Below are 55976 nucleotides of genomic sequence, written 5' to 3'. Positions count from 1 at the left end.
CGCGGCCCGTACGCCTCGATGGAAGAGCTTGCGGCGCGCTGCCTGCTGCCTCCGAGTGCGACCGAGCCCCTGCGCGACCTGTTGCTCTTCCTGCCCCCGGCGTCCCGACCCGACGAGGCGCGAACGCGCGGATCGTGACCGGCGCCTCCCGCGCGGCCCGGGGTTCTGACGGACGGCGCTGGTAGAAATGCCGGATGGGCGACGAACGGGCGGCGGTACGGGAGCGGGCCGAGGCGGTGCTGCGCCGGCTGGCCGGTGAGCACGCCCGACTGCGCGAGGATCAGTGGCGGGCCATCGAGGCGTTGGTCGTCGACCGGCGGCGGGTGCTCTGCGTGCAGCGCACCGGTTGGGGCAAGTCCGCCGTCTACTTCGTGGCCACCGCCCTGCTGCGCGACAGTGGGCAGGGCGACCAGGCCGGCCCCACCGTCATCGTGTCGCCGCTGCTGGCGCTCATGCGCAACCAGGTGGAGGCCGCCGCGCGGGCCGGCATCCGGGCTCGCACGATCAACTCGGCCAACCTCGACGAGTGGGACGAGATCACCGCCGAGATCCAGGCCGGTGCCGTGGATGTGCTGTTGATCAGCCCGGAGCGGCTCAACAACCCGGACTTCCGCGACGGCGTGCTGCCGAAGCTGGCCGCGACCACCGGGCTGCTGGTGGTCGACGAGGCGCACTGCGTCTCCGACTGGGGGCACGACTTCCGGCCGGACTACCGGCGGCTGCGCACCTTCCTCGCCAACCTGCCGGAGCGCACGCCCGTGCTGGCCACCACCGCCACCGCCAACGCCCGGGTCACCCAGGACGTGGCCGAGCAGTTGGGTGACGCGCTCGTCCTGCGCGGCACGCTGGACCGCGAGTCGCTGCGGCTCGGCGTCCTCGATCTGCCCAGCCCGTCGCACCGGCTGGCCTGGCTCGCCGACCACCTGGACGAGCTGCCCGGGTCCGGCATCGTCTACACGCTCACCGTCGCGGCAGCGGGGGAGACGGCCGAGTTCCTGCGCTCCCGGGGCTATCCGGTCGCCTCGTACAGCGGGCAGTCCGACGACGCCGACCGGCGGGCCGCCGAACAGGACCTGCTCGACAACAAGATCAAGGCGTTGGTCGCCACCAGCGCCCTCGGCATGGGCTTCGACAAGCCCGACCTGGGCTTCGTCGTTCACCTCGGCGCACCACCCTCGCCGATCGCGTACTACCAGCAGGTCGGCCGCGCCGGCCGCGCCGTCGAGCACGCCGAGGTGCTGCTGCTGCCCGGCGTCGAGGACGCCGCGATCTGGCGGTACTTCGCCTCGTTGGCGTTCCCGCCCGACCAGCAGGTCCGGGCCGTGCTGGCCGCCCTGCACACCGACCGTCCGCTCTCCACCCAGGCCCTCGAACCCCTCGTCGACCTGCGCCGGGCCCGCCTGGAGTTGATGCTCAAGGTCCTCGACGTGGACGGCGCGGTCCGTCGGGTGCGCGGTGGCTGGCTCGCCACCGGCGAGCCGTGGGTCTATGACGAGGCCCGGTTGCGCCGCGTCGCCGAGGCGCGCACCGTCGAGCAACAGGCCATGCGGGAGTACGCGACCACGTCCGACTGCCGAATGCGGTATCTACGGGAACGCCTGGACGACACCGAGGCGACCGACTGCGGCCGGTGCGACAGGTGCGCTGACCCGCTCTTCGCCGCCGACGTGTCGACGGCGGCGCTCGCCGCAGCGCAGACCTTCCTGGGTCGCCCCGGCGTGGAGATCGCCCCGAAGAAGCTCTGGCCGACCGGGCTGGACGCGGTGGGCGTACCGCTCAAGGGCCGGATCGCCCCCGCGGAGCAGGCGCTGCCCGGCCGTGCCGTCGGGCGCCTCTCCGACCTGGGCTGGGGTGGCCGGCTGCGGGAGTTGGTCGGCCCGGAGGCGCCCGACGTGCCGGTGCCCGACGACGTCGCCGGCGCTGTGGTCGAGGTGCTCAAGGCGTGGGCGCACGGCGACGACCCGTGGCCCCGCCGCCCGGTGGGCGTGGTCGCGGTGGGCTCCCGCCGGCGGCCCCGGCTGGTCGGCTCGCTGGCCGAGCGGATCGCCGCCGTGGGCCGGCTGCCACTGCTCGGCGCGGTCACCCCGACCGGTCCGGACGGCCCCGGCGGGCCGCGTGGCAACAGCGCTCAGCGGGTACGCGCCCTGCACGACGCCTTCGCCGTGCCGGCCGACCTGGCCGACGCCCTGGCCGCGCTGGAGGGGCCGGTGCTGCTCGTCGACGACCTGGTCGACTCCGGTTGGACGATGACCATGGTGACCCGCGCGCTGCGGCGGGCCGGTGCTCCCGACGTGCTCCCGCTCGCTCTGGCCGTGGCCGGCTGAGCCGCCGTTCGCGATCGCGGAGGTCCGTGGACGGCTGCGGGGCGGAAAGTTCCCGGGTCGCGCGGATTGCGACGGTCGCCACGCCGCCCCGGCGTCGGCCAGGGCTGGCCGGGCGCGGCGGTACGGTGGCGGCATGACCGATCAGCAGCACGTGACCCGCGCGTACGCCGTCACCGGCATGACCTGCGAGCACTGCGTGCGTGCGGTCACCGACGAGCTGTCGGCGCTGCCCGGTGTGCGGCAGGTCCAGGTCGACCTGGCCTCCGGCACCGCCACGGTGACCAGCGACAGCCCGCTGCCCGACGAGTCGGTGCGGGCGGCCGTCGACGAGGCCGGTTACGTGCTGGACGCTGGCGGTGCCTGAGCAGGCCCCCGCCGCGCCGGACCGGAGCACGGTCCGGCTGGCGCTCGTGGTCGGCGGGCTGGTGCTCGCCGTGCTGCTCGGGTTCGGCCTCGGTCGCATGAACGGCACCGCCACCACCGGCGGCGGCAGCCCCGCGGCGCTGACCGCCGACCACACCCACCCGCCGGGCACCGGGGCCCACGACCACGGGTCCATGACCGGCGCGGACCAGGGCGCGGCCGCCGAGCCCGGCGGTCTGTCGGTCAGCTCGGCCGGATACACGCTCGTCCCGCTGGCCACCGAGTTTCCGGCCGGCCGCCCCGGGCAGTTGCGCTTTCAGGTGCGCGACGTGCAACGCCGCCCGGTCACCCGCTTCGCCGTCGTGCACGACAAGCCGATGCACCTCATCGTGGTCCGTCGGGACCTGACGGGCTACCAGCATCTGCACCCGACCATGGCGGCGGACGGCACCTGGACGGTGCCGGTGACCCTCGCGCAGCCCGGCGTCTGGCGGGCGTATGCCGACTTCACCGTGGTTGCCGACAACGGCGGCCAGAGCGCGCTGACCCTCGGCGTGGACCTGGTCGTGCCGGGCACGTACGAGCCGCGTCCGCTGCCCGCCCCGGCGACCTCGACGACTGTGGACGGGTTCACCGTCGCCTACCAGGGCAGCCCGCAGGTCGGTGTCACGGTGCCGCTGACCTTCCGGATCGACGGCACGAACGGCGACGCGGTGCTGGAGCGCTACCTCGGGGCGTACGGTCACCTGGTGGCGCTGCGCGAGGGCGACCTGGGCTACCTGCACGTGCACCCCGAACCGGAGCTGGCCGACGGCCAGGTGAAGTTCTGGCTGACCACCCCGGGCCCGGGCCGTTACCGCCTCTACCTCGACTTCCAGGTAGCCGACAAGGTCCACACCGCCGAGTTCACCGTAACGGTCCCCTGACCCCCCGGCCCCGCCCCCGCACGGCCCCCCACCTCACGTGGTTGATCATGAAGTTATTGCCACTCGCGCCGGCGTGTCGCGGCAATAACTTCATGATCAACCCGTGGTTGGGGTTGGGGTTGGGGTTAGCCGGCTCGGCGGGTTGGGCGGCGGGCCAGGTAGCGGAGGAGGTCGCGGATGTGGTGCTTCTCCTCGGCTGGGACGGTGGGATCGGCCAGGCGATCGAGGATGGCCCGGACGTCGGCCTCGACCGGGCCGTCATCGCTGCGGCGCCGCGGCGCCGACCCCGCGTCCGGCAGCCCGAGCGCGCGGAACGCGGCAGCCACCGGCAGATCCAGTGCGGCGCAGAAGCCGCGCACCTTGGCCAACTCGGGGTAATCCTGCCAGTCACCGGCGAGCCAACGGAACACGGTGGAACGGCCCACGCCCGTGTGCGAGGCAAGATCGGTCACTGTCCATCCGCGCTCGTCGCGAGCGTCGTCGATGGCACGCCGGACGAAGCGGGCGAACGCCATCTGCGGTGACACGTCTGCGGAACCCATCCGGTATGTCTTTCCCTCCCGGCCGAGCACTGGGAAGATGCGCCTTCCGAGCGTAGTACGCCCGGGACCGGAAACCACTGACTGACCGCACAAACTGTCCCACCGATGAGACTCCGCGTCGGGCAGTATTCGTGCCGGCACCCAGCGATCATCGTCGCTCTTCCACTAAGCTCGGTGCCCGTCCCGGCACGGCGCATGCGCGCGTGCCGCCGATCGCCCGGACCACCGCCGAGGAGCACCATGGCCGAATCGAGCCGTCCGCTGCCGTACCAGCCCGGTGCGGTGAGCCTCTTCTTCGTCGCCAAGGCCGGCGTCTTCGCCGCCGGGTTCTGGATCTGGCTGCTGGTCCTGGTGCTCCGCACCAACGCGGCGACCGGTCTCGACGTGCTGGCCGCGACCGGCGCGATCACCACCACGCTGGCCGCGGTGGTGCTGGGTGCCCGGATGGCGCTGCAACGCAACGCCGCCATCCGGCACGCCGAGACGAAGAAGCTGCTCGTCGACATCTCCTGGAACGCGTTCACGGCCGCCGGCAACGCCGAGAGTTCGGGAAAGGTGGTGCCCTTCCCGAGCAGCGCCGGTGAGGACGACCGCTCGGCCCTGCGCCACAGCGGGGACCGGGTGTCGGTCTTCGACCGCTCCGGTGGGCGAGATCGCGGCAACGGCGACCGCCGACGCTGAGACCGGGTCAACGGCGACCGCCGACGCTGAGATCGCGGCAACGGCGGTCGCCGACGCTGAGACCGGACCGGCGGCGACCGCAGGCGCCGGCGCGGCGGTGACTGTGTCGGCGTACCGCCGGTCAGGCGTCGGGTCCCCTAGACGGCGGGCGGTTCGTCGGCGGCGAGCAGGGTCTCCAGCCGGGGTGTGACCCGCCACTGGTCGACGAGTTCGCGGTACTCCGCCGCTCGGGGGTCGCCGCTGCCGCTACGACGGGCTCGGATCAGCAGGTTGCGGGGCGTGTGCTGGGAGTCGACGAACTCGACCACCTCGGCCCGGTACCCGTGCACCCGCAACAGCCCCGCGCGCAGCGCATCGGTGAGCACGTCGGCGAAGCGTTCGCGCAGGATGCCCTGCCGGGTCAGCAGCTCGTACGGTGCGGGGGTCGGCTGGGCGCGTAGCTGCTTGGCCAGGTCGTGGTGACAGCACGGCGCGGCGAGCACCCAGCGGGCCTCCCAGCGCACCGCGCGGGCCAGCGCCTCGTCGGTGGCGGTGTCGCAGGCGTGCAGCGCCAGCACCAGATCCGGGGCGGGGTCGACAACCGCCTCGGCGATCGTGCCCGCGACGAAGCTGACCTTGTCGGCCCAGCCCAGTCGTTGCGCCAGCTCGGTGTTACGTCGTCGCTGGTCCTCCCGGACGTCCACGCCGATCAGCTCGACGTCGAGACCACGGTTGGCGAGGTAGCGGTACGCGGCGAAGGTCAGGTAGGCGTTGCCACAGCCCAGATCGACCACCCGCAGCGGGCCGGTCAGATCGGCGGGCAGGGTCGCGGCCAGGGCGCGCAGGAACGCGTCGACCTGGCGGCGCTTGGCCGCCGAGCCGCCGATCTCCGCGAAGATCGGGTCGCCCGGGTCGAGCAGGTACTCCTTGGCCCGGTCGTTGCCACTCGGCGTCGCCGCCGGTCGCGTCGCCGCGGCCCGGTGCACCTGCGCCTCACCGGACTTGGTCACCCGCAGTTGGAGGGTCGCGTCGGCCGTCTCCACGTGCCAGTTGCCGAAGGGCTCGGCCAGGAGTTCGTCGACCGCTACGGCGGCCTCGGGACCGGGGGCGACGTTGCGGGTGTGCGGGCGCGCGCCGTCGGACGTGGCGATCTGCAACCGCGGGCCGGCCTTGAGCGTCACCGGACGCAGTTCGGCCCGCACGACAGTGGGTCGGTGTCCCCGACGGCGCCCGGCGGCCACCGCACGGGTCAGCGCGGGGTCGAGCAGCAGTGCACGAACCTCGGTCAGGGCGGCATCCAGTGGTTCCGGCATCGTTCCATCTTCGGCAGGTGGGGTGGGAAGGCGACATCCCCCGTACCGCGCTGAGGCGGTGCCGGGGGATGTCGGGTGAATCTCGCTGCGTCAGTCCGCGGTCGCCTCGGCCGGCGTACCCGCGCCGGAACCGCCACCACGGCGGCGCCGGCGGCGGCGCGGCTTCGATGCCTCGCCCTCGACGGCGGCGGCGGCCGGCTCTGCCGGTGCCGCCTCGGCCGAGATCACCGCGGTCGGCTCGCCCGCAACCGTCTCGCCTGCACGGCGGCGACGCCGGCGACGCGGGGTGCGACCGGCTTCGTCGCCGGCGGTGTCAGTGGGTGCCTCGGCAGCCGGCGTGCCGGCGTCGGTGCGGTCCCGGCGGCCGTCGCCGCGGCCACGGCGCTCACCCCGGCCGTCGCCGCGGCTCTCACCGCGTCGCGGGCCCCGGCCGCCGCTGTCGCCCCGGCGGGAGCGGGTCGTCCCACCCAGGTCCTCTTCGATCTCGGCGGACAGCCCGGCCCGGGTGCGCTCGGCAGTGGGCAGAGTGCCGCTGACCTCGGTGGAGATGTGCAGGTCGGTGTAGAGGTGCGGCGACGTGTGGTACGTCTCCGGCGGCTCGGGCATCTCCAGACCGAGGGTCTTGTCGATGATCCGCCAGCGGGGCATGTCGTCCCAGTCGACGAAGGTCACCGCGACGCCGGTCGCCCCGGCCCGGCCGGTACGGCCGATGCGGTGGGTGTAGGTGTCCTGGTCTTCCGGGCAGTCGTAGTTGATCACGTGGGTGACGCCTGTGACGTCGAGTCCACGGGCCGCCACGTCGGTGGCGACCAGGATGTCGATCTTGCCGGCGCGGAACGCCCGCAGCGCCCGCTCACGGGCGCCCTGGCCGAGGTCACCGTGCACCGCGGCGACGGCGAACCCGCGGAAGTCGAGATCCTCGGCGACCCGGTCGGCGGCCCGCTTGGTGCGGGTGAAGATCATGGTCAGCCCGCGCCCCTCGGCCTGGAGGATGCGCGCCACCACCTCGACCTTGTTCATCGAGTGGGTGCGGTAGACCAGCTGCTGGGTCTGCGGCGACGGCCCGGTCTCGGCGGTGTGCCCGGCGTGGATCGTCATCGGCTGGCGCAGGAACCGCCGGGACAGGGTGACGATCGGGTCCGGCATGGTCGCCGAGAACAGCATCGTCTGCCGGTCCTCCGGAAGCATCGCCAGGATCTTCTCGACGTCGTCGAGGAAGCCCAGGTCGAGCATCCGGTCTGCCTCGTCGAGGACGAGCGCGTGCACCCGGTCCAGGCGGAGGTGCTTCTGCTTCTGCAGGTCCATCAGTCGGCCCGGGGTGCCGACCAGGATCTCGACGCCCTTGCGCAGCGCGTCGATCTGCGGCTCGTACGCCACGCCACCGTAGATCGGCAGCACCCGGACGCCGCGCGTCCGGCCGGCGGCGGCCAGATCCTTGGCGACCTGGATGCCCAGCTCACGGGTGGGGACGACGACCAGCGCCTGGGGGACGCCGTCGCTGCCCTCGCTCGGTGCGAAGACCCGCTCCAGCAGCGGTACGCCGAAGCCGAGGGTCTTGCCGGTGCCGGTGGGTGCCTGGCCGATCAGGTCGACGCCGCGCAGCGCGATCGGGATCGCGTACTCCTGGATGGCGAACGCGCGGGTGATGCCGGCGGCGGCCAGCGCCTCGACGGTTTCCTCGCGGGCGCCGAGGGCCGCGAAGGTGGGAGCCTCGGGTCGGACCGGGGCGGTGGGGGCCAGTTCCTGGCCGTCCATCAGATCTTGAGTCAGCTCGCTCATGTGGATGTGGGGGTGCCCTCTCGTGGGTGCGCCCCGTCTCGTCCTCAGGGCGCGTTCGGTATGACGCGGGCCACACGGTCGGCGGCAGAATGCCGAGCCGGACCGGGCCGCACGCGCGCCGCGGGCTGAGCTTCGATCAGATCGGCGCCCACGGCAACTGCTCTATGCTACCTGAACAGGCAAGCTCACGTCCCGATTCCCGGTCGGCCAGCCGCCACGCGGGGCGGTCGAATGTGACCTGCACCACACTTGCTCGGGTGCTCGTTCGTGCCCCGCACGGGCCACCCGGCGCCGGCCCCGCACGGTAGCCTGCGCTCGTGTCCGCGCCGACCACCCCCGGTCCCGCCGTCGCCGACCTGCTGGGCCTGGTCGCCTTCGGTGAGCTGCTCGCCTTCGAACGCATGGCCGGCGACGCGCGACTCGCCCCCGACCTGCATCGACGCGCCGCGCTGAGCCAGATGGCCGCGGCCGAGATCGGCAACTACCGCCGGCTCGCCGACCGGCTCACCGCGCTGGGTGCGCCGCCGGAGGAGGCGATGACGCCGTACGTGCGGCCGTTGCAGGCGTACCACGACTCCACCGAGCCGCGGGACTGGGCGGAGGTGGTCACCAAGGCGTACGTGGGGGACGCGATCACCGACGACTTCCTCCGGGAGATCGCCGACGCGCTGGACGAGCCCGACCGGGCGCTGGTGCTGGACGTGCTGCACGACTCCCGGTACGCGGAGTTCGCCGTCGCCGAGATCCGGGTGGCCGTCGCCGCCGATCCCCGGGTTGCCGGTCGGCTCTCCATGTGGGCCCGGCGGCTGGTCGGCGAGGCGTTGTCGCAGGCCGGCCACGTCGCCGCCGAACGGGCCGCACTCACCGCGCTGATCGCGCGGGGCGACCGGGTCGACGTGCCGGGATTGTTCTCCAGGCTCACCGACGCCCACACCGCGCGGATGGCGGTCGCCGGACTGAACAACTGACCGTCACCCGTCGGGTGCGGCACCGGCCCGCGGCAGGTGGCCTGCAAACGCCGACCTGCCGCGACGGCCGGACCGGTCAGCGAACGGTGAAACCGACCGCTCGCGGGGACGCCTCGGCGATCTCGACGTAGGCGACCTTCTCGACCGGAACGATGACCCGCCGGCCCTTCTCGTCGGTCAGGGAGAGCGTGCCGCCGTTGCCGGCGAAGGCGTCGGTCACGATCTGCTCGATCTCGGCCGGCGACTGCGCGCTGTCCAGAACCAGCTCGCGCGGCGCGTACTGCACGCCGATCTTGACCTCCACTGTGCCTCCTCAACTGGGGCGATAACCGCCCTGCGAAGGCTATCCGATCACGGGGTCGACGGTCAGGCTGACTCACCTTGCAGCGGGAAGCTCGCGATGCCCCGCCAGGACAACGCCGCCACCAGAGCCTCGGCCTCCGCCTTCGGCACCTGCCGGCCACCGGCCAGCCAGAACTGCGCGGCGGTCTCCGCCGCGCCGACCAGCCCGGAGGCGAGCAGCTCGGCGTGCGACCGGCTCACGCCGGTGTCGGAGATGATGGTGTCGGTGATCGCCGCGATGCAGCCCTGCTCGACCCGCTCCACCCGCTGCCGCACCGCCGGGTCGTTGCGCAGGTCCGATTCGAAGACGAGGCGGAACGCCTCGCTCTCGTGATCGACGAAGTCGAAGTACGCGCGCACCGACGCGCTGACCCGCTCCTTGTTGTCGCTGGTGCCGCGCATCGCCTCGTGCACCTGAGCGACGATGGCGTCACAGTGCGTGTCCAACAGGGCCAGGTAGAGGTCCATCTTTCCCGGGAAGTGTTGGTAGAGCACCGGCTTGGAAACCCCGGCCCGCTCGGCGATGTCGTCCATCGCCGCGGCGTGGTAGCCCTGGGCGACGAATACCTCCTGCGCCGCCGCGAGCAGCTGCTTACGGCGCGCGGAGCGGGGCAGGCGGGTGGGCCTGCCAGCGGTTTGTGCGCCGTTCCCCACAGCGGTCATGGGATCCTCCGAGTTCTCCGTACGGGCCGGCATTTTCCCCCCAGACCGGGGCGGCCCTCGACCGCGTCGTGGAAATGGCCCGCCGCTGTAACTTATCGCCACTCTCCCCACACGGTAGCCTCAGCGAGGGCGACCAAGGAGCGCGCGGTGAGTGAAACAGGGCAACCCGGAGCCGCCACCCCGGGAGAGCACGGTGACGGAACGGGTCAGCACGACGACCCGGGCCGCTCCGGCAGCGGGTGGGCGCCCTCGACGGGCGGGTGGTCCCCGTCTGCCGAGCGCGAGGCGGCCGGGGAGCAGGCACCACCGTGGCAGCGGCCCCCCGCGTCCGGTTGGCGTGCCTCCTCCACGAGGCACGGCGACCTGCCGGCGCCTCTGCCCGGGCTGACCGGTGACCCCGAGCGCCCCGCCCGGGTCAACGGTCACCACACCAACGGTGTCCACCACGACGAGGCCGAGATCGACAGCGACAGCAGCGGCGACAGCGAGACCAACGGCGCCCGCCACGGCGATGCGGAGATCAACGGCGTCGCGCACCTCGGCGGCGGGGCCCCATCGGGCCGCCAGACACCGGTGAGCGCGCCGCCCGGGCGGGCCGCCGACGACCGGCCCGACGTGGGCGGAGGCCGGCTGGTGGTGCCCGCCCAGCGTCCCGCGCCGGTCGGGGAGCAGGGAACGGCAGAGGCCGACACCGGCCCGGCCCGGCACTCCACCACCGACCCTGCCGCGCCGCGCGGCGTCCGCTGGGCCGACCCCGGTCTGCCCAGCACGGCGCCGGCCTCCATCCAGGTGCCGCCCGTCGGCACGGCCGCCTCGGGTTTCGAGGTGCCGCCCGGTCTGCGCGCGCCCACCGGCGAACGGCCCGCCGTCGACGATCAACCTGCCGTTCCGCGTGGTTGGCAGGCCCCGCCCCCGGCCGAGGCGTCGGCCGAGTCGGGGCGTGCCTCCGGGCGCGGCGACGACGCGGAACCGGAGCGCCCCAGCGGGGACACGCACCGGGCGGGTGAGTCGCCCTCCATCGAGCCGGACTGGTCCGGGCCCAGCTGGAACCGCCCGAGCTGGGGCAGTGGGTGGGCACCGCCCTGGTCCCGCCAGGACGGCGAGTCGGCCGGCCGACCGGCGCGGGACGAGTCCGCGCCGGGCTGGGTCGCCGAGCCCCACCAGCCGTACGAGCCGGTGCGCGCGGAGCCGACCCGGCCATACGAGCCGGGGCCGGCCGAGCCGCCCCGCGCGTACGACGTCACCCGGGACGCGCCCCGGGCCGAGGCGGACGCCGACCCCGGCACGCCCACGCGCCCGTCCTGGGCGGGTGAGCGGCCGGCCCCGATTCCGACCACCGTGCCGCCGGCCGTCTCCCGGCCCGAGCCGACCGAGCGGCCCTCCTGGGCCGGTGGGCCGGCGCCCGAGCCGACCAGCGGGCTTCCCGCCGACCGTCCGTCCTGGGCCGCGCCGGCCCCGGTCAGCGCGGCGGCCGACCCGTCGCCTCGCGCGGCCGGCACCGACCCCACCCCGACCAGCGGCCCTCCCGTGCCCCCGCGCACCGCGTCGCCCGCCGTCGACCGCCCGTCCTGGTCCGGTGGCCCCGCTCCCACGAGTGGGCCGCCGGCCGTCGAGCGTCCGTCGTGGGCCGGGGGGTCCGCATCGGGCGACGCCGTCCGTACCGAGCCGACCAGTGGTCCGCCGGCCGTTGACCGTCCCTCCTGGGCTGGGGGGTCCGCCCCCACGAGTGGCCCGCCGGCCGTCGAGCGTCCATCGTGGGCCGGGGGGTCCGCGTCGGGCGGTGCCGCCGCCCGTGCCGAGCCGACGAGTGGCCCGCCGGCCGCTGACCACGCCTCCTGGGCCGGCGGTTCGGACCCGACGCCGGCCAGTGCCCCGCCGTCGCGCCCGTCCTGGGCCGGCCCCGCATCGCCGCTCCCACCGCCGCCGCCCCGCCCCTCCTGGGCCGGCGGCCCGGACCCGACGCCGACAAGCGTCCCGCCGTCGCGCCCGTCCTGGGCCGGCGATCCGACGCCCGTCGGCGCACCGGCGAGCACGCGCCCGTCCTGGGCGGGCCCGGCGCCCGTCGATCCGCCCGTGCCGGCCGATCCGCCGCCGGCGCCCGCCGGCCCGCCGCCGACGGTGACCGACGCGCCGCCACCTGCGGCACCGGTCCGTCCGGTGACCGAGCGGCCCTCCTGGGCCGGTGGATCGCCGACACCCGTGGCGGCCGAGCGACCCGACTGGTCCGAGGGACGCATCCCGGCAACTCCGGCCGAGCGTCCCTCCTGGCCGGCCACCCGGCCGGCGGCCGCTCCCCGGGCGAGCGACGCGGGCGAGTCGACGGGCCCGGTCCGGCCGACCGGGCCGTTCCGACTCCGACCGGCGACCCCCGAGCCGCCCGCGCCGTCGCCCGCCGAGCCGGCCGCTGCCGCCCCGCCGGCGACCGGTCCTTCCCTCGCCGGCCCCCCGCCCTCGGCCGGTGCCGGTCCGGCCTCCGCCACCGGCGGCCCCGGACGTCACGACCGGCCGTCACCCGCGTCCGCCCCTCCCTACGCGGCTCGCCGATCCGCCCCCGACCCGGCGTCGCCGGTCGAGCCCGCCGACGGCGGGCGACGGCCCGACACGTCGGCGGTGCTGCCGCAGCGCGTCCCCGCGGAACCGGACGTGCCCGTTGTGCCGGAGCCGCCAGCCGTGGAGCCACCCGCCGAAACCCCCGAACTCGCTCGCATCGCCACCCACCTGCGCCGCGACGACGAGCCCGCTCCGTTGCGGGAACGTCCCGAGGGGTTCGACGTCAACGCCATCCTGGACGCGGTGCGGGAGGTGGCCGGCGTTCGGGACGCCGCCCTGCGTCGTACGCCGGCCGGCGCGCACAGCCTCCGACTGGACCTGGCCGACGGTGCGGATCCGGCCGAGGTGAGTCGACAGGTGGCCCGGCTGCTCCAGGAACGGATGGGGCTGGCCGCCGCCCCGCAGAACGTGCCCGGCCTGCCCACCACGCCAGCCCCGCCGGTCCGCCGTCGCGCAGCCGAGCCGCGGCCGGCCGAGTCGCGCGCCACCGATCGACGAGCTGCCGAGCCGCGTCCCGTCGAACCGCGATCTGTCGAGGCACGGCCCGCCGAGCCGCGCGACACCGGCGCGGAACCCCGTACCGCCGAGACGTCCTCGGTCGCTCGGTCCTCGGGTGGTCGGGCCGAGGCCACGCCGACGGGCCCGGAGCAGTGGGTCGGGCCGGACGCCGCGCGTCGACGGCGGGCGGGCGCCCCGCACCGGGGCCGCGCCACGGTCGAGGAACCCGGATCGGTCTCGGCCGCGCCCACCGGCGGAGCCACCGGCAGCCCGGCGACGGTCGGTACGTCGTACTCCGGCGGTCAGGTGACCACGACGGAGTCGGCGCCCTCCCGGCCTCTGGACACCGGCGGCGTGCCGGGGCCACGCGTGGTGATCGACCACGTGCAGGTCAGCACCTTCGGTCTGGACGCCAACGTGGAGGTGCGGCTGCTGGCCGGCGACGACAGCGCGGCCGGGTACGCGACCGGGCCGGCGGTGGACGGTTACGTGCTGCGTCTCTGCGCGGTGGCCGCGGCCGCCGCCGTGGACGAGTTGCTGCGCGGGGCCGAGAACGCCGAGCGTGGCCGCTGCTTCGTCGAGCACGCGGCGGTGGTGCCGTTCGGCAACTGCGAGGTGGCCACGGTGGTGGTGCTGCTGGTCTGCGAGGGCTGGGTCGAGCAGCTCGCCGGTTCGGCGCTGGTGGCCGGCGATCCGCGCCAGGCGGTGGTCCGGGCGACGCTGGCGGCGGTCAACCGTCGGCTGGAGGCGCTGCTGTCCTGAGTGGTCCGAGGCAGACTGGGAGGATGAAGCGCGCCTCCCTCTGGCCGGACCATCTCCTCCCCGAGGTGGGTGTACCGCCGCCGTGGCCGGGCCGGGAGGTCCGCCTCGACGGCGTCGCCACCTATGTGCGGGACACTCCGGCGACGACCGTCGACGCGGAACCGGCGTTGTACGTGCACGGGCTGGGCGGCTCGTCGCAGAACTGGACCGACCTGGCCGGGCTGCTCGCCGACCGGCTGGACGGCCAGGCCATCGACCTGCCCGGGTTCGGCCGCAGCGAGCCGGGCCGGCGGTACACGATTTCGGCTTTCGCCGACCTGGTCATCCGGTGGATCGAGCACTCCGGTCGGGGGCCGGTGCACCTGTTCGGCAACTCGCTGGGCGGCGCGGTCTCGGTCCAGGTGGCGGGGCTTCGGCCGGACCTGGTGCGCACCCTCACCCTGATCTCTCCGGCGTTGCCGTTTCTGGACTTCCGGCGGTCGTTGCAGGGCCGGATGTTGCCGGTGCTGGCCATTCCCGGCGGTGAGCGCCTGGTCGCCCGGCATCTCACCCAGCTCGCGCCCGAGGTGATGGCCGAGCAGGTGCTCCAGGCGTGCGTCGCCGACCTCAGCCGGATCTGCGATCAGCGCCGGGCCGAGGCGTTGGAGGAGATCCGGGTGCGGTACGAGGCGGCGCACTATGCGGCCGCGTACGTCCGGACGTTCCGGGGGCTGGTCTCGTCCTTCCTGCGGGCGTACCTGCCGGGGGCGGGCTCGCTGTGGCGGCTCGCCGGGGCGGTGCGCGCGCCGACGCTTGTGGTGGGCGGCCGGCAGGACAGGCTGGTCGACGTTCGCGTCGCACCCCAGACCGCCCGGGTCATTCCGGACAGCCGCCTGCTGATGCTCGACGGCGTCGGTCACGTGGCGCAGCTGGAGGTTCCCCGGCTGGTCGCCCGGGCGGTGGTCGGCCTGCTCGCCGAAACGGAGGACGCCGCCCGGCCGTCCGATCTGGCAGGCTGACCGGGATGTTCAGGTCCGCTCGTCGCCGCCGTCGCCTCGCACTGATCGCCCAGTTGGTGGCGTTGGTGCTGGCGGTCGGCGCGGCGGTGACCGTGATCGCCGAGGGTCCGGGCGTGCCACCGGATCGGCTGACCGCCGACGAGATCGGGCCGCCGCTGGTGGCCGGGCCGTTGCCGCCGTCGGCCTATCCGTCGCCGACCGCAACCGCAACCGCTGCGTCGCCGAGTCCGTCGCCGAGCCCGTCGCCCGTCCTGCGGATGCCCGGCGCGGTGCCGACCGCGGGCACCGGCCGGTTCGGCCACGACGACCGCACCGGCCCGGTGCTGGGCCGCTCGGGCGAGCTGCGCCGCTACCGGGTGGCTGTCGAGTCGGGCAGCAACGAGGACATCGCCGCGTTCGCTCAGGCCGTCGAGGTGGCGCTCGCCGGGCCGGGCAGCTGGGTCGACAGCGGCCGGCTGCGGTTGCAGCAGGTGCCGGGGACCGCTCCCCGGGACTTCACCGTCTACCTGGCGACCGCCCGAACGGCGGGCCGGATGTGTTCCGAGGGTGGCGTGGACATCCGGATCGGCGGGCGGCCGTACACCTCCTGCCGCGCGCCCGGCCAGGTGATCATCAACCTGGATCGGTGGCGGTTGTCGGTGCCGCACTTCGTGTCGGCGGGCGTGCCGTTGGCGGTCTACCGGACGTACGTGGTCAACCACGAGGTGGGTCACCAGCTCGGGCACCGGCACGAGCGTTGCCCGGGCGCGGGGCGTCCGGCGCCGGTGATGATGCAGCAGACGCTCTTTCTCAACGGGTGCCGGGTCAACCCGTGGCCGTACGTCGACGGTCGGCGTTACGCCGGCCCGGCTCTCTGACCCATCCGGTCCGCCACCCCCCAGAAGACCTATTGCGGCAATAGAAGCCAAAAGCGGAGAATTGCCCGAATAATCTGGCAGGCTGGACGCCATGACGCCGTCGTCCCCTTACGGCCCGCCCGAGCCGCCTGACCGGTCCGCGTACGAGGACGCGCGTCCCACGCTCGTGCGCATGCGCCGCCGCCGACGCCGCAGCCTGCTGCTCGGCCTGCTCGTGGCCGCCACCGCCACCGCCGTCGGTGTGACCGCGACGCGGGGCGACGAGCCGCCGGCCGACGTACCGCCCGCCCCGACCCAGGGGATGGGGCTGGGCGGCGGGGAGGTCCACCCGGTGCCCAGCGCCTACCCGTCGGTCGGCGCGGGACGGTTCACCGTCGCCGACGGGGGGACGTCAGTACACGGTACGGACGGACCGCTGCGCCGCTACCGGGTGGTTGTCGAACGGGGCAGCGGCCAGGACGCCGACGCGTTCGCCACGCGGGTGGACGAGGTGCTGGCCGACCCGCGCAGCTGGATCGCCTCCCGCGAGCTGCGGGTGCAGCGGGTGGCCGACGTCGACCAGGCCGACTTCACCATTTATCTCGCCACCCCGGTCACGTCCGAGCGGATGTGCGCCGAGGGCGGGTTGACCACCGAGCGCTACACCTCGTGCCGGCTGCCCGGTCAGGTCATCATCAACCTGGCCCGCTGGCAGGAGGCGGTGCCCGACTACGGGGCCCCGCTGGAGACATACCGCACGTACGTCATCAACCACGAGGTCGGCCACGAGTTCGGCGAGGAGCACGAGGCATGTCCCGGTCCGGGGGAGCCCGCTCCGGTGATGCAGCAGCAGACGTACGGGCTGAAGGGCTGCGTGGCCAACGCCTGGCCCTACCTCGACGGCCGTCGCTACGCCGGCGACATGGTCCCCTGACCGACCGGCGCGAGTTATTCCCCTCCCGCATCGCGGGCCACGTGTCCTCCCTCATGGCCGAGTGCGGCCCGGGCGAGCAACAATGGCGCGGTTCACACCGCCGATCCCGGGGAGTCCACCGTGTCGTTGCCCCCGCTCGTCGAGCCCGCCGCCGAGCTGACAGTTGACGAGATCCGCCGCTACTCGCGCCACCTGATCATCCCGGATGTCGGGGTGGCCGGGCAGAAGCGGCTGAAGAACGCCCGGGTGCTCTGTGTCGGCGCCGGTGGCCTCGGCTCGCCCGCCCTGCTGTACCTCGCCGCGGCGGGGGTCGGCACCCTCGGCATCATCGACTTCGACACCGTCGACGAGTCCAACCTTCAGCGCCAGGTCATCCACGGCGTGTCCGACGTCGGCCGGTCCAAGGCCGAGTCCGCCGCCGCGTCGATCCGCGAGATCAACCCGCTGGTCAACGTGGAGATCCACAACACCGCGTTGGACCGCGAGAACGTCCGCGAGATCTTCGCCCAGTACGACCTGATCGTCGACGGCACCGACAACTTCGCCACCCGGTACATGGTCAACGACGCGGCGGTGCTGCTCGGCAAGCCGTACGTCTGGGGCTCGATCTACCGCTTCGACGGCCAGGCGTCGGTGTTCTGGGCGGAGCACGGCCCCTGCTACCGGTGCCTCTACCCGGAGCCGCCGCCGCCCGGCATGGTCCCGTCCTGCGCCGAGGGAGGCGTGCTCGGCGTGCTCTGCGCGTCGATCGGCTCGATCCAGGTGAACGAGGCCATCAAGCTGCTCACCGGCATCGGTGAGCCGCTGGTCGGCCGCCTGATGGTCTACGACGCCCTGGAGATGGAGTATCGCAAGATCAAGGTCCGGAAGGACCCGAACTGCGTGCTCTGCGGCGAGAACCCGACCGTCACCGACCTGCTGGAAGACTACGAGGACTTCTGCGGCGCGGTCTCCGAGGAGGCCCAGGAGGCGACGCTCGACTCGACCATCACCGCCCTGGAGCTCAAGGAGTGGCAGGACGCCGGCAAGGACATCTTCCTCGTCGACGTGCGGGAGCCGGCCGAGTACGAGATCGTGCGGATCCCGGGGGCGACCCTGATCCCCAAGGGCGACATCATCTCCGGCGAGGCGCTGGCGAAGCTCCCGCAGGACAAGCAGATCGTCCTGCACTGCAAGTCGGGCGTCCGCTCGGCGGAGGCGCTCGCCGCGCTCAAGGCGGCCGGGTTCCGCGACGCCGTCCACGTGCAGGGCGGCGTGCTGTCGTGGATCAAGCAGATCGACCCGTCACTGCCCGCGTACTGACCGGCCCGCCGGGGCGACGCCACACAGCGCCGCCCCGGCGCCGGCCCGCTGTGGCGCCGTACGCAGCCCGCGGACGGTAAATCGACGCAAGTGGCTCCGCGTGGCGCTGCGACCGGAGCGACGCAGCCATTTCCAGCTGGCCGATTCCCCGAGGCGGGATCGTGTCTGCGCAGGTAGCGTCTCCGCCGTGGTCGACTTGGAAGCCGCGATCGGGTTCGTCGTGGCGCATGGGGACGCGGTGGAACGCGCCCGCCTCTCCTGGCTGCGCAACGGCACGCAGGTGCCGCCGGAGCTGTTGGAGGTGGCCGAGGTCGGTCAGTCGCCCGACGGGGGCTGGCCGGCGAGCTGGGGTGGCGAGGTCGCCTCGGTCGACGCCACCTGTTTCCGGCTCGCCGAGCTGGACGATCTGGGCGCGCTCGGCCGTCCCGCCGCCCGCCGGGCGCTGGACTGGTTGGCGTCCCGGCAGCAGGCGGACGGCGGCTGGGACGAGGACCTGTCGCTGACCGGCTCGGCCCCCGAGTGGGCCCGCCCCGGCGATCCGGAGGCCAAACTCTTCCTCACCGCCAACGCCGGCTTCTGGCTGACCGTCGCCGGCCTGGACGCCCGCGCCTCGGGTCCGCTCGATCACCGGGTCGGCGGGGCGTACGCCGGGGTGGTGCAGGCGGCGGCCCAGTCGATCGTCGCGCGGTTGCGCCCGGACGGGAGTTGGCCGTCGTTCCTCGCCGCCGGCTGGCTGAGTGCCGCCGTGCTGCACCGCCAGGAGATGTTCCAGGAGTCGGCGCGGATCCAGGTGGTGCTCGCCGAACGGATGCCCACGATGTCGCCGGGCGACGTGGCCTGGTTGGGGGCCACGCTGCGCCGGGTCGGCATCGACCTCCGCGACTGGATCATGGTGCGGGCCCTGCGGCGGCTCGCCGAGACCCAGCGCAGCGACGGTGGCTGGGAGAGCGACGACGGTCACCAGTTCGACGTGCACGCGACGCTGTCCGCGATCCGGGCCGCCCGGCCCGCGGCGGCCGGAGCCACCGCGCAGCCGGGCTGACACGGCCCTGGCTGAAACAGGCCCTAGCGCAGGTGCCCGTCCCCGGTGACGACGTACTTGGTGCTGGTCAGCTCGGGCAGACCCATCGGACCCCTTGCGTGCAGCTTCTGCGTCGAGATGCCGATCTCCGCGCCGAACCCGAACTCGCCCCCGTCGGTGAACCGGGTCGAGGCGTTCACCATGACCGCCGCCGCGTCGACCCGGGCGACGAAGTCGCGGGCGGCGCTCGCCGAGTCGGTGAGGATCGCCTCGGTGTGCCCGGTGCCGAAGCGGCGGATGTGCGCGACCGCAGCGTCCAGCGACTCGACCACGGCGACCGAGATGTCGGCCGACAGGTATTCGGTGGCGAAGTCCTCCTCGGTCGCCGGGACCACCGCGGCCGAGTGCGCGGCCACCTCGGGGGAGCCGTGCACGGTCACCCCCGCCTCGGCGAACGCGGCCAGCATCGGCGGCAGGAACGCGTCGGCCACGTCGGCGTGCACCAGCAGCGACTCGGCGGTGTTGCAGGTGGACAGGCGCTGCGTCTTGGCGTTCAGCGTCACCGCTACGGCCTTCGCCACGTCCGCGGCGGCGTCGACGTAGACGTGGCAGTTGCCCACCCCGGTCTCGATCACCGGCACTGTCGACTCCTCGACCACGGTGCGGATCAGCGACGCGCCGCCGCGCGGGATGAGCACGTCGACGAGCCCCCGGGCGCGCATCAGCTCCTTGACCGAGTCGCGGGAGCTGGCGTCGAGCAGCTGCACCGCGTCGGCCGGCAGGCCGGCCCCGGTGATCGCGTCGCGCAGCACCGCGACCAGCGCGGCGTTGGAGTGCGCGGCCGAGGACGACCCGCGCAGCAGCGCCGCGTTGCCGGACTTGAGGCAGATCCCGGCGGCGTCCACTGTCACGTTCGGGCGTGCCTCGTAGATGATGCCGACCACCCCGAACGGCACCCGGATCTGGCGTAGCTCCAGGCCGTTGGGCAGGGTCGAACCGCGGACCACCTCGCCGACCGGGTCGGGCAGCGCGGCCATCTGGCGCAGCGCGTCGGCGATGCCTGCCACCCGGCTTGCGTCGAGGGCGAGCCGGTCCAGCACGGCCGCGCTCAGCCCGGCTTCGCGGCCGGCCGCCAGGTCCGTCTCGTTCGCGCTCAGGATCTCCGGTGTACGCGCCACCAGCGCGTCCGCCATCGCGACCAGCGCGGCGTCCTTGACCGTACGGGTGGCCACGGCCAGGTCGGCGGCGGCGTCCCGCGCCCGTCGCGCCTGCTCGACGACGCTCATGCCGGCACTCCTCTTCGCTCCGCGCCGTCCTGCGGCACCGACGCCCTGAGCTGATGATTCATTCGCTGGCGCTCACTCATCGACTACTCCTCAGCTGGGCGGTTGGCTTACAGCAGCACGAGGTCGTCACGGTGGACGACCTCCCGTTCGTACGCCGGGCCGAGCGCCGCGGCGAGTTCGGAGGTGGAGCGGCCGAGCAGCCCGGGCAGCTCCACCGCGTCGTAGTTGACCAGGCCACGGGCGACAGGTGCGCCTGCGGTGTCGACCAGGTCCACGGGGTCGCCAGCGGTGAATGTGCCGTCCACGGCGGTGATGCCGGCGGGCAGCAGCGACTTGCGTCGCCCGACGACGGCGGCCACCGCGCCCGGGTCCAGGTGCAGCCGCCCTCGGGGCGAGGTGGCGTGGGCCAGCCAGAACAGCCGGGCCGTCGGGCGCTGCCGCTGCGGGTGGAACAGCGTGCCGACGGGCTCGCCGGCCAGCGCCGGTGCGGCCAGGTCGGCGGCGGTGAGCACCACGGGGATGCCGAAGCCGGTGGCGATCCGGGCCGCCTCGACCTTTGTCACCATGCCGCCGGTGCCGACCCCGGACCGGCCGGCGCCGCCGATGGTGATCCCGGCGAGGTCCTCGTCGCTGCGGACCTCCGGGATGCGGGTCGACTGCGGGCGGGCCGGGTCGCCAGTCCAGAGCGCGTCCACGTCGGAGAGGAGCACCAGCAGGTCGGCGTGGACGAGGGCGGCCACCAGGGCGGCCAGCCGGTCGTTGTCGCCGAATCGGATCTCCTCGGTGGCCACCGTGTCGTTCTCGTTGACGATCGGCACCGCGTGCAGGTCGAGCAGTTTGCGCAGCGTGCGGTACGCGTTGCGGTAGTGCGCCCGCCGGGTCACGTCGTCGACGGTGAGCAGCACCTGCCCGACGGTGCGGCCGTGCCGGGCGAAGCTGGCCGCGTACCGGCCGATCAGGAGGCCCTGGCCGACGCTGGCGGCGGCCTGCTGGGTGGCCAGGTCGCGCGGACGTCGGATCAACCCGAGCGGGGCGAGGCCGGCGGCGATCGCGCCCGAGGAGACCAGCACGACCTCGCGTCCCTCGGCGGCGAGTCGGCCCAGGGTGTCGACCAGCGCGTCGACCCGCTCGTCGGCCAGGCCGCCGGTGGCGGTGGTCAACGAGGAGGATCCGATCTTGACGACGACCCGTCGGGCGGCCGTGACTGCGTCGCGCACCCGCCCATTCTGCGTGGTCACGCCCGCGTCGCCCGGCGGCGTTCCCATATGGTGGCCGATTGTGACTCCTGACGAGTACGTCGAGGCGGTGCTGGACCTCGTGGAGCGGATCCCGGAGGGTCGGGTGATGTCGTACGGGGCGGTCGCCGACGCCCTGGCCGAGCGCTCGGGTCGTGCCTCCGCGCGCCTGGTGGGCTCCATCATGGCCCGGCACGGCAGCTCGGTGCCCTGGCACCGGGTGGTGACCTCGTCCGGGCGGCTGCCGCCGGGGCACGAGCGGGAGGCGCGGGCCCGGCTGCGGGCCGAGGGGGCGCCGTTGCGCGGCGAGGGCGTGGACATCACGGCGGCGGGCTGGTCGCCGGAGGAGGGGATGTGACGCGCGCCATAACGTGAGTAACATTCGGCCCCATGAGCCAGCCGCCGGGTGTCGCCGGCCCGCCCGCTGTCGGCCAGTTCGCCGCCGGCCCTTCCGTCGCGGGTCCGCTGCCCCGCCCGGTGCACGCCGGATACGCGCTCGGCTCGCTGGCCACCGGCGCGTTCGGCACGGTGCCCGGTCTGCTGTTGCTGCCGTACCTGACCGACACGCTCGGCGTGGTCGCCGGGCTCGCCGCCCTGCTGGTCCTACTGCCCAAGGCGTGGGACGTGCTGGTCAACCCGGTCGCCGGGCGGATCTCCGACCGCACCCGCTCGCGCTGGGGCGCACGCCGGCCGTACCTGCTCATCGCCGGTCTCGCGCTCGCCGTGCTCTTCGCGGCCATCTTCGCCGCGCCGTTCGGCAACGGGCCGGCCGCCGCGGCGTACGTGGCGCTCGCCTTCCTCGCCACGGCGACCGCGTTCGCCTTCTTCCAGGTGCCGTACGTGGCGATGCCCGCCGAGATGACCGACGACTACGCCGAGCGCACGCGGCTGATGACCTGGCGGATCGCCGTGCTGGCGCTGACCATCCTGGTCTCCGGCGCGGTGGCACCGCTGGTCGTGCGGGCCGGCGGCGACGGCGTGCCCGGGCACCGCTGGATGGGCCTGTTCGTGGCGGCGCTCATCGTCGTCGGCGCCCTCGGCGCGTTCCTCGGCACCCGGTCCGCGCCAGGTGGTGTGGTCGGCGCCAGCGAGCCGACACTGCGCGCCCAGCTCGCCGTGGCCGCCGCCAACCGACCGTTCCGGGCGTTGCTGGTCTGCTTCGTGGTGCAGTCCGCCGGCGTGGCGACCATCCTCGCCGGGGTCAACTACTTCGCCGGGCAGATCCTGCGCGACGAGCAGACCGGACCGACACTCCTCTTCGCCTGCTTCGTCGGGCCGGCGTTGCTGGTGATGCCGCTCTGGTCCCGCGTCGGCGCCCGGTTGGGCAAGCGGGCCGCCCTGGTCGCCGCCGGGCTGATCCTCGCCGCCGGCGCGCTCGCCCTGGTCGCCGCCCCGCTGCTGCCCCCGGTCGTCGTCTACCTGGTGGTCGCGGTCCTCGGCGTCGGGTACGCCGGGCAGCAGGTGTTCGCGCTGGCCATGCTCCCGGACTGCATCGCGTACGACACGGCGCGCACCGGCCGCCGGCAGGCGGGCGTCTTCACCGGCCTGTGGACCGCCGGGGAGACCCTCGGCCTGGCCCTCGGCCCCGGGGTGTACGGGCTGGTGCTCCAGCTCTCCGGCTACGTCTCCTCCGACACCGGTACGGCGGCGACGCAGTCCGACACCGCGAGGCTCGGTGTTCTGCTCGGCTTCACAGTCCTGCCAGCACTACTGATAGCCCCGCCCCTCCTCCTGCTGCGCCGCTACGACCTGACCGCGACGGTCCTCGCCGCGGTCACGCCGCACGGACGCGTCGATCATGGAGTTGTGGTGGGGGACGAAAGCGGTGAACGATGACAAGAAAGGCACCACGATTTCATGATCGACGAGAGCAGGGTCTCGGGCGGGGCGCTGTCGTCCGACGGGGTGGCCGCGGATGTCGCGCTGGCGGAGGTTCGACGGCTCCGCGCCGCTGATCGGCCTACGCACGGGGGTCGGCTGTTCGCGTACGTGTACGACCCGGCGGTGCCGGGGCTCGACGACCTCGCCGCCGCCGCGCACTCCGAGAGCGCGCACGTCAACGGGCTCGACCCGACCGCTTTCCCGTCCCTGCTGGCCATGGAGAACGCGCTCGTCGGCGCCGCGGGCCGGGTGCTCGGTGGTGGGCCGGGCACGACCGCGCCCGACGTGGTCGGCAGCGTCACCAGCGGCGGCACCGAGTCGCTGATCCTCGCCGTCAAGGCGGCCCGCGACGCACATCCGGAGATCGCCGCACCCCGGATCGTGGTGCCGGCGAGCGCCCACGCCGCGTTCGCCAAGGCGGCGCACTATCTGCGGGTGGCGCTGGACGTGGTGCCGGTCTCGCTTGACACTCTGCGCCCCGAGCCGGCCGCGATGGCCGCCGCGATCGGGCCGGAGACGGTGCTGGTCGCCTGCTCGGCGCCGTCGTACGCGCACGGGGTGGTGGACCCGGTGGCCGAGATCGCTGCCGTGGCCGCCGACGCCGGGGTGCGCTGTCACGTCGACGCCTGCTTCGGCGGCTGGACCCTGCCGTATCTGCGTCGCCTCGGCGAGCCGGTGCCGGCGTTCGACTTCACGGTGCCCGGGGTCACCTCCATCTCGGTGGACCTGCACAAGTACGCGTACGCGCCGAAGGGCGTGTCGGTGCTGCTGCACCGCAACGCCGCTCTCCGTGCGCCGCAGTACTTCGCGTACGCCGACTGGCCCGGCTACACGATGATCAACCCGGTGATCGCGTCCACCCGGTCGGGCGGGCCGATCGCCGCCGCGTACGCCACCCTGCGGCACCTGGGCGACGCCGGCTACCTGCGGCTGGCCGCCGTGACCCGGGACGCGGTCGCCGGCCTGGCCGACGCGGTCCGCGCCGTCGACAGTCTGCGGCTGCTGGCCGAGCCGGAGTCGACAGTCGTCTGCTTCACCGCCACCGAGGATGGCCCCGACCTGTTCGTCCTGGTGGACGAGCTGACCGCGCGCGGCTGGCACACCCAGCCCCAGCTGTCGTACGCCGGTCTGCCGGCCAGCGTGCACCTCACGGTGACCGCCTCGGTCGCGCCCCGGGTGGCCGAGTTCGGGCCGGATCTCGCCGCCGCTGTGGCGGCGGCCCAGGCTGTCGGCCCGGTGCGGCTGCCCGCCGAGTTGGCGTCCCTGGTCGGTGCCCTCACCCCCGAGGCCCTGACGCCGGAGGTGGTCGCCGGCCTGGCCGGCGGGCTGGGGCTGGGTGGCGGGCCCGACACCGGCGCGTCGGGGCCCCTGCCGGATCGAATGGCGCTGGTGAACACGCTGCTCGACGCCGCCCCGCCTGCGTTGCGCGAACGGCTCCTGGTCGAGTTCGTCGCTCTGCTGCAACGCCCCACCTGGGGTTCGGACGACTGAACGCCGGTGCCTCACCCCGACCGGGGTGGGGCACCGACGTCCGGCTCAGAGCGCGCCGGGGAGTTGCACCTGGTTGTCCTTGTCGGCGAGATCGCGCCACTGTCGGTCCTGGGCGTCGAAGTGCGTGACATGGAAGGCGCGCGTCATCGCGTCGGCGCCCGAACGGTCGGGCACCAGGTGCACGAAGGTGTAGCGCCGCGACTCACCGGCCGGCACCCCCGGCAGCAGGCACGAGTTGTTGTCGTTAGCTGCCGCCACCTTCGGGTCGCACCTGGACCAGTCGCCACCCGTCGGCTCACCCAGGTTGAAGCCGCGCAGCTCGACCTGTGCCGCATCGACAGGCCCCGCGTTCTTCACTGTGAAGACCGTGGTCAGCTTGCGGCCACCCGGCGCGTCGACAAGCGTGTGGGTCATTGACAATCGCAGGTCGGTGAGCCGCGGATCCTTGCCGAACTTGGTGGGACCGTCGGTCTGGGTGAACCGGCCCCCCTTGAACCGGTAGGTGCGCAGCTGTTCCTGCGGCCAGTAGCTCGGGGTGTCGCAACACGGTTGCAGGTCGGCCACCCGCACCTGGACCGCGCCTGCCGCGGTGACCTCCAAGCCGCGAATGTCCTCGACACCGTCGGTGGTCCGCACGACTCTCCCGAGCGTCACGATCCGCCCATCGTCGTCCCTGTCGAAGGCGACCACCTGCTTCGCCGACGCCTCGCCGTACCGGCAGGAGACGACGGCGACCGTCTCCTCGGCGCCGTCCCCGTCCAGGTCGGCGTGGCCCACCTCCAGGTCGCTCAGCAGCGGAACGAAGTTCTTGTTCGCGCTGGTCGCCAGCCGCACGTTCGACGTGGTGCAGGTCGACGGCAGGGCCGGCGGCCACGCCGGCAGGTCCAGGCGGGCGGCGAGCAGCTGGCTCCGGCTGATCCGGCCGTCCGGGGCCTCCGGGTCGGCTGTGGGCGTGGAAGTCGGCGACTGGCTGACCGACGGTGTGGGCGGCGGCGGTGCCGTCGTCGGCGGCAACGTCGGGTCGACGGACTGGGCCGGGACCGGCGGCGTCCGGTCGCCCTTCAGCGCTGCGTTGGCGACGACCGGCGCCAGCACCAGGACGACAGCCGCCGCGGCGACGGCCACGGCCCTCGTCCGCCGCCGCCGCCGCAGGGTGCGTCGGGCCTGGTCGGGACCGGGGCCGACGGCCCGGGTGGTGACATCGACGCGGTACGCGGTGAACCGCTCGCGCAGCCGCGGTTCGAGATCAGACATTGGACACCCCCTCGGTGTTCTCGTCGAGCAGTCCGGCAAGGGCGGTCCGGCCGCGGTGCAGCCAGGACTTGACGGTTCCCTCCGCCACCCCTTCCTGAAGAGCGATCTGGTTGACCGACAGGTCGGCCAGGTAGTGCAGGATGACGGCCCGCCTGTGGTTGGCGGGCAGTTGTGCGAGCGCCGCGTCGATAGCCACCCGGTCCGGTGTCGGGCCGTCCACCTCGGCCTCGGTGCGCCGCTGCCGCAGAAGGTGATTGCGGGCCGTGCGCAGCCGACGCCAACGGCTGCGGGCCAGGTTCCAGGCGACCCGGCGAACCCAGGCCACCGGATCGTCGTACCGGACCAGACGGTCCCAGCGCGCCAGCGCCCGGCAGAACGCCTCCTGGGCGAGATCCTGAGCGTGGCCCAGATCCCCCGTGTACGCGCAGAGTTGGGCAGTCACGCTGCGGAAGTGCGCGTGGTAGAAGTCGTCGAAGCTGATCACGACCGCGTTCACCCCTGCGGCCGTCAACGCCGCCGGTGGTTCGTTGGCGCGGGCTCCCATCGTTGCTGTCACTGCCCCTCCCCGTTGGCGCCGGGGCCGGTGCCCTGGCGCCGGTAACACTCCACCGCTGTCGATCTGGTTGCGCCCCGCGGGGCCGCTAATCCGACAGTCGGCACGAGCGACGCGACTGTCGCATGCCGACACGGCCGCGCTCGGTGAGCGCGGCCGTGTCCCATCCCGGTCGGACCGGGTCAGCGGTAGGTGATCACCGCAGTGTTGTCCGGGTCGTAGACCTCCTGCACGAAGTCGAAGCTCGCATCCATCGGGCGTGCGTCCACGTCGGCCTTCCCTGTGCCGACAGTGGTGCCGGCAGCGACCCGGAAGCCCAGCGTGAGGCGGACCTCCTTGCCGGCCCCGAGCTGGTTCAGGTCGCAGGTCAAGGGCTCCCGGGTCTTCTCCGGGTCGTTGCGGCAGGCCGCCCAACCGTTCCCGTCCGGGCGGACCGCCGCCGGCAGGCCAAGCCGTAGCGCCACGTAGGCCGCAGGTCCGCCGGCCCCGTTGCGGATGCGCACGGTGATCGTGCCGGTACGGGAGCCGTCCGGCGCGTCGGCCAGCACGAGGTTCGTGGCGCTGACGACGAGGTTGACGTCGTGCGGGTTCGGCCCGAAGCTCGTCGGCCCGGAGACCTGCGCGAACGACCCGCCCTCGAGGCGGTAGCCCCGCCACTGTCGCTGTGACCATTCACCGGGCCAGCCACCACCGGGTGCGATGTCGCCGACCTGCACCCGCACGGTGCCGTCGTCCACCACGTCGAGGGCGAACAACCACTGTGGCTTGTCGATGCTCGTGGCGACCACCCGGCCCAGTGTGACGATCCTGCCCTGCTGGTCGCGGTCGAAGGCGACCACCTGCATGGGCCCGCCGCTGCCGAGCACGCACTGCACCAGCGCCACCGCCTCCACCGCGCCGTCCCCGTCGACGTCCCCCTGGTCGAACGCCAGCAGCCAGTTGGCGCCCTCACGGTCGTCACCGCTGAGCCGGATGCCCGACGTGGGGCATCCCCGCCCGGCTCGCCACGCGGGCAGGGTCACCGCCGCGCCGAGCAGTTGAGCACGGCTGATCTTCGCGCTCGGGGCGGTGGGGAGCGGGCTGCCACTCGTGGCGGACGGGCTGGGGGTCTGGCTCGCCGTGCCGCTCGGGGTGGGCGACGCGGAGATGGTCGGCGTGGGGTCGACCGGGCCCGGCTCGCGGTCCGGGCCACTCATCGCCGCGTACCCAACGGCGGCCCCGCCGAACAGCGCGAGCACCGTCGCGGTGGTGGCGGCCAGCCGGCGACGGCCGCGTCCCCGAGCCGTCCGCCGCACGGCGGCGGGCCCGGGTACCTCGACCTCCGCCAGCGCGGTACGGCGATAGGTGGCGAACTCTTCGGCGAGGCCGAGGATCTCCTGCTCAGACATCTCGCACCCCCTCGGTGGTGTCGCGTAGGTGCGTCGCGAGGGCCGCCCGGCCCCGGTGCAGCCAGGACTTGACGGTCCCCTCGGCGACCCGTTCCTGGGCGGCGATCTCGGCGACCGTCAGGTCGGCGAGGTAGTGCAGCACGACAGCCCGTCGCTGCTTCGGTGGCAGCTTGGCCAGCGCGGTGTCGAGGGCGACCCGGTCGGGGCTTGGCTCGGCGACGTGTGTCTCGCGCTGCCGCAGCAGCCAGGCCTGCGCGGTCCGCAACCGCCTCCAGCGGTTGTGGCCGAGGTTCCAGGCGACCCGGCGCACCCAGGCCAGCGGATCGTCGTACCGGGCGAGTCGGCTCCAGTGGGTGTACGCCCGACAGAAAGCCTCCTGAACCAGGTCCTGCGCCTGCCCACGATCACCGGTGTACGCCGTGAGCTGCACCACAAGCGATCGGAAGTGGGCGTGGTAGAAGTCGTCGAAGACCAGTTCGGCAGTCGCGGGGACGGGGCTTCCCGGCGGTTCGGGAGGCGGTCCGCCCACCCGTACTTCTCTCGTCACAAGCACTCGTCCTCCCCGTGGCGGGCGCAGGCGGCGTGTTCGCCAGCACCGGTCACACAATCGGCTGCGCCCACCGGTTGCGGTCGAACCGGTCGGGTTGCCTGTCCGGTCCGTGACACGCGGCTGTGATTCACTGTGGGATGAGGAGAGGGGACGTCCGTGCAGCTACCGGCAGTGCTCGGTGAGCCGATCCGGTTCGTGCTGAACTGGGGGCGCCGCTACTCGCTCTGGGTGTTCAACTTCGGCCTGGCCTGCTGCGCGATCGAGTTCATCGCCACCAGCATGGGTCGGCACGACTTCATTCGGCTGGGCGTGATCCCGTTCGCCCACGGCCCCCGGCAGGCCGACCTCATGGTGGTCTCCGGCACCGTGACCGACAAGATGGCCCCGGCCATCAAACGGCTCTACGACCAGATGCCCGAGCCGAAGTACGTCATCTCGTTCGGCGCCTGCTCGAACTGCGGCGGCCCCTACTGGGACTCGTACTCGGTGACCAAGGGCGTCGACCAGCTCATTCCGGTCGACGTCTACGTGCCCGGCTGCCCGCCCCGCCCGGAGGCGCTCCTGCACGGCATCCTGCGCCTACAGGAGAAGATCGCCGCCGAGCAGTCCGGCATCGGCGGCGTGCCGCAGCGGGATCTGCTCGCCGCACCGCTGGACGCCCCGCCCCGCGAAGCCGCCGCCCCGCGCTCGGTCGACTCCCTCACCGCCCCACCGGTACGCCCACCTGCCACGAACTGACGGCGGGCTGGCCGGGCCCGGCTAGCCTGCGCATCATGAGCAATTCCGTAGACCGGCGGTCCGCCCACATCGTCGACGTGCTCACCGAGGAGTTCGGCGCGTCGATGGCGATCGACCCGGCCGCCTTCCGCCGTAAGTTCCGCAAGATGGCCGCGTCGCCGTTCGCCTTCTACCGGGGCAGCGCCGCGTTGTTCTACGCCGATCAGCGTGGTGACTTCGCCGACGACAGCTTCCTCGACGAGCGGACCGGCCGGGTGTGGATCCACGGCGACCTGCACGCGGAGAACTTCGGCACCTACATGAACGCCTCCGGGCAGTTGGTGTTCAACGTCAACGACTTCGACGAGGCGTACGTCGGGCCGTTCACCTGGGACCTGCGCCGGTTCGCGGCCAGCGTCGCGCTGCTCGGCTACAGCAAGGCCCTCTCCGACACCGTGATCGGTGAGCTGGTGGCCGGCTTCGCCCGCTCCTACCTGACCGAGCTGCGGGCGATCGCCGCCGGCGGGGACGACGCGATCGGCTCGATCACCCTGGAGAACGCCGACGGCGTGCTGCGTCGGGTGCTCCAGCAGGCCCGCCTCAACACGCGGGTCGACCTGCTCGCCGAGCAGACCACAGTCGACAACTACGAGCGGCGGTTCTCCATCGGAGACGGGGTCTTCGAGGTCGACGGGAAGACCCGGGAGCGGGTTCTCGCCGCCTTCGAGGAGTACCTGGGCACCCTGCCCGCCGCCTCGGCGCGGCTGCGCCCGGTGGCGACGCGGATCAAGGACGTGGTGCTGCGCAAGGGCGTCGGCATCGGGTCGGCCGGCCTGCCGTCGTACAACCTGCTCCTGGAGGGGCACACGCAGGCACTGGAGAACGACGTCGTGATCTACATGAAGCAGGCGCAGGTCCCGGCGGTGGCCCGCTACTCGACCGACGAGTCGGTGGCCGGCTACTTCCAGCACCAGGGCCACCGGACCGCCGAGTCGCAGCGGGCGTTGCAGGCGCACGCCGACCCGTGGCTGGGCTTCACCGAGCTGGACGGTGCCGGGCAGCTCGTCGCCGAGGTCTCCCCGTACGCGGCCGACCTGGACTGGTCCGACGTCAACGAGCCGGACGAGCTGACCGGGGTGCTGGCCGACCTTGGCCGGGCGGTGGCCCGGATGCACTCGGTCGCCGACGACGAGTCCAGTCACGACCTGGTGGACTACTCCACCGAGGAGGCGATCGTCGCCGCCGTGGACACCGACGCGACGGGTTTCGTCACCCACCTGGTGGACTTCGCGCACACGTACGGGGTCCGCGCCCGCCAGGATCACCAGCTCTTCGTGGACCTGTTCCGCAACGGCCGGCTGCCGGGCATCTAGGGCCTTCAGGAGGCGAACTCCAGGACGACCTTGATGTCGTCCGGGCCGGGGGCGTACGCGTCGGCGTACCTGTTCACCGGGACCCGTCGGGTGATCAGCGAGGAGAGCCAGACCTGGTCGGCGCGGGCGAGTGCCTGCGCGGCCATGGTCCAGTGCCGCCGGTTGGCGTTCACCGAGCCGAACACCACGTTGTTCTCCAGCACCAGCGCCCGGTTGAGCGCCCCGGCGTCGAAGTCGATGCTCCGGCCGCCGCTGGACACCCCGGCCAGGCAGACGATGCCGGTCGGCGCCGCCTTGCACATGACGTCGAGGACGACAGTGGGTGCGCCGGTGCACTCGATCACCACGTCCGGCTCGAACGGCAGGTCGTTGACCGGCACCGCGTGGTAGGTGGCGCCGAGCCCGGCGACCAGCTCCGGCTTGGGCCCGTCGGTGGCCCGGTCCAGCACGTGGACGGTGAGCCCGCGCTGGGTGCCGAGCAGCGCGGCCAGCAGCCCGATCGGCCCGGCGCCGGTCACCAGGACGGTCTGCGGCTGCCACTCGGCCCGGTGGCCGATCCGCTCGATGTGGTCCCACGCCTTGGCCACCACGCTCGTCGGCTCCAACAGCACGCCGACCTGGGCCAGCACCGGGTCGAGGCGGACCGCGAACTGGGACTCGATCCGCCAGCGGTCCCGGGCGAACCCGGGCAGCGCCTTGATGCCGTGCTCGGTGTACAGACCGTTGCGGCACATGTCCCACTCGCCCACCGCGCAGTTGGGGCAGGGCACCGGGTCGGGGTGCCGGACGATGCCGGCCACCAGGTCGCCGGGTTGCAGGGTGCCGCTCGCATCCTCGATCACCCGGCCCAGCGACTCGTGCCCGATGATCAGGCGGTCCGCACCCGGCGGCGCCTCGCCGTACTCCCCGGCGATGATCTCGTGGTCGGTGCCGCAGATTCCCACGGCAAGCGCCTCGACCAGGACCGCGCCCTCCTGCGGCGTCGGTTCCGGCTGATCCTCGACGAGGCTCAGCGAGTTGGCGACCCCGGGGTTCACAGTGACAGCGCGCACGCCCTCATCTTTCCCCGCCGACGGGCCCGCCGCCCGGTAAAGCGGGCAGATCACCGGCGGTCGGTCGTGGACCGCGGGCCGGGTCGACGCAGGGCCGACGCCCTAGGATCAGCGGCATGACTGAGGAAGAGGTCGGCGCTCGGCTGGTCGCGCTGCTCGCGCCGGTCGAGGCGACCCCGTCGGTCTCCGGCGGGCAGCGGTTCGCCCGGGCCACCGTCGATGTACCCCCGGCGAGTTGGTCGGCAGCCGTCCGCGCCGCCCGCGATGACAGCGAGCTGGCCTGCGACTTCTTCGACTGGCTCTCCGCCGTCGACGAGTTGGCCGAGGGCTTCGACGTGGTGGCGCACCTGTGGTCGACGCGGTTGCGGCACGGCGTCCTGCTGCGCACCCGGGTGCCCCGCGCCGCGCCCTCGGTGGCCTCGGTGGTCGACGTCTACCCGGGTGCCGCCTGGCACGAGCGGGAGACCCACGAAATGTTCGGCATCGACTTCGTCGGCCACGGGGAGCTGCGACCGCTGCTGCTGCCCCCCGAGTTCGAGGGTCACCCGCTGCGCAAGGAGTTCGTGCTCGCCTCCCGGGTGGCGAAGCCCTGGCCGGGCGCGAAGGAGCCGGGCGAGTCGGAGGCCGGCGGTGGCCGCCGACCGATCCGTCCGCCGGGCGTGCCAGCACCCGGCGAGTGGGGCACGACCCCGACTCCCGCCGGCGCGGGTGGCGTGGGGGAGGGTCCCCGCGGCGGCACCCCCGCCAGACCAGCCGGCGAGCGACCCGCACGGCCGGCACCGGGGGCCCGTCCGGCGCGTACTCCCCGGGCTGCCGGCCCCGCCGACGACCCGGCACCTGCGGACAAGCCCGCGCCCGGCGCAGGCCCGGCTGCCGCCACCGCCGGCGGCCCGGCACCGGCCGAGAAGCCCGCGTCCGGCGCAGGCCCGGCCGCAGCTGGCGTCGCCCGCGACCGGCCCGGCCCCGACGCGGGCGGGGAGCCCGGTGGCGACCCGGCCGCCGCCCGTGGTGAGGCGGTCGCGGACCCGCCGGGCCGCGACGACCGGACCGACCACGACGGGGGTACGGCCTGATGCCGCTCTGGGTGGAGCTGGTGCTCCGGGTGGGCGGCGTGATCGTCGCGTTCCTCACCCTGCCGCTGCTCGTCGGCCAGGCTGAGCACAAGGTGATGGCGCACATGCAGGGCCGCCTCGGCCCGATGTACGCGGGTGGCTTCCACGGTTGGGCGCAACTCGTGGCGGACGGCGTCAAGTTCGTGCAGAAGGAGGACATCACCCCGCGCGAGGCGGACCGGGCGGTGTTCCGGCTGGCGCCGGCGGTGGCCCTGGTGCCGTACCTGCTGGTGCTGCTGGTCATCCCGCTCGGCCCGAACGACCTGGTCGGGCAACCGCTGGACATCGGCCTGTTCTTCGTGCTGGCCGTGGTCGGCGTCGGGGTGGTGGCGGTGCTCATGTCGGCGTGGGCGTCGGCCAACAAGTACAGCCTGCTCGGCGGGCTGCGCGGGGCCGCCCAGCTGCTCGGCTACGAGCTGCCGCTGGTGCTGGCCGCCGCCTCGGTGGCGATGGCGGCCGGCACGCTCAGCCTGTCCGGCATCGTGGAGGCGTGGCAGCCGTGGTGGTTGCTCTGGCAGGCACCCGCGATGATCATCTTCTTCGTGGCCGGGCTGGCCGAGATCCGTCGGCCGCCGTTCGACATGCCGGTGGCCGACTCGGAGCTGGTCTTCGGCTACATGACCGAGTACACGGGGCTGCGGTTCGCGTTCTTCCTGCTCGCCGAGTACGTCGGCATCGTGGTGATCGCCGCGCTGACCACTGTGCTGTTCCTCGGTGGCTGGCAGGGCCCGTTCGCCGACGAGCACCTGGGCTGGCTGTGGACCCTGCTCAAGATCTTCGCCGTCGCCTTCGTGATCATCTGGCTGCGGGTGTCGTACCCCCGGCTGCGCGAGGACCAGCTCCAACGCCTCTGCTGGCTGGTCCTGGTCCCCGCCTCCCTCGCCCAACTGGTCCTCACCGCAGCAGTCCGCGTAGCCCTCTAACCCCGCCGCCCGCGCCCCCGCCGCCCGCCGCCCCGCCCCGCCGCGCCCGGCCCCGGCTGCCCGCCGTCCGCCCCGCCGCGTCGATCATGGAGTTGTGGTGGGTGACAAAACACCTGTCCATTCCCGAATCGGGCACCACAAGTCCATGATCGACGAGGTCGGCCGCCGGCGCGGGACTGCGGCCGGCGCGGGAGGGGGTCAGCGCAGCGGGGTGTGCGCCGGGTCGACCGGCTCGGCCGGGGGTGGGGGTGGGGTGCCGTCGCCGAAGGGGCGGCCGCCGAGCGCTTCACGGCCGTGCGGGGTGACCCAGTTGGACAGGTCGGGGCCGAGCGGCACGATTCCGGTCGGGTTGATGTCCCGGTGCACCTCGTAGTAGTGCCGCTTGATGTGGTCGAAGTCGATGGTGTCGCCGAACCCGGGGGTCTGGAACAGGTCCCGGGCGTACGCCCACAGCACCGGCATCTCGCTCAGCTTCTGCCGGTTGCACTTGAAGTGACCGTGATAGACCGGGTCGAAGCGGACCAGCGTGGTGAACAGCCGCACGTCGGCCTCGGTGATGGTGTCGCCGACCAGGTACCGCTGGTCGGTCAGCCGCTCGGTCAACCAGTCCAGCCGGTCGAACAGCCGGTGGTACGCCTTGTCGTACGCCTCCTGGCTGCCCGCGAAGCCGCACCGGTAGACGCCGTTGTTGACGTCGCGGAACACCACGTCGTTGACCTCGTCGATCTGCTCCCGCAGGTGCTCGGGATAGAGCTGGGGGGCGCCGTCGCGGTGGTACGCGGTCCACTGGGTGGACAGGTCCAGGCTCATCTGCGCGTAGTCGTTGGTCACCACCTGCCCGGTCGGCACGTCGATCATCGCCGGCACGGTGATGCCGCGGTCGTAGTCGGGGAAGCGTTTGAAGAACGCCTCCTGGAGGCGCTCGACGCCGAGCACCGGGTCCCGCCCACCCGGGTCGAGGTCGAAGGTCCAGCTCCGGGCGTCGTGGGTCGGGCCGGCCACCGCCATCGAGATGGCGTCCTCCAGGCCGAGCAGCCGTCGCACGATGATCAGGCGGTTGGCCCACGGGCAGGCTCGGCTGACCGCCAGCCGGTACCGGCCCGGCTCGACCGGGTAGCCGTCCCGCCCGTCCGCGGTGATCCGGGTGGCGATGTACCGCTGGTCCCGGGTGAACTCGCCACCCGGCTCGACGTACTTCCCGCCTGTTTCCTCGCCCACGTCATCCTCCGGTCTGTTGCCGCCTCCGTCTCATCCTCGCGGATCTTCGGTCCGGCCGTGCGGTGCGGCTCAACCTGGCCCGGCTCGGGTCCGGCCCGCCCGGATACCCTGCCGGCATGACGGATGTGGAGGCGGCGGCCCGGCGCTTCATCGCCGACGTGTGGAACGCCCGCCGGGAGGAGTCGGTCCACGAGTTGATCGCCGAGGAGTGCCCCGGCCTGGGTGGGACCGGCCCGGAGGCGACACTGGCCTGGCACCGCGAGCGGCGGGCGGCCTTCCCGGACCTGCGCTACAAGATCGTCGACGTGGTCGCCGCCGGCGAGCGGGTGGCCGTGCACTGGCGGGCGGCCGGCACCCACGCCGGGCAGTTCGGGCCGGTGCCGCCGACCGGCCAGGTCGTCAGCTACTCCGGGGCGACGTTCCTGCGCTTCGACACGGCGGGCCGGATCGTCGAGGTGTGGAGCTGCAACGAACTGTTCCAGCTGCTCCAGCAGCTCGGCGTCGAGATGCTCCCACCGACGGTCGTCAACGGACCCGGGGCGTGATCCGGCTGATCGGCAGGTTGATCGGGAACGGTTCGCCGGTGTCGACGAACTTCGTCCACCGCCCCGTCTCGGCGTAGACCTCGTTCACCGCGTCGATCCGGTAGGTCACGACCTCCAACCCGCCACCCTCGGTCTCGATCCGCCAGTAGAAGGGGATGCCGGCCTGGGCGTACAGCGCCGGTTTCAACACCCGGTCGATCGAGCGGGTGCTCGGCGAGACGATCTCGATGGCGACGACCACCTCGTGCGGCTCGTACCTCGACGGCTCGCGCGCCGCCGCGTCGGCCGCGGTGATCAGCACGTCGGGGATGAACGATCGGGTGCGGTTGATCCGCACCTCGACCGCCTGGGTCACGTCGTAGCCGTCGGGGCAGTCCTCGTCGAGCGCGGCCATCAGCCGGCCAGCGATGCTCTGGTGGGTACGGGTGGAGGAGGGGGACATCAGCACCACGCCATCGAGCAGTTCCCGGCGGCGGCCGTCCTCGGGCAGCGCATCCAGATCGTCAGTCGTCCATCCGCTCTCGGGCGGGTAGTCGCTCTGCAGCGCGGCGGTCATGGCGGGTCCTTCCAGGTGCGTCGTTCTCCCCGCGACCACCGTAGCGCCGTGGACCTGTGGGTGGTGGTCGCGCGCGCCGGGGCCACAGGGCAGGATGGTCCACATGACCGACTCCAGCGAGCACGGCGATCCGACGGGCGGCGCCATCGAGCGCGGCCTGCCCGGCGCGGGCCTGGTCAAGGGGCTGGCGGTCACCCTCAAGACGATGACCAGCCGCTCGACCACGCAGCAGTACCCGGACGTCGCCCCCGAGCTGCCGCCGCGCTCGCGCGGAGTGATCGCGCTGTCGGAGGAGAACTGCACGGTCTGCATGCTCTGCGCCCGCGAGTGCCCGGACTGGTGCATCTACATCGACTCCCACAAGGAGGAGGTGGCGGTGCCCGGCGCCGCCCGCCCCCGCCAGCGCAACGTGCTCGACAAGTTCGACATCGACTTCTCGCTCTGCATGTACTGCGGCATCTGCATCGAGGTCTGCCCGTTCGACGCGCTCTACTGGTCTCCCGAGTTCGAGTACGCCGAGTACGACATCAAGGACCTGCTGCACGACAAGGACCACCTTGGTCAGTGGATGGCCACGGTTCCACCGCCGCCGGCGCACGACCCGAACGGCGAGCCGGCCAAGGAGGAGACCGCGGCGGCGCGCAAGGCCGCGCGTTCGATCCCACCCGCGGTACGCCCCGACGCCGACCCGGGTCCCGCGTCGTGAGGGGACAGATCGTGACGGGACACGTCGTGACGGCCCGACCCGGCGAAAGGGCGGCCCGGTGACCGGCGCGGATCTGCTGCTGCTCGCCCTGGGCGCGGTCGCGGTGGGCGCCGGCGTGCTGGTGGTGACCACGAAGCAGCTGGTCCGGGCAGGGCTCTACCTGGTGGTCTGCCTGGGCGCGTTGGCCGGCGACTATCTGGTGCTCGGCGCCGAGCTGGTCGCCTGGGTGCAGGTGCTGATCTATGTGGGCGCGGTGGTGGTGCTGCTGTTGTTCGCGGTGATGCTGACGCGGGCCCCGATCGGAGCCTCCGACGATCTGGACCGGCCCGGCTGGCCCGCCGCGCTGATCGGTGGCGGCGCCGGCCTGGGGTTGAGCGTACTGCTGGTCGACGCGTACCGCTGGAGCACCGTCACGATGCCCGACGCGGGCACTGCCGAGCGGCTGGGCGAGCAGATCTTCACCTCCTGGGTGCTGCCGTTCGAGGTGCTCTCCGTACTCCTGCTGTCCGCCCTGGTGGGCGCGGTGGTGCTGTCCCGTCCGGACATCGGCCGGCGCGGCGACGACGCCGAGGCGTCGGCGGGGAGCCTGACCTCCGGGGGGCGTCGGTGAGGCCCGTCATCCCGTACGTCACCGCGGCGCTGCTGTTCGGCCTCGGCGTGTACGGCGTGCTGCGCCGACGCAACGCCGTGCTGGTGCTGATGGCTGTCGAGTTGATGCTCAACGCGGTGAACCTCATCCTGGTCACGGCGGACACCACGGTCCGCGCGGTGCTGCCGCACTCCGGTCAGGTCTTCGCGCTGTTCGTCATCGTGCTCGCCGCCGCGGAGATCGGGGTGGGGCTGGCGATCGTCCTTCAGCTCTACCGCCTGCGGGCCACAGTGGCGGTGGATGACGTGGCGTTGACCGAGCCGCCGGTGCCCGCGCGGCCCGTCGGCCAGAGCGCGGAGGCGGCTCGGTGACCGGGCTGCTCGGGGCGGCGCTGCCCGCCGTACCGCTGGTTGCCGGCCTGCTCGGTCTGCTGCTGCCGCCGGCCCCACGTCGCCCGGGCGGAGCGGCCGGTGGTGACCGGGCGCGCACGGCGGCCGTGACGATCGGGGTGGCCGGCGCCGCCGGCGCGCTGGCGTTGGCCGTCGCCCTGCTGGTGACGGTCGACGGTCCGACACAGACGTCGACGACCTGGGTCGACATCGGCGGGCTGCGGGTGACCCTCGGCGTACGCCTGGACGGCGCGGCCGCGCTGGTCGCCGTCGCGGTCGCCGCGGTAGCCCTGGCCGTGCAGGTCTACTCGATCGGCTATCTGCGGCGCGGCCCCCACGACGACGTCGACGTCGACCACCGCTACCCGCCGTACGCCGCCCAGATCAGCCTCTTCACCGGCGCGATGCTGCTCGTGGTGGTCTCCGGCGACCTGATCATGCTGCTGGTCGGCTGGGAGGTGATGGGCCTCTGCTCGTACCTGCTCATCGCCCACGACCGCCGGCTTGCGGGCGCACCGGCCGCCGCGATGAAGGCGTTCCTGGTGACCCGGGTGGGTGACGTCGGCTTCCTGCTCGGCATCGCGCTGCTCGGCGTGTCGACGGGCAGCTTCCGGATCGCCGACGTGCTCGCGCACGACCACTCCGGCGCGACGCTGACCGCCGCCGGCCTGTTGCTGCTGGCCGGGGTGGCCGGCAAGAGCGCGCAGTTCCCGCTGCACACCTGGTTGCCGGACGCGATGGCCGGCCCGACGCCGATCTCCGCGCTGATCCACGCCGCGACGATGGTGGCCGCCGGGGTGTACGCGGTGACCCGCCTCTACCCGCTGTTCACGGCGGCTCCGGTCACGTTGACGGTGCTCGGGGTGCTCGGCGCGATCACCCTGCTGCTCGGGGCGCTCGCCGCCACCGCCCAGGACGACATCAAGCGGGTGCTGGCCTGGTCGACCGTGTCCCAGCTCGGCTACATGACCGGCGCGCTGGCCGTCGGCTCACCGTCGGCGGCGCTGTTCCACCTGCTCACCCACGCCGCGTTCAAGGCGCTGCTGTTCCTCGCCGCCGGCGCGGTGATCCACGCCGTGGGCACCACGCTGATGTCGGAGATGGGTGGTCTGCGGCGCAGCATGCCTGTGACGTTCTGGTGCACGGTGATCGGCCTGGGGGCCCTCGCCGGTGTGCCGCCGCTGGCCGGCTTCTGGAGCAAGGACGGCGTGTTGACGGTCGCCGAGTCGGCCGCGCTGGAGGGCACCGGGCCGGCGCCGTCGTGGGTGGGTTGGCTGGTCTGGCTGGCCGGGTTGCTCGGTGTGGCGATCACCGCCTGGTACGCGGGCCGACTGCTGCTGCGGGCCTTCTTCGGCGAGCCCCGGCTGCCGCTGGCCACGCCGCACGATCCGCCTGCGGTGCTGCGGTGGCCGGTGCTGCTGTTGGCCGTGCCGGCCGCGCTGCTCGGCCTGGCCGGGTTCGTGGGCGCGTTCGCCGACCGGCTGCGGTTCGCGACCGTGCCGGTCGCCGGTGCGGAGGACGGCCTGGTCCACGTCGGGCCGGCGCTGCTGCTGCCGCTGGCTCTGCTGGCGGTCGGCGCGGGGTTGGTGTGTGTGCGCTGGCAGCGCGACCGGGCCGCCGATCCCGCGACCGCGCTGGGTCCGCTGCGGCCGGTCTTCGCCCGCGCGTTCCGGCTCGACGACGTCCAGCACACCCTTGTCGTACGCCCCGTCCGGGCGCTGGCCCGCCTCGCGCGCAGCGGCGACGAGGTGGTGGTCGACGGCGCCGTCGAGGGCAGCGGCCGGGCCGCCTCCGGCCTGGGTGCCGGGCTCGCCACGCTGCACCGGGCGGCTTTGCCCCGAGCCGCCGCCGGCGTCCTGGCCGGCGCCCTTCTGATCGGCCTGGCCGCCGCCGTGCTGGGAGTTACCCGATGACGTTTGGGCAGGTTCTGCTTGTCGCCGTGCTGGTGGTGCCGGCGGTGGGCGCGGTCGCCGTGGCGGCGACGCCCCGGGACCGGGCCGCACGGATCATCGGGACGATCGCTGCGGCGCTGACTCTGCTGGCCGCCGTGCCGCTGGTGTTCGGTGGGCGCGGATGGTTCGCCTGGTCGGCCGGTACGCCCGCGGTGCGTCCGTGGCACCAGGTGGACCTGCCCTGGGTGCCCGGCCTGGATCTGCGCTTCCACCTCGGCGTCGACGGCATCTCCTGGCCGCTGGTGGTGCTGACCGCGCTGCTCACCCTGCTCTGCTGCGCGTACACGGTGTGGCGGGTGCCGGACGGCGGCAGCGGCCGGGCGTTGGTGGCCCTGCTGCTGGTGGTCGAGGTGGGCATCCTCGGCACGTTCCTCGCCCTGGACCTGGTGCTGTTCTTCCTCTTCTTCGAGGTCGTCCTGCTGCCGATGTACGCGATCATCGCCGGCTGGGGTGGGGCGGACCGGCGGCGGGCGGCCCGCAAGTTCGCGCTCTACACCCTCTTCGGGTCGGTGCTGCTGCTGGTCGGCGTGTATGTCGTGGTCGCCGCGGCTGGCACCGCCGACGTGGTCGCGTTGACCGGTGGGGGCGGGCTGTCCCGGGGCACCCAGTTGGCGGCGTTCACGTTGCTCGCGCTCGCGTTCGCGGTGAAGAGCCCACTCTGGCCGCTGCACTCCTGGCTGCCCGACGCGCACACGCAGGCCCCGACGGTGGGCAGTGTCGTGCTGGCGGGTGTGCTGCTCAAGATGGGCACGTACGGGCTGATCCGGGTGGCGGTGGGGGTGGCGCCCGAGGGCGCCCGCTGGGCCGCGCCGGTGCTCGGGGTGCTGGCGGTCGCCGCGATCCTGATCGGTTCGCTGGTCTGCCTCGCCCAGTCCGACGTGAAGCGGCTCATCGCGTACTCCAGCGTGGGGCACATGGGTTTCGTCCTGCTGGGCGTCGCCACGCTGACCGCCACCGGCATCCAGGCGGCGCTGATCGGCAACGTCGCGCACGGTGTGATCACCGGCCTGCTGTTCTTCCTGGCGGGTGCCGTGAAGGACCGTACCGGCACGGGCGCGCTCGCCGAGCTGTCCGGGCTGCGGGAGACCGCGCCACGGCTGGCGGGCCTGCTGGCGTTCGCGGCGATCGCGTCGCTCGGCCTGCCCGGGCTGGCCGGCTTCTGGGGGGAGGCGTTCGCGGTGGTCGCGGCGATCCAGGTGGGCGGTCCGCTGTGGATCACCCTCGGGGTGCTTGCGGCGGTCGGTGGCGCGCTCACGGCGGCGTACTTCCTGCGGTTGTTGCGCCAGGTCACCCACGGCCGGCCGAGCCCCGCGGTGGGTCGGGTCGGGGCGGGTCTGGCCGGCGCGGAGTTGACCGCGTGGGCGCCGCTGGTGCTGCTCGCGCTGGCCATCGGCCTGGTTCCGGCGCTGGTCCTCGGCGTCGCCGAGGCGCCCGTCGACGCCCTGATCGGGGTGGTCTCCCGATGAGCGCGGCGCAGCGGGTGGACGCGAACGAAGGCAGGCCCTGATGAGCGCCGTGCAGAGCGTGGACAGCGTGGCGTTGCTGCCGGCGTACCTGGCGGCCGGCACCGCCGTACTCGTGCTGATCATTGATCTTGTGGTGGCGCGACCCCGGGCCACTGTCGCGGTGGCCGCGCTCGGCGCGCTCGGCACCGCGGTCGGCGCCGCGGTGGTCGGGGCGGGCGGCGAGCGGCGCACCTTCTGCGTCGGCGGCGACTGCTCCTGGGTCTTCGGCGGGCGGGCGGCAGTGGTCGCCGCCGTGGTGGCGCTGCTCACCCTGGGTGTGCTCGGGCTGTCGGTGCCGGCGCTGCGGGCCGGGCGGTCGCCGGTGGGGGAGTACGCCTTCCTGCTCGCCTGCTCGATGACCGGCGGTGTGGTGCTCGGCGCGGCCGGCGATCTGATCACCCTGATCGTGGCCCTGGAGACGCTGACCCTGCCGCTGTACGTGCTGGTCGGCCTGCGCCGGGGCAGCCTGGCCAGCGCCGAGGCTGCGGTGACGTTCTTCGTCGTGAGCGTGGTGGCCACCAGTGTCACCCTGCTCGGCGCGGCGCTGCTGTACGCGGTGACCGGTTCGCTGCACCTCGATCGGCTCGGTGCTCTGCTGGCCGAGCGGGCGGAGCTGCGCGACCTGCCGCTGACCACCGCCGCCGGGGCGCTGCTGCTGCTCGGGCTGGCCTTCAAGGTGGCGGCGGTGCCGTTCCACGCCTGGGCGCCGGCCACCTACGACGGCGCCCCGCTGCCGGTGGCCGCGTACCTGTCGACGGCGTCGAAGCTGGGTGGCCTCGTCGCGTTGCTGGCCGTGGTGCAGCGGGCGCTGCCGGCCGACCAGACCGGCCCGGTGCTCGCCCTGCTGGCCGTGCTCACGATGACCGTCGGCAACCTCGTGGCGCTGCGTCAGCGGCGTACCGTCCGGCTGCTCGCCTGGTCCTCGGTGGCGCAGGCCGGTTACATCCTGGCCCCGCTGGGCGCGTTGGCGCTGGCCGCCGGCCGCACGGGCGAGGCGCGGTCCGCCGCGTACGCCGCCGCCGTGGCGTACACCGTCTTCTTCGTGGTGTTGGAGTTGGCCGCGTTCGCCGGGGTGACCGCGCTCCGCCCGGTGGGTGCGGACGGCGGCACCCTTGACGACCTGCGCGGGGCGGCCCGCCGGCACCCGTGGCGAGGCGCGGCGCTCGGTCTCGCGCTGGTGGGTCTGGCCGGGTTGCCGCCGGGCCTGGCCGGGCTGTTCGCGAAGGTGACAGTGGTCCGGTCGCTGCTGGACGGCGGCGCGGCCTGGCTGGCGCTGGTGGTGGCGCTGAACGCGGTGATCGGCCTGGCGTACTACCTGCGGGTCACGGCCGCGCTGTGGGCGCCGACGGCGACGTCGCGTGGCGCGGCGCCGGCCGTGCCGCTGGGGGGTGTGGTGGCGGCGGTGCTGGCGGTGGCCACGGTGGCCGCCGTGGTGCTCGGCTTCGCCCCGCAGCTGGTTCTGGATCTCGCCGCCCGCTGACCTGCGACTCCAGTCTCAGTCAATTCTCAGCGTTGAGACGGATGGTTGGCGGGTACCGGGTTGTTGAACCGGTCAGCGGATCCCGGCGATCCGTGCACCGAAGGAGAGATCGTGCACCACAACCGTCTGAAGACCGCCGCGCTGCTCGGTCTGCTCACCGCCCTGATCCTCGCGGTGGGCTACTGGTTCGGCGGCAGTGGCGGCCTGGTCATCGCCGTCCTCATCTCACTGGTCATGAACGGCATTTCCTACTTCTACTCCGACAAGCTCGCGCTGCGCTCGATGCGGGCGCAACCGGTCAGCGAGGCGCAGTTCCCCGAGCTGTACCGGATGGTGCGCGAACTGGCGACCGAGGCCCGGCAGCCCATGCCGCGCCTGTACGTCAGCCCGACCGCCCAGCCCAACGCGTTCGCCACCGGGCGTAACCCGCAGCACGCGGCGGTCTGCGTGACCCAGGGCATCACCGAGATCCTGGATTACCGGGAGCTTCGGGGTGTGATCGGGCACGAGCTGTCCCACGTCTACAACCGGGACATCCTGATCTCCAGCGTGGCCGCCGGTCTGGCCGGCATCATCACCTTCCTGGCCAACATCGCCTGGTTCATCCCGCTGGGCGGTGGGGACGACGAGGACTCGCCCAACCCGGCCGTCCTGCTGCTGACCCTGATCCTCGGCCCGATCGCGGCCACCGTGATCCAGCTGGCGATCAGCCGCAGCCGTGAGTTCCAGGCCGACCAGTCGGGCGCCGAGCTGAGCCGGGACCCGCTGGCCCTGGCCAGCGCCCTGCGCAAGATCGACGCGGTGGCCCGGCGACGCCCGCTGCCCGCCCAGGGCACGCTCACCAGCACCGCCCACCTGATGATCGCCAACCCGTTCGCCGGTGGCGCGGTGGCCGCCCTCTTCTCCACCCACCCCAAGATGGAGGACCGGGTCGCCCGCCTGGAGCGGATGGCCGCCAACTCGGGGCCCGTGCAGTTCCAGCGCTGACCCGCCGCACGCCGTACTCCACCCGCGTCCCCGCACGGACGCGGGTGGAGTCGTCTCCGGGTCACTCCGGTGCGGGCAGCCGGTCCGGACGGGTCAGCAGCACGACGGCGAGCAGGACCACGCCCGCGGTGAGGTACGACGCGGCGGGCGAGAGCACGGCGGCCACGCTCCCCAGCAGGAAGATGCCGATCCCCGAGGTGACGATGTTCGCCGCGACGATCGTCGCCTCGACCTGCCCCATCCGTTCCGGAGGGGCCATCCGGGCGAACGTGGCCTGCGCCCCGATCAACCAGCCGCCGCCCGCGCCGATCAACGCGTTGCCCACGGTCAGCGCCCACAGCGGCGCGTCGACGGCTACCAGCACACCGGTCAGCAGCAGCGCGCCGGCCAGCATCGCGGCGACCGCCACCTGGCCGGCCAGCCGACCCAGCCAGCCGGACCGGCCCACCACCAGGACGAAGACCGCCCCGCCCAGCGCCGACGCCGCCAGCACTGCGGGACGCCACGCCCCGGCGGCCAGGTCGGGAGCGAGGGTCTCCGGCAGCGCGCCGGACAGCACCGTGGCCAGGGTGAGCAGGGCGACGCCCCGCAGCACGGGATGGCCGGCGATGATCCGGATGCCCGCCGTCGCCGGTGGACGCCTGCCGCGTACCCGGTGGGGGCGCTTCGGCAGTCCGGCCAGGACGACCGCGGCGATCAGGAACGAGGCGAGGTCGACCAGGAGCGCCACCCGGGATCCGAGGGCCACGGTCAGGCTTGCGCCCGCGAGCAGGCCGACCACCTGGCCCGACTGGTTGGCGAAGGCGCTGAGGCCGAACAACGGCAGCCGCAGCGGAGCGTCCACCGCCTCGGCGGCGACGGCCACGTTGACACTCGCGTACGCGGCCCGTACGGCACCGAGCAGGCCGGCCGCCACGATTGCCGGGACCGGCTGGGGGACCACCGCGGGCACGGCGATCAGCGCCGCGCCGGCGACTGACAGCCAGACCAGGAGGGTACGCCGGGCCGGAACGTCCAGCCAGCCGCTGAAGACAGTGGCGACCAGCAGGGCGGGCAGGGTGCGGGCGGCGTAGACCGCGGCTGGCCCGAGGACGGAGTTCGTCTGGTCGTAGGCGAGCAGCAGCAGTGCGGCCAAGCCTATGAAGTCCCCCAGCTCCGAGATGCCCCGGGCGATGACCAGTCGCGAGGCGACCGGATGCCGGAACAGTGCCCGGTAACCGGGGGGCGGCGTGAGCTGCTCGTCGGTTGTGGGCATCAGGTTGGCTGGTCCGCTTCCGTTACCCCGATCGGCTGATAGTTGGCGTTCTCCCGGACCCGGCGGGACTGTTCCCGGCGGTAGCTGCTGCGGATCTCCGGGTCCTGGCGGCGGCGGCGCAGCGCCACGAAGTCCGACCAGACGTCCTCCGGCCACGCCGGCAGCCCTTCCCCCGTGACGAGTTCGGCGTTGCGGAAGGCCTCCAGCGTCGAACGGTGCACAGGTTGCAGGCACATGAGAGGGATGTTCCGGTAGAAGCGCACCACCTGCCCCGCCTCGGTGAGTCGCAGGATGGTGGGCAGCAACGAGGTGTACCAGTCGGTCTCCACTACGCCCTCGTACAGCTGGAGGCCGCGCTGGGCGGGCCAGTTCGGCGTGCCCCGGGCCATGAGGCACCAGCCCGGGGAGGTACGCGCGACCACGCCGGTGACCAGCTCCACTGTGTTGGCGGCGCGCGGGTCGGCGTCGAGGAACGGGATGCTGGCGCCATACCTGTCGAAGATGTCCAGGTCGCCGCGGAACTGCTCCGGCGCCGCCTGCAACTGGTCGGCCGCGTCGGGCAGCTTCCCGTCGTAACCGCCGGCGAGCGAACGCCACTGGGCCGGCTCGTTCTCCGTCAGCAGGGTCCACTCGGTGTCCTGCCCGTCCCAACGCAGCGCGAAGTCGGCTGGCGGGTAGACGTACCAGCCGAGTCCCGAGGCGGCGGCGACCGGCGGGCACTGTTGGACGGCCCGGGCGGGCAGGGAGCCGCGCAGGCTGGGCGAGGCGGCTTCACTGGGTCTGGCGTCGCCATACAGGGAATAGATTTCGACTCGCAGAGGTGCGGTGGTAGTCCCCGACATCGGACCTCCTGCCTCATCGTGCGGTGCCGGCGTATGGACCCAATTCGATCAGCAACCTACCCCCTTTGTGACCGCTCGGTCAGTCCCGACCTCCGCGCTGGTGTGAGCGGATCGACCATCCATGGCCTGAGCTCGGGAGTTAGGGTCGACAGGGCTTCTACCCGTTACCTGTCCCAGCGGAGGTGTACCCCCGTGGCCGCACTGCGCCAGTACCTGGGTGTCTGGCGGATCCCCGGTGCGCCGATCCTGCTGGTCACCGGCATCATCGGGCGACTCGGCATCGGTATGACGCCACTGGCGCTGCTGCTGGTGGTCGAGCAGATGACCGGCCGGTACGCGCTGGCCGCCGTCGCCGGCGGCATCTACGCCGTCGCCGGCGCCGCGCTCAGCCCGGTGGCCGGGCGGATCGCCGACCGGGTCGGCCCGAGCCCGGTGCTGCTCGTCACCGCCGTGGCCCACCCGCTGGCGCTCATCGGTCTGCTGCTGGCCAGCCGCCTGGGCGACGACGCCCTCGCCGCCATCTACCTGACGGCCGGCGTCGCCGGTGCGACGTACCCGCCGCTCACCGCCGCCATCCGCGGCGCCTGGAATGAACTGACGAGCCCCGCCTCCGGCCGGTACGCCCTGCGCAACACCGCCCTGGCCGCAGAGACCTCACTGTTCGAGATCGTGTTCGTGCTCGGCCCGCTGCTCGTTGCCGGCTTCGTGCTGGTCGCCGACGCGGCCGCCGCGCTGATCGGGGCAGCGGTCGTCACCCTGGTGGGCACCACCGCCGTCGCCCTCGGTCGCGTGATGCGCGGGTGGCGTCCGCACCCGCGCGAACACCACGCCCGTGGGCTCGGTCCGCTGCGGGTCGGCGGCTTTCCGGCCCTGCTTGTCTGCGTGGCCGGGCTGGGCATCGCCTTCGGCGCCGCCGGTGTGATCGTTCCGGCGTACGCCGGCAACGCCACCACCGACGACCCGGAAAGTCTGGCCGGGCTGCTGCTGGCGGTCTGGGGGGTCGGCAGCGCGATCGGCGGCTTCTGGTTCGGCGTCCGTCGGCCGGCGCCGAACATGACCCGCCAGTTCGCCCTGCTGCTCGCCGCGCTGGCCGGCACCTTCGTGGTGTTCGCGGTGATGCCCACGCCGCTCGCGCTGGGCGTGGCCCTGGTCGTCGGTGGGGCCACCATCGCGCCGGCACTGACTCTGGAGAACACGCTGGTCGGCCGGATCGCCCCGGCCGGCATGCTGAACGAGGCGTACACCTGGGTCGTCACGGTTGCCGTGGGGGCGAGCGCCGCCGGCGGCGCGGTGGCCGGCCTGATCGTGGACTACGCCGGGGGCGTGCCGTGGGCCTTCGTCTTCGCCGGGGTGGCGGTGGCCGTCGGGGCCGCGGTCGCCGCGCTGCCCGCCGGGCCCATCGCCCGGGCAGAAGCCTCGGCGGTACGCGCCGAAGACCCCGTCCCGGTCTGACCCCTCTCCCGCGGTTCCGGCGGTTGTCGGTGCCTTCTGCCAAGGTCGGATGTGTCCCAGACCGACCTTCGACAGGGGGAACAATGGCCAAGCTGCTCTACTCCGCGACCGCGTCGCTCGACGGCTACATCGCCGGCCCCGGCGGCGACATGTCCTGGCTGACCGAGCACCTCACGATCGACAACCCGACGGCGGACCGCGTCCTGGCCAACGTCGGCGCCATCCTGGCCGGCAACCGCACCTTCGGCGGCGACGACCCGAACCGTGGCACCGACAGCGAGGGCGCGTTCGGCGGCCGGTACCACGGACCCGTGGTCGTCCTGACCCACCAACCGCCCGCCGACCCACCCGCAGACATCACGTTCGTCGGCGACCTGCACAGCGCCGTCGCCCGGGCCAAGGACGCCGCCGGCGACAAGTACGTCAACGTCCTCGGCGCGGACGTCGCCAAGCAGTGCCTCCGGGCCGGCCTGCTCGACGAGATCCTGATCTTCTTCGCACCGGTGCTGCTCGGCGACGGGGTGCACATGTTCGACGACCCGGGCGGCGAGCGGGTGCGGCTGGCGCCGATCCCGGGCGAGACCGCGCACTGGTACACCGTCGTCCGCTGACGCTGGGCTGCCGCCGCAGCGGCGAGCGGGGAGCCCGACGCGGACCGAGTTCGACGATGATGGCTGAATGGACCAGCCGGAGAAGGTGGTCAGCCTGCGCATGACCACGCGTCAGTGGCGCCACCTGGACGGAGCGCTCGACAGCGAGATCAGCGTCGCGGCCGAGAACGGCGATCCTCGCCAGACCGTCTCAGCGGCGAGCGCGATCCGCAGAGCAGGATGGGACCAGATCGCCCACTGGGTGCCCGACGTCGCCGGCTCCGGCGACTGGCCCCCGGACGACGAAGAGATCGTCGCCCACCTGTCCTGCGGAGACTGGGCGCTGGCCGCCGAGTGCGCCGCGCACTGGGCCGCTGTCGCCGCCAGCGTGGGGCACGAGCAGGAGGCGGCCGTGCTCCGTGGTGTCCAGGCTCTCGTCGTCGAGGGACTCACTGCCGGCTCAGCCTGATCAGCGAGGGTGCAGGGCAGGCCGACGGAACGTGGCCCGCCCGGCCGCTTCCCCTTACCGGTAGTTGGTGAACTGGAGAGCGACGCCGAAGTCCTCGCCCTTGAGCAGCGAGATGACCGCCTGGAGGTCGTCCCGCTTCTTGCCGGTCACGCGCAGCTGATCGCCCTGGATCTGCGCCTGAACGCCCTTGGGGCCCTCGTCGCGGATCTTCTTGCTGATCGCCTTGGCCTTGTCCGTCTCGATGCCCTGGATCACCTTGCAGTCGATCTTGAACACCTTGCCGGACGGGCGTGCCTCGCCGGCGTCCAGCGACTTCAGCGAGATGTTCCGCTTGACCAGCTTCTCCTTGAAGACGTCCAGCGCGGCGAGGACGCGCTCCTCGGTCTCCGCCTGGAGGCCGATCGCCTCCTCGCCCGACCAGGAGATCTCCGCGCCCGTGCCGCGGAAGTCGAACCGCGTCGAGAGCTCCTTCTCCGCCTGACGAAGGGCGTTGTCGACCTCCTGGCGGTCGACCTTGCTCACGATGTCGAATGACGGGTTCGCTGGCATGCTTCTGCTCCTGCTGTCGGGCGGTCCGGGCGTGCCGTCGGCCGCCGACCAGCGGCACGACCCTCTGACCGTACCCGGTTGCGTCGGTCCCGGGGTGAGCCGCTATCCTTGCTTCCGCCGCCGCGTTACGACGCGGTGGGGTGCCCTGGCGGGTTGCCCGAGCGGCCAATGGGAGCGGACTGTAAATCCGTCGCGAAAGCTACAGAGGTTCGAATCCTCTACCCGCCACCAGGTGCAGACACGGCCCCTGACCAGCAGAGATGCTGATCGGGGGCCGTTGTCGTTGATCTGGCCGGGTCCGGCCGTTGACGACTGATTGTGGGCGGACAGATGGTGGGCAGGTCGATCTTGCCGCTGACGGCTCTTTTGCGGCGGCGACGATGCGTTCTGGTGCTCGCCGGCTGACGAGAAAGCCGCAGTTGTCGCGAGCGGGAAGGGGCCCCGGTTGGCCCGGGTCCTCGGGATCATCCGACGACGGCAGGCTGTCTCACCGCGTCGGCGCAACGCCGAACTTTTCGATCATGAATCGCCAGAACAGCGGTACCGCCTCCTCGCTGGGGCGAGCGATCACGTCGTCTCGTCCGGACGTGCTCCGGTGCTCGATAAGCACGGCGCCGGGGCCAACCAGTCCGGACGACGGCGACCGCACGATGACTACCTCAACGCGGGGGAGCCCTTCGACCCGGCCACCGGCCGCCCGGTCCCCGAGGCCAGAAACCAAGAACCCCACCACCTGGTACGCGCACAGCCACGCGTACGTCGAGATGAAGTGGCCCCGGGTGGCTGCCGCGTCACCGAAACGGTTGTGGCGATCTGGCGCCACGTCCTGCTCCCTTCCTGTGCTGCCGTACCTCTTTGAAAGCCCTGACGTCCCGGCCTGGGCGGCCGTGGGCCTGGGGCCGGGCCCCGACGTGCCGTCCCGGCGGCAGCGACATTGACTGACGGCGGGCGACCCAGGGGCTGCCCCCGGCTCGTCGACGTTCCTGTCGCGTCCTCGTGGGCGTGCGGCCTTGCGTCTGTGCGGCCCTTGTGTAGGTATCGAGACCGGGTATGGTGGTCGATGTCCGCGCCGGCGAGGGTTGATGATGGCGGTCCGTCATGGACGGTCACGGCGAGTGACCTGCGCCGTCGCCTGGGGGCCTCGTGTGCCTCCGGGCGAATTGTGCTGAAGGTCGCATCAGGCGCTGGGCGAACTGCCGATAGCGCAGGGAGAGGTCCTGATCTGGCGCGTCGTATCGAGGCTGAGTGCCCGAACGGTGCGATGTTGTCACCGCCTGGGCGGGGCGGGCCCGCACCGCTTTTCTGGGTACTGAGCGTGTGGCACGATCGTGGAACCTCCACCATCCCTGTGACGCTTCCCCGACAGGAGCAACCATGTCTGGTCGAACGCTGGGCCGGCTGCTTGGCTCATTTTTTGTCCTCGCCGCTATCGCTGGTGGCGTCTTCGTAGGCGACGTTCTCGGCAACGGGAACGCGCAGACCATGGACGTCATCTGGAACATGCCCGCCTTCCGCTGACCAAGCGAAACCCGATGATGTGATCCGGCGGGGCTCGTGAGGGGGTGGGGCATGGCGGGTCGAGGCCGCGCTGGGTTCCGCTCGACGGAGCACGCCTGGTTGATCACCGGGCCGATGGCGTTCCTTGCCGTCGTCTGTTCGACGATCGTTGGGCTGGTCGCCCCGGAGCCCTTCGGGGACTGGCCGTTGGCGTCGGCTCTCCTGCTCGCGATGGTGGCCGCCGGGCTGCCGGTCCTGAACTTCACGGTTCGGCGCCAGTCCGTCGGCGTGACCCTCACCGAGATCCCGCTGGTTCTCGCCTTCTATCTGGTGCGGCCGCTCACGGTCGTCACCATCTACACCCTCGCTGCCGTCATCACTCACCTCCGGCACCGCTTCGGCGCCACCAAGTTCTGGTTCAACGTGGCCCGGGCCGCCGCGGGATCCTCGCTGGCCGTCCTCGTCCTCCAGGCGCTTCCGCCGGTGCAGGGAGTGGGCCCGGGTGCCTGGCTGTCGCTCTTCGCGGCCGCCAGCATGGTCAACCTGGTGAGCATCATCTCGGTGGCCGGCGTGCACAGCCTGTTGCAGGGGTGGCAGGCCGGCCGCGAGGCATTCCGCACGTATCCGCCGGCCCTGCTGGCGGCGGCCATCAACATCGCCAGCGGAATTGTCGTCCTGATCCTGATCGAGACGACGTGGTGGTCCCTTCTGCTGTTGGCCGCGCTGGTCGCCGCGTTGGCCCTCGTCTACCGCTCGTACGCGCAGTTCTTCCGGCAGCACCGCACTCTCACCGACATGTACGAGTTGAGCCGGGCGGTGGCCGGGAGCGGCCAGGACGGCACTCTGGTGGACGCGCTCCTCGGCCGCGTACGAGCGCTGATGCAGGCCGAGTACGCCACGCTCTGGCTTCCCGAGCAGGGGCGCCACCCAGAGGTGCTCTTGACGGCCCGTAACGACCAGCCGGGTCTGCTCGATGTCGCCAGGACCCCGGCGGCTCTGCGGCAACGGGCCCGGGACAAGGGCCGTACCGTCGCTGTCGGCCGTGGCGTGACGACCGACGCCGAGCTTCGTGCCGACCTGTCGGCGGAGCGGGTCAAGGATGCGATCGTGATCCCGCTCCGTTCGGGTCAGGCGGTGATCGGCACGCTGGAGGTCGCCAATCGTCTCGGCGACAGCAACTACTTCGTCCGTAACGACATACCCCTCTTCGAGACGGTGGGTGCGCAGGCCGCGGTCGCCCTGGAGAATTCCCGCCTGGTCGACCGGCTGCGGCACGACGCGTACCACGACACCCTGACGCGTCTGCCCAACCGGCGGCGGATCATCGGGGCGCTGGACGAGTCGTTCAAGATCCGCCTGCCCGGCGAGGTGGTGGCACTGCTGCTCTTCGACGTGGACGGGCTGCGCCAGGTCAACGAGTCCCTCGGCCACGCGGCGGGGGACAAGGTCCTCGTCGAGGTCGCCAACCGGTTGCGGGCCAGTGCCCCGTCGTCGGCCCTGGTGGGTCGCGTCGGTGGGGACGAGTTCCTGGTGACCCTGCGTCTGGAGAACGCCGACGCGGCACTGGAGCTGGCCGGTCAACTGCGCGACCAGATCCGCGACGAGATGGTCTTCGACGCGCTCACCCTCGACGTGAACACGGCCGTCGGGGTCGCCGTACACCCGGATCATGGCAGCGATGCCGCGACCCTGCTGCTCCGTGTCGATCTGGCGGCGAACGCCGCCAAGTCGATGCCGGGCAGCGTGCAGTTGTTCAACCCGGGCCTGGAATCCCGGTCGTTGCGCCGGCTGGGTCTCGCCGGTGACCTGCGTCAGGCGTTGGACCAGAACGAGCTGGAGGTCTACTTCCAGCCCAAGGTGACCCTGCGGGACCGACGTCTGGTCGGCGTCGAGTGCCTGGCCCGGTGGGAGCACCCGACGCACGGCACCGTAGCTCCCGAGGACTTCGTGGCGGTTGCCGCGCACACCGGCCAGTTGAGTCGGCTCACCGAGGTGGTGCTCCGCGAGGGTCTGCGGCGCAGCCGGGACTGGGCCGAGGCCAACCAGCCGCTGCCCATCGCGGTGAACCTCGCCGCCCGCACGCTCACCGACCAGCACTTCCCGGACCGGGTGCACGAGCTGCTGACCGAGTACGGGGTGCCGGCGCAGCGCCTCACCCTGGAGATCACCGAGTCGGGGGTCCTGGACGGCACGGACCGGCCGATCCCGACGCTGCGCCGGCTTCGCGATCTCGGCGTCCGGCTGTCGGTGGACGACTTCGGCACCGGTGACTCCTCGCTCGCCCACCTGCGCCGGCTGCCGGTGCACGAGGTGAAGGTGGACCGGTCCTTCGTGCAGGGCATGGCGACCGACCCCGGGGACCTGGCGATCGTGAACGCGGTGGTGACGCTCTCCCAGCAGTTCGGCCTGGCGGTGGTCGCCGAGGGTGTGGAGAGCGAGCTGACCCTGGAGCTCCTTCAGGACATCGGGTGCGAGATCGGCCAGGGCTTCCTGTTCAGTCGACCGCTGCCGTACGAGCGACTGGCCGCCTGGTTCGGTGCTCAGGCGGACCCGGAGACGATCTCCGGCGGGGAGCTTCCACGCCTGCGCGTGGTGCCCTGAGCTGGGCATTCACGGGCGCTGGGGATCCGATTTCACCTGCCGACCGGTGCCGTGTATTCTACTTCTGCGCGCCCCACGGGGAGATCGCGCAGGCCCCCTTAGCTCAGTCGGCAGAGCGTCTCCATGGTAAGGAGAAGGTCTACGGTTCGATTCCGTAAGGGGGCTCGAGGGTTCAGCTGGACCCACCGCGGCGGTGTAGCTCAGATGGCAGAGCAAGCGGCTCATAATCGCTGTGTCGCCGGTTCAAGTCCGGCCACCGCTACTCTCGTCTTCCGGGCTCGTTCCCGGTGGTCGTTGAGATGGGCGCCACTGGCGCCCACTTTGCATGTCCGCGCAGTCAGCGTCTAGGCTGACGCGTCGTAGTTGTTTCCGTTAGCGAGGAAGGCACTCCGCCGTGGCGAAGGCTACCGATGTCCGGCCGAAGATCACTTTGGCGTGTGTGGAGTGCAAGGAGCGCAACTACATCACGCGCAAGAACCGCCGGAACGACCCCGACCGCATCGAGCTGAAGAAGTTCTGCCCGCGCGACGGCCGGCACACGGTTCACCGCGAGACCCGCTGATCTCCGGCCGGCACACGCCGGCCGTTGACGAGGCCCTCAATCGCCGATCTGACCGGTACGGCGCGGCTCAGCCGCCGCCTGCCGACCAGATCGGCGATTGTGCTTTCCGTGTAGGTTCGCGGCATGTCTCTGGACCCTTCCTTCGTCGGCCGGACGTATCCGCCGACCGCCCCCTACCAGGTGGGCCGAGAAAAGATCCGTGAGTTCGCCACGGCCATCGGCGCCACCGACGCGGCCCACCACGACCCGGTGGCGGCGCAGGCGCTGGGCCACCCGGACGTGGTCGCCCCGCCTACCTTCCCGGTGATCGTCACCATGGCGGCGAGCCGTCAGATCATCGAGGACCCGGCCCTGGGTGTGGACTACAGCCGGCTGGTGCACGGCGACCAGCGGTTCGCGTACACCCGGCCGGTGGTCGCGGGCGACGAGCTGGTCTGCACCAACACCATCGAGGACGTCAGCAACCGGGGCGGGCACGGCTTCCTGACCACCCGCACCGACGTGAGCACTGTCGCCGGGGAACCGGTGGTCGCCGTCTGGGCCCGGTACGTCATCCGCGGGGAGGGCTGAGATGGAACTGCCAGCCAAGACGTTCCGGGTGACCCGGGCGGACCTGGTCCGCTACGCCGGCGCCTCGGGTGACTTCAACCCCATCCACTGGAGCGACCGGGTCGCCACGAAGGTGGGGCTGCCCGGGGTGATCGCGCACGGCATGTTCACGATGGCCCTGGTCGGCCGGGCGGTCGCCGAGTGGGCCGGGGCGCCCGACGCGGTGGTCGAGTACGGGGTTCGGTTCACCCGGCCGGTGGCGGTCCCCGACGACGACCAGGGGACCGAGATCGAGGTGACCGCGCGGGTCCGTGAGGTGACCGAGGACGGCCTCACCCGGCTCGATGTGACCGCGACCTGTCTGGGGGACAAGGTGCTCTCGCAGGCCCGGGCGACCATCCGGATTGCACGCTGAACCGGGTCCGCCACGCGTGGCGGGGAGACCGGTTGGGAAAGTCGGGTGCCTACCCGTACACTGGTCCGCCGTGGGGCAAGTGACCCCTGCACGGTCGTCTGTGACCGCGTGGGGTGAGTGTTGCCGCACAGGGGTGTAGCTCAATTGGCAGAGCAGCGGTCTCCAAAACCGCAGGCTGCAGGTTCAAGTCCTGTCACCCCTGCGCCTCAGGCCTGACCGTTCCCGTGGGTCGCGCCGCCGACAAGGCGGCGTCCGGCCCGTGGTGGTGGCATCGGCGGGGTGGTTCCGAGGCATTCGGGACCCCCGGTTGATCCACCGGCCGCGGCCCGTCGCGGGACGGTTTGGCCCGGCCGGCGTGACCAGCGCCGCGTACGCCGCCCGGCGTGCGACCCGAGATTCCGCGACGGAGGGCGAAGTGGCCGACAACAAGCGGCGCGGCGAGGACGCCGGCGACGATCGTCTCGACGACGAGATCGTCGACGACGTAGCCGACGACGACGCCTCCGGCGCGGACGAGCCGGTTTCCCGGGGAGGCACCGCGACGCGGTCCCGCGCCCGGGCGGAATCGGCGGACAGCCGGCCGACCACGAGGTCGGAAACCGGTCGGGTGGGCGTGTTCGGCCGCATCGCCCGGTTTTTCCGCGAGGTCGTTGCCGAACTGCGTAAGGTCATCTGGCCGACCCGCAAGGAGTTGCTGACGTACACCGCCGTGGTGGTCACGTTCGTCGCGGTGATGCTGACGATCGTGGGCGTGCTGGACTACGGCTTCGCCAAGGTCGTGTTGTTCGTCTTCGGCAACTCGGACTGACCGGCTGTCTCCAGCCGATAGTGACGGAAGTGAGCGAGCGTGCCTGAGTACGACGAGACCGCCGGACCGGTGGACGAGCAGTCCACGGTCGCGACGGCGGCTGGTGACGAGTCGGTTGAGGCCGCCAGCGAGCCGGAGTTCCCCACCACCGAGCCTGCGCCGGACGAGGAGTACGACCCGGTCGCCGAGCTGCGGCAGAAGCTGCGCTACGCCCCGGGTGACTGGTACGTGGTGCACTCGTACGCCGGTTACGAGAACAAGGTGAAGACCAACCTCGAGACCCGGATCACGAGCCTCGACATGGAGGACTTCATCTACCAGGTCGAGGTGCCGACCCGGGAAGAGGTCGAGGTCAAGAACGGTAAGCGTTCGCAGATCCAGGCCAAGGTCTTCCCGGGCTACATCCTCGTCCGGATGGAGCTGACCGCCGAGTCCTACTCGTGTGTCCGCAACACCCCGGGCGTGACCGGCTTCGTGGGCGCGACCGACCGGGCCGACCGGCCGGCGCCGCTCTCGCTCGACGAGGTGCTGAAGTGGCTGGCGCCGGCGGTCGAGACCGAGCAGAAGAAGGCCAAGCCGGAGATCAAGGTCCTCGACTTCGAGGTCGGCGACTCGGTCACCGTCACCGACGGCGCGTTCGCGTCGCTGCCGGCCACGATCAGCGAGATCAACGCCGACCAGCAGAAGCTCAAGGTGCTGGTGTCGATCTTCGGTCGGGAGACCCCGGTGGAGCTCAACTTCAACCAGGTCGCCAAGATCTGACCGGTCGTGGGCGGCGGGGCCCGCCCCCCCCCGCCCGCGGCGGAACCCCCCCCCCACCACCACCGCGGGCGGTGGGGGGGGGGGCGGCGGGCCAAATGTAAA

At 72.8% G+C, this 55976-nt stretch carries 54 protein-coding genes, 4 tRNA genes and 1 pseudogene (1 of these 59 only partly in view); 41 read left to right on the top strand and 18 right to left on the bottom strand.

Annotated elements, in window-relative coordinates:
* The 4 genes from ACLQ27_RS10010 to ACLQ27_RS09995 all read left to right on the top strand — a co-directional run.
* Positions 1-138: the end of a BTAD domain-containing putative transcriptional regulator gene (locus ACLQ27_RS10010; RefSeq protein ID WP_357576012.1), read on the top strand. The gene continues 1596 nt to the left of window position 1, outside the view; the window shows 138 of its 1734 coding nt (coding positions 1597-1734); the start codon falls outside the window, past its left edge; it ends in the stop codon at positions 136-138.
* Positions 139-194: 56 nt separating this feature from the next.
* On the top strand, positions 195-2324 hold the full coding sequence (locus tag ACLQ27_RS10005) for a RecQ family ATP-dependent DNA helicase (RefSeq protein WP_357576013.1): 2130 nt from the start codon (positions 195-197) through the stop codon (positions 2322-2324).
* A gap of 133 nt (positions 2325-2457) precedes the next feature.
* Entirely contained in the window at positions 2458-2688 is a 231-nt protein-coding gene (locus ACLQ27_RS10000) for a heavy-metal-associated domain-containing protein (RefSeq protein ID WP_234591564.1), read from the top strand.
* Positions 2681-3613: a hypothetical protein gene (locus ACLQ27_RS09995; RefSeq protein ID WP_425866436.1), complete on the top strand. Its 933-nt coding sequence runs from the start codon at positions 2681-2683 to the stop codon at positions 3611-3613. The genes ACLQ27_RS10000 and ACLQ27_RS09995 overlap by 8 nt, the downstream gene beginning before the upstream one ends.
* Positions 3614-3738: 125 nt before the next feature.
* Here ACLQ27_RS09995 and ACLQ27_RS09990 read toward each other — a convergent pair whose 3' ends face one another.
* Positions 3739-4155: a helix-turn-helix domain-containing protein gene (locus ACLQ27_RS09990; protein WP_357494581.1), complete on the bottom strand. Its 417-nt coding sequence runs from the start codon at positions 4153-4155 to the stop codon at positions 3739-3741.
* A gap of 240 nt (positions 4156-4395) precedes the next feature.
* Between ACLQ27_RS09990 and ACLQ27_RS09985 the strand changes: the two genes are divergently transcribed.
* Entirely contained in the window at positions 4396-4836 is a 441-nt protein-coding gene (locus tag ACLQ27_RS09985; RefSeq protein ID WP_234591561.1) for a hypothetical protein, read from the top strand.
* Between the two features lie 137 nt (positions 4837-4973).
* On the opposite strand, the gene ACLQ27_RS09980 is transcribed toward ACLQ27_RS09985, so the two are convergent.
* Both ACLQ27_RS09980 and ACLQ27_RS09975 read right to left on the bottom strand, forming a co-directional pair.
* On the bottom strand, positions 4974-6128 hold the full coding sequence (locus tag ACLQ27_RS09980) for a class I SAM-dependent methyltransferase (protein ID WP_357576015.1): 1155 nt from the start codon (positions 6126-6128) through the stop codon (positions 4974-4976).
* A gap of 90 nt (positions 6129-6218) precedes the next feature.
* Complete coding sequence (locus ACLQ27_RS09975) at positions 6219-7907, bottom strand: DEAD/DEAH box helicase (RefSeq protein ID WP_357494577.1); 1689 nt, start codon at positions 7905-7907, stop codon at positions 6219-6221.
* 317 nt (positions 7908-8224) lie between these two features.
* Between ACLQ27_RS09975 and ACLQ27_RS09970 the strand changes: the two genes are divergently transcribed.
* Complete coding sequence (locus tag ACLQ27_RS09970; protein ID WP_425866433.1) at positions 8225-8875, top strand: ferritin-like fold-containing protein; 651 nt, start codon at positions 8225-8227, stop codon at positions 8873-8875.
* 76 nt (positions 8876-8951) lie between these two features.
* Here the strand turns inward: ACLQ27_RS09970 and ACLQ27_RS09965 are convergent, their stop codons facing one another.
* Both ACLQ27_RS09965 and ACLQ27_RS09960 read right to left on the bottom strand, forming a co-directional pair.
* Positions 8952-9179, bottom strand: coding sequence for a DUF3107 domain-containing protein (locus tag ACLQ27_RS09965; protein ID WP_030329796.1), 228 nt, complete (start codon positions 9177-9179; stop codon positions 8952-8954).
* Positions 9180-9241: 62 nt separating this feature from the next.
* On the bottom strand, positions 9242-9880 hold the full coding sequence (locus tag ACLQ27_RS09960) for a TetR/AcrR family transcriptional regulator (protein ID WP_039909051.1): 639 nt from the start codon (positions 9878-9880) through the stop codon (positions 9242-9244).
* A 147-nt stretch (positions 9881-10027) separates the two neighbouring features.
* Here ACLQ27_RS09960 and ACLQ27_RS09955 point away from each other — a divergent pair, with 147 nt between their 5' ends.
* The 6 genes from ACLQ27_RS09955 (at position 10028) to ACLQ27_RS09930 (ending at position 18802) form a co-directional block, all read left to right on the top strand.
* Positions 10028-13690: a hypothetical protein gene (locus ACLQ27_RS09955; RefSeq protein WP_425866431.1), complete on the top strand. Its 3663-nt coding sequence runs from the start codon at positions 10028-10030 to the stop codon at positions 13688-13690.
* A gap of 23 nt (positions 13691-13713) precedes the next feature.
* The gene (locus ACLQ27_RS09950) at positions 13714-14688 is read left to right on the top strand and encodes an alpha/beta fold hydrolase (protein WP_357494573.1); all 975 of its coding nucleotides are present in this window, start codon (positions 13714-13716) and stop codon (positions 14686-14688) included.
* A 5-nt stretch (positions 14689-14693) separates the two neighbouring features.
* Positions 14694-15545, top strand: coding sequence for a DUF3152 domain-containing protein (locus ACLQ27_RS09945; protein WP_357576018.1), 852 nt, complete (start codon positions 14694-14696; stop codon positions 15543-15545).
* Between the two features lie 91 nt (positions 15546-15636).
* Positions 15637-16458, top strand: coding sequence for a DUF3152 domain-containing protein (locus ACLQ27_RS09940; RefSeq protein ID WP_234590233.1), 822 nt, complete (start codon positions 15637-15639; stop codon positions 16456-16458).
* A gap of 120 nt (positions 16459-16578) precedes the next feature.
* A complete protein-coding gene (gene moeZ / locus ACLQ27_RS09935; RefSeq protein WP_234590235.1) occupies positions 16579-17760 on the top strand; it encodes an adenylyltransferase/sulfurtransferase MoeZ in 1182 nt (393 codons plus the stop codon).
* Between the two features lie 136 nt (positions 17761-17896).
* A complete protein-coding gene (locus ACLQ27_RS09930) occupies positions 17897-18802 on the top strand; it encodes a prenyltransferase/squalene oxidase repeat-containing protein (protein ID WP_357494958.1) in 906 nt (301 codons plus the stop codon).
* Between the two features lie 23 nt (positions 18803-18825).
* Here the strand turns inward: ACLQ27_RS09930 and ACLQ27_RS09925 are convergent, their stop codons facing one another.
* Together ACLQ27_RS09925 and proB are read right to left on the bottom strand one after the other, a co-directional pair.
* Positions 18826-20067 carry a glutamate-5-semialdehyde dehydrogenase gene (locus tag ACLQ27_RS09925; RefSeq protein WP_425866428.1) on the bottom strand — a complete coding sequence of 414 codons (1242 nt, stop codon included), beginning with the start codon at positions 20065-20067 and terminating at the stop codon, positions 18826-18828.
* A gap of 107 nt (positions 20068-20174) precedes the next feature.
* A complete protein-coding gene (proB, locus tag ACLQ27_RS09920) occupies positions 20175-21332 on the bottom strand; it encodes a glutamate 5-kinase (protein WP_357494565.1) in 1158 nt (385 codons plus the stop codon).
* Between the two features lie 13 nt (positions 21333-21345).
* Between proB and ACLQ27_RS09915 the strand changes: the two genes are divergently transcribed.
* The 3 genes from ACLQ27_RS09915 to ACLQ27_RS09905 are packed head-to-tail and all read left to right on the top strand — an operon-like array spanning position 21346 to position 24674.
* Positions 21346-21660 (top strand): MGMT family protein, encoded by a 315-nt coding sequence (locus ACLQ27_RS09915; RefSeq protein ID WP_357494563.1) that lies wholly within the window; start codon positions 21346-21348, stop codon positions 21658-21660.
* Positions 21661-21692: 32 nt separating this feature from the next.
* The gene (locus tag ACLQ27_RS09910; RefSeq protein WP_425866425.1) at positions 21693-23138 is read left to right on the top strand and encodes an MFS transporter; all 1446 of its coding nucleotides are present in this window, start codon (positions 21693-21695) and stop codon (positions 23136-23138) included.
* 21 nt (positions 23139-23159) lie between these two features.
* Positions 23160-24674 carry a pyridoxal phosphate-dependent decarboxylase family protein gene (locus tag ACLQ27_RS09905; RefSeq protein WP_425866423.1) on the top strand — a complete coding sequence of 505 codons (1515 nt, stop codon included), beginning with the start codon at positions 23160-23162 and terminating at the stop codon, positions 24672-24674.
* A 45-nt stretch (positions 24675-24719) separates the two neighbouring features.
* Here ACLQ27_RS09905 and ACLQ27_RS09900 read toward each other — a convergent pair whose 3' ends face one another.
* The 4 genes from ACLQ27_RS09900 to ACLQ27_RS09885 form a co-directional block, all read right to left on the bottom strand.
* On the bottom strand, positions 24720-25928 hold the full coding sequence (locus ACLQ27_RS09900; protein ID WP_425866421.1) for a hypothetical protein: 1209 nt from the start codon (positions 25926-25928) through the stop codon (positions 24720-24722).
* Entirely contained in the window at positions 25921-26484 is a 564-nt protein-coding gene (locus ACLQ27_RS09895; protein WP_234590253.1) for a SigE family RNA polymerase sigma factor, read from the bottom strand. The genes ACLQ27_RS09900 and ACLQ27_RS09895 overlap by 8 nt, the downstream gene beginning before the upstream one ends.
* 179 nt (positions 26485-26663) lie before the next feature.
* A complete protein-coding gene (locus ACLQ27_RS09890) occupies positions 26664-27869 on the bottom strand; it encodes a hypothetical protein (protein WP_425866418.1) in 1206 nt (401 codons plus the stop codon).
* Positions 27862-28422: an RNA polymerase sigma factor gene (locus ACLQ27_RS09885; protein ID WP_425866416.1), complete on the bottom strand. Its 561-nt coding sequence runs from the start codon at positions 28420-28422 to the stop codon at positions 27862-27864. The genes ACLQ27_RS09890 and ACLQ27_RS09885 overlap by 8 nt, the downstream gene beginning before the upstream one ends.
* A gap of 153 nt (positions 28423-28575) precedes the next feature.
* Between ACLQ27_RS09885 and ACLQ27_RS09880 the strand changes: the two genes are divergently transcribed.
* The gene (locus ACLQ27_RS09880; RefSeq protein ID WP_357494550.1) at positions 28576-29157 is read left to right on the top strand and encodes an NADH-quinone oxidoreductase subunit B; all 582 of its coding nucleotides are present in this window, start codon (positions 28576-28578) and stop codon (positions 29155-29157) included.
* Positions 29158-29192: 35 nt separating this feature from the next.
* The gene (locus ACLQ27_RS09875) at positions 29193-30509 is read left to right on the top strand and encodes a DUF2252 domain-containing protein (RefSeq protein ID WP_425866414.1); all 1317 of its coding nucleotides are present in this window, start codon (positions 29193-29195) and stop codon (positions 30507-30509) included.
* Between the two features lie 5 nt (positions 30510-30514).
* Here the strand turns inward: ACLQ27_RS09875 and ACLQ27_RS09870 are convergent, their stop codons facing one another.
* The gene (locus tag ACLQ27_RS09870) at positions 30515-31561 is read right to left on the bottom strand and encodes a glucose 1-dehydrogenase (protein WP_425866412.1); all 1047 of its coding nucleotides are present in this window, start codon (positions 31559-31561) and stop codon (positions 30515-30517) included.
* A gap of 116 nt (positions 31562-31677) precedes the next feature.
* On the opposite strand from ACLQ27_RS09870, the pseudogene ACLQ27_RS09865 reads away from it, so the two are divergent.
* Both ACLQ27_RS09865 and ACLQ27_RS09860 read left to right on the top strand, forming a co-directional pair.
* Positions 31678-32274: pseudogene (locus ACLQ27_RS09865) on the top strand (NADH-quinone oxidoreductase subunit C); the annotation flags it as partial.
* Between the two features lie 359 nt (positions 32275-32633).
* Positions 32634-33596: a complex I subunit 1/NuoH family protein gene (locus ACLQ27_RS09860; RefSeq protein ID WP_357494545.1), complete on the top strand. Its 963-nt coding sequence runs from the start codon at positions 32634-32636 to the stop codon at positions 33594-33596.
* A gap of 198 nt (positions 33597-33794) precedes the next feature.
* Here ACLQ27_RS09860 and ACLQ27_RS09855 read toward each other — a convergent pair whose 3' ends face one another.
* Positions 33795-34814 (bottom strand): glutathione S-transferase family protein, encoded by a 1020-nt coding sequence (locus ACLQ27_RS09855; RefSeq protein WP_425866410.1) that lies wholly within the window; start codon positions 34812-34814, stop codon positions 33795-33797.
* A 116-nt stretch (positions 34815-34930) separates the two neighbouring features.
* On the opposite strand from ACLQ27_RS09855, the gene ACLQ27_RS09850 reads away from it, so the two are divergent.
* On the top strand, positions 34931-35359 hold the full coding sequence (locus ACLQ27_RS09850) for an ester cyclase (protein WP_425866408.1): 429 nt from the start codon (positions 34931-34933) through the stop codon (positions 35357-35359).
* Here the strand turns inward: ACLQ27_RS09850 and ACLQ27_RS09845 are convergent.
* The gene (locus ACLQ27_RS09845) at positions 35340-35915 is read right to left on the bottom strand and encodes a Uma2 family endonuclease (RefSeq protein WP_425866406.1); all 576 of its coding nucleotides are present in this window, start codon (positions 35913-35915) and stop codon (positions 35340-35342) included. The genes ACLQ27_RS09850 and ACLQ27_RS09845 overlap by 20 nt on opposite strands.
* Positions 35916-36009: 94 nt before the next feature.
* On the opposite strand from ACLQ27_RS09845, the gene ACLQ27_RS09840 reads away from it, so the two are divergent.
* From ACLQ27_RS09840 to htpX, 7 genes are all read left to right on the top strand, one after another.
* Positions 36010-36621: a NuoI/complex I 23 kDa subunit family protein gene (locus ACLQ27_RS09840; protein ID WP_357494538.1), complete on the top strand. Its 612-nt coding sequence runs from the start codon at positions 36010-36012 to the stop codon at positions 36619-36621.
* Positions 36622-36679: 58 nt separating this feature from the next.
* Entirely contained in the window at positions 36680-37231 is a 552-nt protein-coding gene (locus ACLQ27_RS09835; protein WP_357494536.1) for an NADH-quinone oxidoreductase subunit J family protein, read from the top strand.
* Positions 37228-37581 carry an NADH-quinone oxidoreductase subunit NuoK gene (gene nuoK, locus ACLQ27_RS09830; RefSeq protein ID WP_234583473.1) on the top strand — a complete coding sequence of 118 codons (354 nt, stop codon included), beginning with the start codon at positions 37228-37230 and terminating at the stop codon, positions 37579-37581. The genes ACLQ27_RS09835 and nuoK overlap by 4 nt, the downstream gene beginning before the upstream one ends.
* Complete coding sequence (locus ACLQ27_RS09825) at positions 37578-39512, top strand: NADH-quinone oxidoreductase subunit L (protein ID WP_425866402.1); 1935 nt, start codon at positions 37578-37580, stop codon at positions 39510-39512. The genes nuoK and ACLQ27_RS09825 overlap by 4 nt, the downstream gene beginning before the upstream one ends.
* Positions 39509-41017 (top strand): complex I subunit 4 family protein, encoded by a 1509-nt coding sequence (locus tag ACLQ27_RS09820; protein ID WP_425866400.1) that lies wholly within the window; start codon positions 39509-39511, stop codon positions 41015-41017. Before ACLQ27_RS09825 ends, ACLQ27_RS09820 begins: the two co-directional genes overlap by 4 nt.
* Before the next feature lie 40 nt (positions 41018-41057).
* Entirely contained in the window at positions 41058-42536 is a 1479-nt protein-coding gene (locus tag ACLQ27_RS09815) for an NADH-quinone oxidoreductase subunit N (RefSeq protein WP_425866398.1), read from the top strand.
* 111 nt (positions 42537-42647) lie between these two features.
* Positions 42648-43523, top strand: coding sequence for a zinc metalloprotease HtpX (gene htpX / locus ACLQ27_RS09810; protein WP_234583469.1), 876 nt, complete (start codon positions 42648-42650; stop codon positions 43521-43523).
* 61 nt (positions 43524-43584) lie between these two features.
* Here the strand turns inward: htpX and ACLQ27_RS09805 are convergent, their stop codons facing one another.
* Both ACLQ27_RS09805 and ACLQ27_RS09800 read right to left on the bottom strand, forming a co-directional pair.
* Positions 43585-44778, bottom strand: a complete 1194-nt coding sequence (locus ACLQ27_RS09805) for a hypothetical protein (protein ID WP_357494528.1) — start codon at positions 44776-44778, stop codon at positions 43585-43587.
* Entirely contained in the window at positions 44778-45620 is an 843-nt protein-coding gene (locus ACLQ27_RS09800; RefSeq protein ID WP_425866395.1) for a DUF6065 family protein, read from the bottom strand. Before ACLQ27_RS09800 ends, ACLQ27_RS09805 begins: the two co-directional genes overlap by 1 nt.
* Before the next feature lie 192 nt (positions 45621-45812).
* Between ACLQ27_RS09800 and ACLQ27_RS09795 the strand changes: the two genes are divergently transcribed.
* The 3 genes from ACLQ27_RS09795 to ACLQ27_RS09785 all read left to right on the top strand — a co-directional run bounded on the left by ACLQ27_RS09795 (position 45813) and on the right by ACLQ27_RS09785 (position 48131).
* Complete coding sequence (locus ACLQ27_RS09795) at positions 45813-47072, top strand: MFS transporter (RefSeq protein ID WP_357494524.1); 1260 nt, start codon at positions 45813-45815, stop codon at positions 47070-47072.
* 83 nt (positions 47073-47155) lie between these two features.
* Entirely contained in the window at positions 47156-47683 is a 528-nt protein-coding gene (locus ACLQ27_RS09790) for a dihydrofolate reductase family protein (RefSeq protein WP_425866393.1), read from the top strand.
* Positions 47684-47750: 67 nt separating this feature from the next.
* Positions 47751-48131, top strand: a complete 381-nt coding sequence (locus tag ACLQ27_RS09785) for a hypothetical protein (protein WP_425866391.1) — start codon at positions 47751-47753, stop codon at positions 48129-48131.
* Positions 48132-48185: 54 nt separating this feature from the next.
* On the opposite strand, the gene ACLQ27_RS09780 is transcribed toward ACLQ27_RS09785, so the two are convergent.
* The gene (locus ACLQ27_RS09780) at positions 48186-48680 is read right to left on the bottom strand and encodes a YajQ family cyclic di-GMP-binding protein (RefSeq protein ID WP_234583450.1); all 495 of its coding nucleotides are present in this window, start codon (positions 48678-48680) and stop codon (positions 48186-48188) included.
* A gap of 147 nt (positions 48681-48827) precedes the next feature.
* Here ACLQ27_RS09780 and ACLQ27_RS09775 point away from each other — a divergent pair.
* A tRNA-Tyr gene (locus ACLQ27_RS09775) sits at positions 48828-48911 on the top strand.
* A gap of 256 nt (positions 48912-49167) precedes the next feature.
* Here ACLQ27_RS09775 and ACLQ27_RS09770 read toward each other — a convergent pair.
* The gene (locus tag ACLQ27_RS09770; RefSeq protein WP_425866389.1) at positions 49168-49503 is read right to left on the bottom strand and encodes a hypothetical protein; all 336 of its coding nucleotides are present in this window, start codon (positions 49501-49503) and stop codon (positions 49168-49170) included.
* Between the two features lie 551 nt (positions 49504-50054).
* Between ACLQ27_RS09770 and ACLQ27_RS09765 the strand changes: the two genes are divergently transcribed.
* The 10 genes from ACLQ27_RS09765 (at position 50055) to nusG (ending at position 55874) form a co-directional block, all read left to right on the top strand.
* Positions 50055-50198, top strand: a complete 144-nt coding sequence (locus ACLQ27_RS09765; protein ID WP_357494510.1) for a hypothetical protein — start codon at positions 50055-50057, stop codon at positions 50196-50198.
* Between the two features lie 51 nt (positions 50199-50249).
* Positions 50250-52778: a putative bifunctional diguanylate cyclase/phosphodiesterase gene (locus ACLQ27_RS09760; RefSeq protein ID WP_357494508.1), complete on the top strand. Its 2529-nt coding sequence runs from the start codon at positions 50250-50252 to the stop codon at positions 52776-52778.
* A 92-nt stretch (positions 52779-52870) separates the two neighbouring features.
* A tRNA-Thr gene (locus tag ACLQ27_RS09755) sits at positions 52871-52943 on the top strand.
* Between the two features lie 24 nt (positions 52944-52967).
* Positions 52968-53040 (top strand) — tRNA-Met (locus ACLQ27_RS09750).
* 132 nt (positions 53041-53172) lie between these two features.
* Positions 53173-53340 (top strand): 50S ribosomal protein L33, encoded by a 168-nt coding sequence (gene rpmG, locus ACLQ27_RS09745; RefSeq protein WP_007073056.1) that lies wholly within the window; start codon positions 53173-53175, stop codon positions 53338-53340.
* Between the two features lie 123 nt (positions 53341-53463).
* A complete protein-coding gene (locus tag ACLQ27_RS09740; RefSeq protein ID WP_007465337.1) occupies positions 53464-53910 on the top strand; it encodes a MaoC family dehydratase N-terminal domain-containing protein in 447 nt (148 codons plus the stop codon).
* 1 nt (position 53911) lies between these two features.
* Complete coding sequence (locus tag ACLQ27_RS09735; protein WP_357494506.1) at positions 53912-54304, top strand: MaoC family dehydratase; 393 nt, start codon at positions 53912-53914, stop codon at positions 54302-54304.
* 129 nt (positions 54305-54433) lie between these two features.
* Positions 54434-54506 (top strand) — tRNA-Trp (locus ACLQ27_RS09730).
* Positions 54507-54719: 213 nt separating this feature from the next.
* Positions 54720-55112: a preprotein translocase subunit SecE gene (gene secE, locus ACLQ27_RS09725; protein WP_234583446.1), complete on the top strand. Its 393-nt coding sequence runs from the start codon at positions 54720-54722 to the stop codon at positions 55110-55112.
* Positions 55113-55151: 39 nt separating this feature from the next.
* Positions 55152-55874 (top strand): transcription termination/antitermination protein NusG, encoded by a 723-nt coding sequence (gene nusG / locus ACLQ27_RS09720; protein WP_234583445.1) that lies wholly within the window; start codon positions 55152-55154, stop codon positions 55872-55874.
* Positions 55875-55976: the final 102 nt, after the last annotated feature.

This window comes from Micromonospora sp. DT63, assembly GCF_049841615.1.
GTDB lineage: Bacteria > Actinomycetota > Actinomycetes > Mycobacteriales > Micromonosporaceae > Micromonospora.
This window is presented reverse-complemented; position numbering and strand designations above follow the sequence as displayed.

Bases quoted from the DNA above. Each gene is read 5' to 3' on its own strand.
- ACLQ27_RS10005 (WP_357576013.1), top strand. From the start codon at position 195: ATGGGCGACGAACGGGCGGCGGTACGGGAGCGGGCCGAGGCGGTGCTG.
- ACLQ27_RS10000 (WP_234591564.1), top strand. From the start codon at position 2,458: ATGACCGATCAGCAGCACGTGACCCGCGCGTACGCCGTCACCGGCATG.
- ACLQ27_RS09990 (WP_357494581.1), bottom strand. From the start codon at position 4,155: ATGGGTTCCGCAGACGTGTCACCGCAGATGGCGTTCGCCCGCTTCGTC.
- ACLQ27_RS09985 (WP_234591561.1), top strand. From the start codon at position 4,396: ATGGCCGAATCGAGCCGTCCGCTGCCGTACCAGCCCGGTGCGGTGAGC.
- ACLQ27_RS09980 (WP_357576015.1), bottom strand. From the start codon at position 6,128: ATGCCGGAACCACTGGATGCCGCCCTGACCGAGGTTCGTGCACTGCTG.
- ACLQ27_RS09975 (WP_357494577.1), bottom strand. From the start codon at position 7,907: ATGAGCGAGCTGACTCAAGATCTGATGGACGGCCAGGAACTGGCCCCC.
- ACLQ27_RS09960 (WP_039909051.1), bottom strand. From the start codon at position 9,880: ATGACCGCTGTGGGGAACGGCGCACAAACCGCTGGCAGGCCCACCCGC.
- ACLQ27_RS09950 (WP_357494573.1), top strand. From the start codon at position 13,714: ATGAAGCGCGCCTCCCTCTGGCCGGACCATCTCCTCCCCGAGGTGGGT.
- ACLQ27_RS09945 (WP_357576018.1), top strand. From the start codon at position 14,694: ATGTTCAGGTCCGCTCGTCGCCGCCGTCGCCTCGCACTGATCGCCCAG.
- ACLQ27_RS09940 (WP_234590233.1), top strand. From the start codon at position 15,637: ATGACGCCGTCGTCCCCTTACGGCCCGCCCGAGCCGCCTGACCGGTCC.
- ACLQ27_RS09925 (WP_425866428.1), bottom strand. From the start codon at position 20,067: ATGAGCGTCGTCGAGCAGGCGCGACGGGCGCGGGACGCCGCCGCCGAC.
- proB (WP_357494565.1), bottom strand. From the start codon at position 21,332: ATGGGAACGCCGCCGGGCGACGCGGGCGTGACCACGCAGAATGGGCGG.
- ACLQ27_RS09910 (WP_425866425.1), top strand. From the start codon at position 21,693: ATGAGCCAGCCGCCGGGTGTCGCCGGCCCGCCCGCTGTCGGCCAGTTC.
- ACLQ27_RS09905 (WP_425866423.1), top strand. From the start codon at position 23,160: ATGATCGACGAGAGCAGGGTCTCGGGCGGGGCGCTGTCGTCCGACGGG.
- ACLQ27_RS09900 (WP_425866421.1), bottom strand. From the start codon at position 25,928: ATGTCTGATCTCGAACCGCGGCTGCGCGAGCGGTTCACCGCGTACCGC.
- ACLQ27_RS09890 (WP_425866418.1), bottom strand. From the start codon at position 27,869: ATGTCTGAGCAGGAGATCCTCGGCCTCGCCGAAGAGTTCGCCACCTAT.
- ACLQ27_RS09875 (WP_425866414.1), top strand. From the start codon at position 29,193: ATGAGCAATTCCGTAGACCGGCGGTCCGCCCACATCGTCGACGTGCTC.
- ACLQ27_RS09860 (WP_357494545.1), top strand. From the start codon at position 32,634: ATGCCGCTCTGGGTGGAGCTGGTGCTCCGGGTGGGCGGCGTGATCGTC.
- ACLQ27_RS09850 (WP_425866408.1), top strand. From the start codon at position 34,931: ATGACGGATGTGGAGGCGGCGGCCCGGCGCTTCATCGCCGACGTGTGG.
- ACLQ27_RS09845 (WP_425866406.1), bottom strand. From the start codon at position 35,915: ATGACCGCCGCGCTGCAGAGCGACTACCCGCCCGAGAGCGGATGGACG.
- ACLQ27_RS09840 (WP_357494538.1), top strand. From the start codon at position 36,010: ATGGTCCACATGACCGACTCCAGCGAGCACGGCGATCCGACGGGCGGC.
- ACLQ27_RS09820 (WP_425866400.1), top strand. From the start codon at position 39,509: ATGACGTTTGGGCAGGTTCTGCTTGTCGCCGTGCTGGTGGTGCCGGCG.
- ACLQ27_RS09815 (WP_425866398.1), top strand. From the start codon at position 41,058: ATGAGCGCCGTGCAGAGCGTGGACAGCGTGGCGTTGCTGCCGGCGTAC.
- ACLQ27_RS09805 (WP_357494528.1), bottom strand. From the start codon at position 44,778: ATGCCCACAACCGACGAGCAGCTCACGCCGCCCCCCGGTTACCGGGCA.
- ACLQ27_RS09800 (WP_425866395.1), bottom strand. From the start codon at position 45,620: ATGTCGGGGACTACCACCGCACCTCTGCGAGTCGAAATCTATTCCCTG.
- ACLQ27_RS09790 (WP_425866393.1), top strand. From the start codon at position 47,156: ATGGCCAAGCTGCTCTACTCCGCGACCGCGTCGCTCGACGGCTACATC.
- ACLQ27_RS09785 (WP_425866391.1), top strand. From the start codon at position 47,751: ATGGACCAGCCGGAGAAGGTGGTCAGCCTGCGCATGACCACGCGTCAG.
- ACLQ27_RS09780 (WP_234583450.1), bottom strand. From the start codon at position 48,680: ATGCCAGCGAACCCGTCATTCGACATCGTGAGCAAGGTCGACCGCCAG.
- ACLQ27_RS09765 (WP_357494510.1), top strand. From the start codon at position 50,055: ATGTCTGGTCGAACGCTGGGCCGGCTGCTTGGCTCATTTTTTGTCCTC.
- ACLQ27_RS09760 (WP_357494508.1), top strand. From the start codon at position 50,250: ATGGCGGGTCGAGGCCGCGCTGGGTTCCGCTCGACGGAGCACGCCTGG.
- ACLQ27_RS09740 (WP_007465337.1), top strand. From the start codon at position 53,464: ATGTCTCTGGACCCTTCCTTCGTCGGCCGGACGTATCCGCCGACCGCC.
- ACLQ27_RS09735 (WP_357494506.1), top strand. From the start codon at position 53,912: ATGGAACTGCCAGCCAAGACGTTCCGGGTGACCCGGGCGGACCTGGTC.